We start from the raw sequence: 53,741 nt of genomic DNA on the forward strand, positions 1-53,741 counted from the left end.
GCAGCGCGCCCGCGAGCGGCCGGTCGGCGGCCTCGACGACGGTCACCGCGCAGCCCGCCTCGCGCGCGGCGGTGGCGAACTCCGCGCCGATCCAGCCCGCGCCGACGACCACGATGTCGTGCTGCCGGGCGAGCACCGGGCGCAGCCGCTCGGCGTCGTCCAGGGTGCGCAGCAGATGCACGCCGGGCACGCCGTCGGTGCCGGGCAGCCGGATCGGTTCGGCGCCGGTGGCCAGGACCAGGACGTCGTACGGGACCGGGCCGGCCTCGGTGTCGAGTTCCCGGTCGGCGGGGCGGACGCCCAGCACCTCGCGGCCCAGGCGCAGTTCGATGCCGAGCGCCTCGAAGTCGACGTCGAAGGCGGAGCCCTCGGCCTTGCCCAGCAGGACGGCCTTGGACAGCGGTGGCCGGTCGTAGGGCTGATGGGGTTCGGCGCCGAGGAGGGTGACATCGCCGGTGAAGCCCTGTTCCCTGAGGGCGACCGCGGTCTGCACCCCGGCCATGCCCGCGCCGACGACGACCACGCGCCGCTTCGGTGCCGTGTTCTCGTCCCGCGTCTGCTCGCTCACCTGATCACCATAGACACCTGACAAATCGTCAGTCAGTGGTCGTGTTCAGTGACCTGCTCCACAACGCTCGTCCCGGTGCCGGCCGCCGACTCCCATTCCCAGGTCTCCTCAAGGCGCACGCGCCCGTCCGGCAGCTCCACGACGGTCGACACGCAGTGCCCCGAGGCCGTCGTCCCGTCGGTCCTCAACTGCACATACCGGAAGTCCAGCCGGTCACCTGCCCGAGTGCCCACGAGGTGTCCGCGCGCGACGTCGCCGCCCGCGTACTCGGCCCAGATCTCGCCGTCCTTCTCGTGGTAGGCGAACCGGGTGCGGGTACCCACCTGACCTGCGGCCTGGTCGGCGACGGGGGCGAGGACGAGGCCGTCCAGCGAGCGGGCCATGGCGGAAGGCTCCCTTACAGAGGCGCGGAATCAAGGGCTAGGCTGGCCAACGTACAAGCACTCGCGGGAGCCCGGACGCACCGGGCTGAGAGGGAGGCTGGCGGCCTCCGACCGTACGAACCTGATCCGGGTCATGCCGGCGAAGGGAGGGGCTGGACGCCCATGTCGTCACGTACGTCAGACGTCCTCGTCATCGGGGGCGGAATCATCGGCCTGGTCACGGCGTGGCGGGCCGCGCAGCGCGGCTTCGCGACGGCCGTCGTGGATCCCGAACCGGGCGGCGGGGCCGCCCAGGTGGCCGCCGGCATGCTGGCCGCCGTCACGGAGCTGCACTACGGCGAGCAGACCCTGCTCGGCCTGAACCTCGCCTCGGCGCGCCGCTACCCCGACTTCGCCGCCGAGCTGACCGACCTCACCGGCCAGGACCTCGGCTACCGCCGCTGTGGCACGCTCGCCGTCGCGCTGGACGCCGACGACCGCGCCCACCTGCGCGAACTGCACGCACTGCAACGGCAGTCGGGCCTGGAGTCGGAGTGGCTGTCCGGGCGGGACTGCCGGCGCCTGGAGCCGATGCTCGCGCCGGGCGTGCGCGGCGGTCTCCGCGTCGACGGCGACCACCAGATCGACCCGCGCCGCCTGGCACGCGCGCTGGTGACTGCCTGCGAGCGGGCCGGGGTGACCTTCCACCGCACCTGGACCGAGCGCCTCCGGGTCGTCCGGGACCGGGCCGCCGGGGTCACCACCGCGGACGGCACCGAACTGGACGCGGACCAGGTCGTGCTGGCCGCCGGCAGCCTCAGCGGGCGGCTCGCGGGGGTGCCGGACGAGGTGCTGCCGCCGGTGCGGCCGGTGAAGGGCCAGGTGCTGCGGCTCACCGTGCCGCAGCGCTACGCGCCCTTCCTGAGCCGTACCGTCCGCGCGATGGTCCGCGGCAGCCAGGTCTACCTGGTGCCGCGCGAGAACGGCGAGCTGGTCGTCGGCGCCACCAGCGAGGAGCTGGGCTGGGACACCACGGTCACCGCGGGCGGGGTGTACGAGCTGCTGCGGGACGCGCACGAGCTGGTCCCCGGCATCACCGAGCTGCCGCTGACGGAGACCCGCGCGGGGCTGCGCCCCGGCTCCCCCGACAACGCCCCGCTGCTCGGCCCGACCGCCCTTGCCGGGCTGCTGCTGGCCACCGGGCACTACCGCAACGGCGTGCTGCTGACCCCGGTCACCGGCGACGCCCTGGCGCACGCCCTCGCCACCGGTGAACTCCCGGACGAGGCCCGCCCCTTCACCCCGAAGCGTTTCGCGCTCCTGGAGCAGCCCGTATGAACATCTCCGTCAACGGGGAGCCCCGGGAGTTCGCTCCCGGCACGGCTCTCGACACCGTCGTACGCGCCCTCACCCCGGCCCCTTCGGGAGTGGCCGCCGCCCTGAACGAAACCGTCGTCCCGCGCGGGCAGTGGTCCTCGACGTCCCTCGCCGAGGGGGACCGCGTCGAGGTCCTCACCGCCGTCCAAGGAGGCTGACCCATGGCCGACGACCCCTTCGTCATCGGCGGTACGTCCTTCACGTCCCGCCTGATCATGGGCACCGGTGGCGCCCCGAGCCTGGACGTCCTGGAGCGGTCGCTGGTGGCGTCCGGGACGGAGCTGACGACGGTCGCGATGCGCCGTGTGGACCCCTCGGTGCACGGTTCGGTGCTGTCCGTCCTGGACCGGCTCGGCATCCGGGTGCTGCCCAACACGGCCGGCTGCTTCACCGCCGGCGAGGCCGTCCTCACCGCCCGCCTCGCGCGCGAGGCGCTCGGCACCGACCTGGTCAAACTCGAGGTCATCGCCGACGAGCGCACTCTGCTGCCCGACCCGATCGAGCTGCTCGACGCGGCCGAGACCCTGGTCGACGACGGCTTCACGGTGCTGCCCTACACGAACGACGACCCGGTGCTCGCCCGCAAGCTGGAGGACGTCGGCTGCGCGGCGGTCATGCCGCTCGGCTCGCCCATCGGCTCCGGGCTCGGCATCCGCAACCCGCACAACTTTCAGCTGATCGTCGAGCACGCGCGCGTGCCGGTGATCCTGGACGCGGGCGCCGGCACCGCCTCGGATGCGGCGCTCGCGATGGAGCTGGGGTGCGCGGGTGTGATGCTCGCCTCGGCGGTGACGCGGGCGCAGGAGCCGCAGCTGATGGCCGAGGCGATGCGGCACGCGGTGGAGGCGGGGCGGCTGGCCCGGCTCGCGGGGCGCATTCCCCGGCGGCATTTCGCGGACGCCTCGTCCCCCACGGAGGGGCTTGCGCGGCTGGATCCGGAGCGGCCCGCGTTCTGAACGCACGTTCGACCATGGCCGGAATTCGGTGCGCCGTCCGTCACAGCTCGGCTGCAGTCACGCCCCGAAATCGCCCGAACCGAGAGGCCTGTCGGTCCCGGCTCGTACACTCACCTGCGTGGATACGACCCTTCAGGACCCTCTGGTCGGGCAGGTGCTCGACGGGCGCTACCGCGTGGACGCGCGGATCGCGGTCGGCGGGATGGCCACGGTCTACCGGGCCGTGGACACCCGCCTCGACCGCGTGCTCGCGCTGAAGGTGATGCACCCCGCGCTCGCCGCCGACGTCTCCTTCGTCGACCGGTTCATCCGGGAGGCCAAGTCGGTCGCCCGGCTGGCCCACCCGAACGTGGTGCAGGTCTTCGACCAGGGCGCCGACGGGTCGTACGTCTATCTCGCCATGGAGTACGTCGCCGGCTGCACCCTGCGCGACGTGCTGCGCGAGCGCGGGGCGCTGCAGCCGCGCGCCGCCCTGGACATCCTGGAGCCGGTCCTGGCCGCGCTCGGCGCCGCGCACCGCGCGGGGTTCGTGCACCGCGACATGAAGCCGGAGAACGTGCTCATAGGGGACGACGGCCGGGTCAAGGTCGCCGACTTCGGGCTCGTCCGTTCCGTGGACACGGTCACCAGCACCACCGGCGCCGTCCTCGGCACCGTCTCCTACCTCGCGCCGGAACAGATCGAGCGCGGTACCGCCGACCCCCGGGTCGACGTGTACGCGTGCGGTGTCGTCCTGTACGAGATGCTGACCGGCGAGCGCCCGCACTACGGCGACTCCCCCGCCACCGTCCTCTACAAGCACATCCACGAGGACGTCCCGCCGCCCTCGGCCGTCGTGCCGGGTCTGGCGTACGAGCTGGACGAGCTGGTCGCCTCGGCCACCGCCCGCACCCCCGAACTGCGCCCCTACGACGCGGTGGCGCTGCTCGCGCACGCCCGCGAGACGCGCGCCGCGCTCCGCGAGGACCAGCTCGACGCGATCCCGCCGCAGGCGCTCGCGGCGGACCGGGGCATCGCCGAGGACCGTACGAGCGTCATCCCGCGCTCGCTGACCGTGCCGCGCCTGCTGCCGGTCAACGAGGACGAGGATCAGCGGGACGTGCACCGCACCAGCGTGCTGGCCTCTCCCCCGCCGCTGCCGCCCCGGCGGCGCACGGGCGGCGGAGTCCGGCGCGGGCCGCTCGCGCTCGTCGTCGCGGTCCTGCTGGTGCTCGGCGTCGGCGCGGGCGTCTGGTACATCAACTCCGGCCAGTTCACCAAGGTCCCGGCGGTGCTGGCGAAGACGCAGGCCCAGGCGAGCAAGCAGCTGGACGACGCCGGCCTGGACCTCGGGTCGGTCAAGCACGCCTACAGCGACACGGTGAAGCGCGGCAGGGTCATCAGCACGGACCCCGTGCCCGGCACCCGGATCCGCGACAACGCCTCGGTGTCCCTGACCGTCTCCGACGGCCCGGAGATCGTGCCGGTGCCCGCGCTGAAGGGCTTCGTCCTCGCCAAGGCGAAGGCCCTGCTGAAGACGGACGGCCTCGAACCGGGCATGGTCACCCGGGAGTTCGACGACGACGTCCCCAAGGGCTTCGTGATCTCCACGGACCCGGCGGAGGGCACCGAGCGGCACGCCGGCTCGGCGATCGCGCTGACCGTCAGCAAGGGCAGCGCGGTGGACGTCCCGGACGTCACCGGCGAGGACCTGGAGGACGCGAAGGCCGACCTGGAGGACGCGGGCCTGAAGGTGAAGGTCGCCGCCGAGCAGGTCAACTCCGAGTACGACAAGGGCCAGGTCGCCGCGCAGACGCCGGAGGCCGACAGCCAGGCCGGCGAGGGCGACACGGTGACGCTGACGATCTCCAAGGGCCCGGAGCAGGTCGAGGTCCCGGACGTCACCGGTGACAGCGTCGACGACGCGAAGCAGGCTCTGGAGGACGCCGGGTTCCAGGTCGACGAGGACCGCGGACTGCTCGGCCTGTTCGGCGACACCGTCAAGAGCCAGTCCGTGGAGGGCGGGGAGACGGCGCCCAAGGGGTCGACGATCACCATCGAGATCCGCTGACCGTCGCGGGCGGCCCGGCGCCGGACAAGGGCCGCCCGCCCCAGGACGCGGTGCCGGAACGGGTCGTACCGCATGACACCCTGGACCGGTGAAGAGCCCGTTCCCCTCCCGCAACCCCGTCGGCGGTCATGTGCCCGTGGCCGGCGGTCTGAACTCCGTGGGGCTGTCCTACGCCCGTGAGTTGCAGGCCGAGACCGTGCAGGTCTTCGTCGCCAACCCGCGCGGCTGGGCCACTCCGGCCGGCAGCCCGCGCCAGGACGAGGAGTTCCGCGCGGCCTGCGAGGCCGAGTCGATCCCGGCGTACGTCCATGCCCCGTATCTGATCAACTTCGGCTCGCACACCGAGGCCACCGTCGAGAAGTCGGTGGAGTCGCTGCGGCACTCGCTGCGGCGCGGGCGGGAGATCGGGGCGCTCGGCGTGGTCGTGCACACGGGCAGCGCGACCGGCGGCCGGGAGCGGTCCGTGGCCCTGCGGCAGGTGCGCGAGCACATGCTGCCGCTGCTCGACGAACTCACCCACGACGACGACCCGTTCCTGCTGCTGGAGTCGACGGCCGGGCAGGGTTTCTCGCTGTGCTCGCGGACCTGGGACTTCGGGCCGTACTTCGAGGCGCTGGACGCCCATCCGAAGCTGGGCGTCTGCCTGGACACGTGCCACATCTTCGCGGCCGGGCACGACCTGACGGGGCCGAGCGGTATGCACCAGACCCTCGATCTGCTGGTGGACTCCGTCGGTGAGGGCCGGCTCAAGCTCATCCACGCCAACGACTCCAAGGACGTCGTGGGCGCGCACAAGGACCGGCACGAGAACATCGGCTCCGGCCACATCGGCGAGGACCCGTTCCGGGCACTGATGACCCACCCCGCGACCGAGGGTGTCCCGCTGGTCATCGAGACGCCCGGCGGCAAGGAGGGGCACGCGGCGGACGTGGAGCGGCTGAAGAAACTCCGGGACGCGTAATCGGCGCAGCCTGTTGGGGAATACCCCCTGGGGGTATACGGTTCCTGCGTGAGGCAGGAACCGCTACCTGGCATTGGGGGCACCCATGGATCACGAGGCGCACGCACACCACGACCAGCACCACGACGAGCACCACGGCCACGACCAGCACGAACACGGGCATCAGCACCAGCAGACCGGCGCCGCCAGTTGGCAGACCGCCGTCCAGGCCACCCTCCACTGCCTCACCGGCTGCGCCATCGGCGAGGTGCTCGGCATGGTCATCGGCACGGCGTTCGGCTGGGGCAACCTGCCGACCACCGTCCTCGCGATCGTCCTGGCGTTCTTCTTCGGCTACTCGCTCACCCTGCGCGGAGTGCTGAAGGCGGGCCTCGGCCTCCGTGCCGCGTTCCGGGTGGCACTGGCCGCCGACACCCTGTCCATCGCCGTCATGGAGCTGATCGACAACGGCGTGATCGTGCTGTGGCCGGACGCGATGGACGCGGAGCTGGCCGACGCGCTGTTCTGGGTCTCGCTGGCACTGTCCCTGGTGATCGCCTTCGTGGTCACCGTGCCGGTCAACAAGTGGATGATCGGCCGGGGCAAGGGCCACGCGGTGGTGCACCAGTACCACCACTGACCACGTCGAGGACGCCGGGCGTCAGACCTCCGGGCCGTCCTCCGGCTCCTCCTGGTAGGAGTACCGCTGCTCCCGCCACGGGTCGCCGATGTTGTGGTAGCCGCGTTCCTCCCAGAAGCCCCGGCGGTCGGCGGTCATGTACTCCACGCCGCGGACCCATTTGGGCCCCTTCCATGCGTACAGATGGGGGACGACCAGCCGCAGCGGGAAGCCGTGCTCCGCGGTCAGCAGCTCGCCGTCCTTGTGGGTGGCGAAGATCGTGCTCTCGGCGGCGAAGTCCGCGAGGCGGAGGTTGGAGCTGAAGCCGTACTCCGCCCAGACCATCACATGGGTGACCGTCGGCGCGGGCGGGGCGATCTCCAGGATCGCCCGGGCGGGAATGCCGCCCCACTCGGCGCCGAGCATGCTGAACTTCGTGACGCAGTGCAGGTCGCCCACGACGGTGTCGTACGGCAGCGCGGAGAACTCCTCGTGGTTCCAGCAGCGCTTCTCGCCGTCCGCGGTGGCGCCGAAGACCCGGAACTCCCAGCGCTCGGGCCGGAACTTGGGGACCGGGCCGTAATGGGTGACCGGCCAGCCGCGTTGCAGTCGCTGACCCGGTGGGAGCTCGGAGTAGGCCGCTTCGCCACTTCCCCGCTGCACCGACTGACCCATGCCCTCCATCCTGACAGACCGGAGACGGTGCATCGGACCAGCATCCGCTCAATCCGCCCGAAATCGGACTAAGCATGCCCTTACTTACTAAGTGAAGACTTACTGGACGATCTTCCGTGCGCGGTGCAAGGATGCGGCGCAACCCGCCACTTCCCCTTGTTTTGGAAGGAGCCTCTGCGATGCAGGGCGACCCCGAGGTCCTCGAGTTCCTGAACGAGCAGCTCACCGGTGAGCTGACCGCGATCAACCAGTACTGGCTGCACTACCGCATCCAGGACAACAACGGCTGGACCAAGCTCGCCAAGTACACGCGTGAAGAGTCCATCGACGAGATGAAGCACGCGGACAAGATCACCGAGCGCATCCTGATGCTCGACGGTCTGCCGAACTACCAGCGGCTGTTCCACGTCCGGGTCGGTCAGACGGTCACCGAGATGTTCCAGGCGGACCGGCAGGTGGAGGTCGAGGCGATCGACCGCCTCAAGCGCGGGATCGAGGTGATGCGCACGAAGGGCGACATCACGTCCGCGAACATCTTCGAGGACATCCTCGAGGACGAGGAGCACCACATCGACTACCTCGACACCCAGCTCCAGCTGATCGAGCAGCTCGGTGAGGCGCTCTACATCGCGCAGCAGATCGAGCAGCCCAGCTGAGACCCGCCCGGACCCGGGCCGCGCCCTGCGGACCTAGGCCGCGTCCTCCAGCTCGGCCCGCGCGGCCAACGCCGTCGCGGCCAGTCCGGTGAGCATCGGCTCGCCCTGGTCGGCCGGCTCGCGGCGCGGACAGGCGCCCCGACCCAGCAGTGCCTGGATGCGGCGTACGCACGACCCGCAGTCGGTGCCCGCCTTGCAGGCCGACGCTATCTGCCGGGGGGTGCAGGCACCGCCCTCCGCGTGCTTCGCGACCTGCGCCTCGGTCACACCGAAGCAGTTGCAGACGTACACGCGGGTCACCTCCCGGGCGGGGATCGAAGGAGTCGTGCCATCCCGACAATCGGTGAGGCTAACCTAACCTTACCCGCCGCGCGAGTGCCGCAAAAGTGCCGTGGGGCGGGGATCGTATGTGATCCCCGCCCCACGGCACACTGCTGTAACAGGCGAAACGGCTACTGGTCCCTGTACATCTCGGCGACGAGGAAGGCCAGGTCAAGCGACTGGCTGCGGTTGAGCCGGGGGTCGCAGGCCGTCTCGTAGCGCTGGTGGAGGTCGTCGACGAAGATCTCGTCGCCGCCGCCCACGCACTCGGTGACGTCGTCACCGGTGAGCTCGACGTGGATGCCGCCCGGGTGGGTGCCGAGGCCCTTGTGGACCTCGAAGAAGCCCTTCACCTCGTCGAGCACGTCGTCGAAGCGGCGGGTCTTGTGACCGGAGGCCGCCTCGTACGTGTTGCCGTGCATCGGGTCGGTGATCCAGGCGACGGTCGCGCCGGACGCGGTGACCTTCTCGACCAGCTCGGGCAGCTTGTCGCGGACCTTGTCCGCGCCCATCCTCACGATGAAGGTGAGCCGGCCGGGCTCCCGGTCCGGGTCGAGGCGCTCGATGTACTGCAGCGCGTCCTCGGCCGTCGTCGTCGGGCCCAGCTTGATGCCGATCGGGTTGCGGATCCGCGAGGCGAACTCGATGTGCGCGCCGTCCAGCTGACGGGTGCGCTCACCGACCCACACCATGTGGCCGGAGACGTCGTACAGCTGCCCGGTGCGGGAGTCGACCCTGGTCAGGGCGGACTCGTAGTCGAGCAGCAGCGCCTCGTGCGAGGAGTAGAACTCGACGGTCTTGAACTCCTCCGGGTCCGTGCCGCAGGCCCGCATGAAGTTCAGCGCGCTGTCGATCTCGCGCGCGAGCTGCTCGTAGCGCTGCCCGGACGGAGAGGACTTCACGAAGTCCTGGTTCCAGGCGTGCACCTGGCGCAGGTCCGCGTAGCCGCCGGTGGTGAACGCGCGGACCAGGTTGAGCGTCGAGGCGGAGGCGTTGTACATCCGCTTCAGGCGCTCGGGGTCCGGGATGCGGGACTTCTCGTCGAAGGCGAAGCCGTTGACCGAGTCACCGCGGTACGTGGGCAGCGTCACGCCGTTACGGGTCTCGGTGCCCTTGGAGCGCGGCTTGGAGTACTGGCCGGCGATGCGCCCGACCTTGACCACCGGCACCGAGGCGGCGTACGTCAGCACGGCGCCCATCTGGAGCAGGGTCTTGAGTTTGTTGCGGATGTGGTCGGCGGACACCGCGTCGAAGGCCTCGGCGCAGTCGCCGCCCTGGAGGAGGAACGCCTCTCCCTTGGCGACGGCAGCCAACCGGGCGCGCAGCTGATCGCACTCGCCCGCGAAGACGAGCGGCGGATACGACTCGAGGTCCGCGATCACTGCGCGCAGAGCCTCGGTGTCGGGGTACTCGGGCTGCTGCGCCGCGGGCAGATCTCGCCAGGTGTTGCCAGCGCTCGCGCTGGTCTTAGCGTTCACGGTCACGTCGTAAACATTACGCGGTCGTGTCGGGCGCCCCTTCCCCTGCTCATCAATTGAGACATGTTCCGCTCGTCCGTCACCTCGCTTCTTCCCTCGCTTCTTCCCTCGCTTCTTCCCTCACTTCGCGGATCACTCCTCGAAGCGCACCCGGAGCCTGGGACGCCCCTGTTCGTCCGTGTACGGCTCCACTCCGGTGGCCGCCCGCTCGCCGCTCTCCATGGCGGTGGCGATGTCGCCGGCGAAGGTCATGGCGACCGTCGCCGGGAGCACCGAGATGTTCTCCACGTCCTCCTCGCCGCCGAGGGCGACGGAGGGGACGTAGACCCAGTGGCTGCCCGGCGCGATCGGGCCGAGATGGTCGACCGCCTCGACGACGAGGTCGTCGTAGGGCTCCTTGGCGTTGCGCAGCAGTTCGTCGGCGAGGAACGCCTCGAAGCTCGGGGCGATGATCTCGGGGCGCAGCAGGACGCCCTCCAGGAAGTGGACCTCGGGGGCCAGGCCGCCGCCGGGGAGACGGCGGTAGGCGTAGGAGTCGCCGAAGGCGGTCTCCCCGAAGATCACGAACGGGTCGAGCCGGTCGTCCCAGGCGAACCGCCAGGTCTCGGGCGCGTTCCATACCGCGAGGTCGAGCGCGGGCTCCTCGCGGCCGATGCCGAGGAGGCGGAAGGCGCCGTGGTGCACGGTGAACCCGTTGAGCCGGAGCAGGAGTTCACGGTGGGCGGCGGGGAAGTGCTCGGCGGGCGTGCCCGTCGCCGCCGACCGGTCGGGCCGGGGCCCGACGTGGTCGGCGAGCGACGGGAGTTCCTCGGCGTGCGGCATCACAGTGGCGGTCCTCCGTTGACCGTGAATCCTCGGAGCAGTACTCCGACCCGGGGGCCCAGTACACCACCCGCGATGCTGTTGGACTTGCCCGGCATGTCGAGCCAGCCGGCGGGCGGTTGGCCGGTGCCGGAGACCGCCGAGTCGGGCACGTGTCCGGCCTGGCCGGTGTACGGGCTGCCGGCGCGGGCGGCGCGCAGGCGCTCGGCGCGGGCGGCCGCTCTGGAGGAGGCCCCGAGCGGGGTGCCCTTGGTCGGCTGGATGACCTTGGGACCGTTCTTGGCCAGCCATTCGTTGGTGCGCTTGGCGTACTCGTGGATGGCGTCGATCTCGGCCTGGGTGGTCGCCTTGGTGAGCGGGATGTCGACGACATTGCCCTTGGGCGCGCCGCGTCCGGCCAGCGACTTGATCCCGTCGGCCGCCGCCTTGCCCAGCTCGGCGACCCTGCTGCCGGCCCGGGAGTTGGCGATGGCCCGTCCGGCGGTGGCGGCCTTGCCGGTGATGGCGGAGGCGGCCTTGGAGCTGCCGGACGCGACGGCCTTGCCGACGGCCGTCTTGGCGATGGCGCCCACGACCTTCGGCGCGACGGCCGCGACGCCCTTGCCGATGGCCCCGCCCAGGACACCCGCGGCGGCACCGACACCGACCCGGGTGGCGAACCCGCCGAGCGAGAAGTCGGTCTTGCCCTCGGCGACGTCGACCCCGTATCCGGCGGCGGCGCCCGCGGCCCCGGCCACGGCTCCGGCGACCAGCAGACAGCCCACGCCGGTCGAGCAGAGCGCGCCGACCGCGATGCCGACGCCGATGCCGACGGCGACGTCCGCGATCAGGCCCTTGTTCTCCTTGGCCCAGTCCCAGGCCGCGGAGGCACCTTCCTTGACGGAGTTCCAGACGCCGGACAGGGACCACAGGCCGGTCGGGTCGATATAGACGATCGGGTTGTTGCTGCCGTAGGCGTAGGGGTTGAGGGACTGGGTGGAGGAGCTGTCCACGGCCGGGTCGGTGGAGATGAAGCGGCCGAGGTCGGCGTCGTAGTAGCGGGCGCCCAGGGCGTTGAGGCCGGTCGTGGGGTCCTTGACCTTGCCGAGGAAGCCGTGGTCGGACGGTGGTGGCGCGGAGCCGGCGCGGATCTCGCCGTACGGGTTGTAGTACGTCCTGGTCGCGAGCGAGGTGCCCGCGAGGACCGAGACCTGGGCCGAGCCCTGGATGTCGTTGAGCTGCCAGGTCAGCAGTCCGGTCGGCTGGCGGACGGCGACGGTGATGCCGTCCTCCGTGTAGAGGCGGGTGCCCTTGCCGATGCCGAGGACGACGGTGATCTCCTGGCCCTCGATGTAGAGGGTGGCGACACCGCCGGGTGCGATCCGTGCCATGCGGGTGCCGTCGGGGGCGTAGACGAAGTCGGTCTTCTCCAGGAGGGCCTTGGTGACCTGGGTGAGTTCCTGGTTCGCGTTCCACTCGTACGACGTCGGGACCAGGCCCTCGGTCTTCTTCTTGAGGGCGCCGTTCTCGTCGTACGCGTAGTGGCTCGCGCCCTGGCTGGTCACCGCGTGCGGGTGGTCGGGGTCGTCGTACTCGTAGGTGTCGGTGTCCAGGAGGCTGCGCTGCGAGGCGATGTTGCCGTCGGCGGTGTAGGTCCAGGACTGGTTGAAGCCGGCCGGGCCGTCGTGGGTGAGCTTGGAGTCGGCGTCCGAGCAGTCGGTCTCGTACGTCGTCCAGGCGTGCCCGAGGCGGGCCAGGTCGTCGTAGCCGTAGCAGGTGGCGACGTCCTTGTGGCCGGTGGTGTCGGTGACCGAGGTGAGGTTGCCGGCCTGGTCCCAGGCGTAGGTGTCGTCCTGCCGCGCCTCCTGGTCGCCGGTGAGTCCGGTGGTCAGGGTCTGGACGCGGGACAGGCGCTGGGTGTCGCTCTCGTAGGCGTACGCGCGCCGCAGGTCGTGGTGCGGGTTGGCGTAGTCGCGGGAGGCCAGCTTGCCGTCGGCGGCGAAGCCGGTGCCCGAGACGTACGGGACGGTGACGTCCTTGCCGGTCAGCGGGTCGGTCTGGACGCCGGTGAGGGTGTCCGGGTTGCCGAGGGCGTCGTAGCCGGTGGTGATCTTCTCCTTCGGGGCGCCGATGACCGCGTTCTCGTACTCGACGCTGACGGTGTGGTCGGCGTCGTCGTAGCCGTAGTCGACGCTGTACGACGACTTGTGCAGGGCGCCGCCGAGGCCGGCCGGGAAGGTCCAGGTGCGGCCGGTGGCGCGGCCCCGCTCGTCGTAGCCGTCGACGGCGATCGTGTAGTCCTCGCCGTCGCGGTGGGTGGTCATCGAGGCGGGCTGGCCGACGCCGTTGGCGATGCCGGTGGAGTCGTAGCTCCAGGTGGCGGTCTTCTCGCCGGAGCCGGAGGCACCGTCCCAGCGGGCGACCGGGCGGTCGAGGGCGTCGTAGTCGGTGGACAGGGTCGGGGTGGCGCCGCCGGCGGCGAGCGCCTCGGCGTCCCAGACCGCGGTGGCGTTGCCGTTGGCGTCGTACGCGGTACGGGACTTGCCCGCGTCGGCGTCGTCGCCGGAGACCCGGCGGCCGAGCAGGTCGTAGGTGCTGGACGAGGTGTGTCCCGCGGGGTCGGTGACCGTGGCGACCTGGTCGGCCGGGGTGTAGGTGTAGGTGGTCGTCTGCTTGGGGTCGGCGCCCTCCTGCTGGCGGATCTGCCGGCTGCGGGCGTCGGTCCACACGGTGGTGACGGTGCCGCCGGCGGGCGGGGTGGAGCGGACGTGGTCGCCGTAGTAGACGACGCTGGTCGCCCACAGCTCCCGCCCGTCGCCGTAGCGCGCGGAGCGGATGACCCGGCTCATCGAGTCGTACGTGCGCCGGGTCTCGTCGACCTGGTCGGCGGGGACGGTGAGCAGCGCGTCGCCCGGCGCGCCCGCGGCGACCACCGGGAGCGACTCGGCCGCGATGTCGCCGATGTCGTCGTACCGGGTGTCGATGACGACGGTCTTCCTGTCGTCGTCGGTGGAGGCGGGCGAGACCTCCTGGCTCTGCCGGTCGCGGCCGAGCGAGTCCAGGTACTTCCAGTTGGTCAAGTAGGTGTTCCCGGACTGGAGTTGACGGGTCGTCACCAGCGGTGGCCGTCGGTGTTCCTGGTCCAGGGCGTACGCGAAGGTCTGCGCGGGCGGGTCGTCGGCGGCCTGGTCGGCCTCGTGCACGGAGACGAGCCGGCCGAGCTGGTCGTAGGCGTTGGTCTGGGTGTTGCCGTTGGAGTCCTTGACGGCGACCGGGAGTTGGCGGTCGGCGTCGAGGGTGGTCGTCTCGGCCTGGCCGAGCGCGTTGGTCTCGGTGACCGTGGCCGGGCGGCCGGTGGCCGGGGCGTAGACGGTGCGGTCGGTGTTCCCGCGCCCGTCGGTCTCGGTGAGCGTGCGCCCGTAGGCGTCGAAGGTCGCCGAGGTGGCGGACGTGTCGCCGACCGCGTCGGGCCCGCTCGCGGTGACCGCGGCGACCGACCGGGTCAGGTCGCCCTCGGTGACCGCCCCGCCGAGTTCGCCGGAGCCGTCGTAGTACTGGTCCTTGCCGTTGATCAGCGCCTTCGGCTCCGCGCAGGTGCCCGAGTAGGCGCGGACGCGGTAGGGGAAGGCGAGCATCCAGCCGTCGAGGGTGGCGGCCGAGCGGTCGTACGACGTCTTCGTGCACCGCACGTCGTCCCCGGCCGTGTCGACCACCTCGGTGGCCTGGCCGTAGGTGTCGTACGTGGTCCTCAGACTCGTCGTACGGGTGGAGCGCTGGCCCGCGTCGGCGGTGACCGTCTCGCGGGTCACCGCGTCGTTCTCCACGACGAAGTGGGCGTCCTTCTCAGGGTCGGTCTCGCCCTCCTTGGCCGGGGTGGTGTGCGCGGAGGTGTAGCCGTGCAGGGTGCCGCCGAGCTCGTAGGCGATGGCGCCGGAGCCGTCCACCTGGAACTGCCGGCTCTCGCGCTCCTTGCCCCGTAGATACGGCAGGTCCTTCAGCACGGTGCCCTGCGAGTCGGTGACCTCGACGGACTTGGTCGAGCCGTCGGCCTTGGAGTCGCCGTCCATCCCCCGGAAGTGCAGGGTGCGGGTGATCTGGGCGGCGCGGCTGGAGCTCTCGCCCCGGTAGCCGGGGTCGGTCATCTTGGCGACGTCGACGCTGCCGTAGCCGCGCCAGTCGCTCCAGGAGCGGCGCTCGGCCTTGGTGACCGGGTCGTCGTCGTGGTGCCAGGCGGGGGTGCCCCGGTAGCGGTACTCGGTGGTCTGCGGGGGTGAACCGCCGCCGTTGTCACGGACGGTGACCTTGGTGGTGAGGTACTTGTGCCAGACGCCGAAGCCGGAGGACTCGCCGTTGGCGCGCCAACCCGGGAAGCAGTCCTGGGTGTTGGAGTCGTAGCGGCCCTCGGGCAGGTCGTCGACCGGGCACGGGTCGGGCTGTCCGTAGGTGACGTCGACCTGCCGGCCCAGTTCGTCGACGAACTGCGTGATGCGCAGCTTGCGCATCACGGGGGCGCCCGCCGCCGGGTCGGCGTCGGCGCGGTTGGCGTACTCCTTGCCGGTGAACTCCACGGCGGGCAGCTTGAGTTCGCCGTCCCCGGCGAGACCGGTCTGCTGAACCTTGGCCAGCCACAGCATGGCGCTGGTGCCGTCGGAGGGCTCGGGATAGTCGTAGGTGAAGTCGAGCCGGTCCACGTCCGTCCAGCCGCCGTCGGCGTTCGACCGCTGGGCGGTGACGCCGCGCAGCAGGCTGTCGGTGAAGAACGTCGGCGACTTCTGCTCCTCGCCCGTGCAATCACCGCTCGCGCACAGGGAGTCGAGGGGAGCGTCGGGATACGAGCTCGCGTGGTCGGCGTCGAAGGCAGGGCAGTCGCCGCTGCCGTCGGCGGCCTCGACACAGCGCAGGCCGGTGGTGAAGTGCAGCCGGGCGGGGGCCTGTTGGTCCTCGGCGCCGGAGCGCTGCGAGTAGACGATGTCCTTGAGGTGACCGCCGCGGACGTACGAAGTCGACTTGTCCGGGTCGCCGTTGCGGGCGTACCGGTTGGACTCCTGTGTGTAGAAGTACGTGTTGGAGTTGCCGTGCGCGTCCACGACACCGTCGAGGTTCCAGCGCCAGGCCTGTGTGCAGTACGAGTCCTCGACATCACCCTTGTGGCAGGGCTCGCCCTCGTCGTCGCCGAAGACCGGGACGGTGTAGACGGAGTCGGTGGCGGTGCCGGTGGTGGCCTGCTTGCCTCGGCCGAAGGTGTACCGGGTGCCCTGCGGGGTGGTCACCACCCAGTACTCGCCGTCGTTGTCGCCGTTCTCGGCACCGGTCCTGTGCTGGATCCGCCAGCCCGGGTCCTCCTGCGCGCGCCAGCTGTCGCCGCCCGCGGCCGTGTCCTTGACCAGCGAGGACGAGGTGCCCTGGAGGGAGATGCGGTACTCGTCGCCCGCCCAGCACAGGTCGCCGGTGTCACCGCCGTCGTCGGCGCAGCCGTTGTAGCGGCGCTCGATGTAGGGCAGGGCGAGGTCCCAGCCCTGGCCCACCCAGGAGGGCTGGTTGTTCTCGGCGGCGACCATGCCGTCGACGGCCTGCGAGGAGTAGCCGAGGTTGATGTCGGGTGCGTCGCCCGCGATCGCGGGGACCTGCGGCAGCGGCAACGACCAGGAGAAGTCACCGGAGTTGAGGCCGACCTGCCACTTGCTGGACGAGGAGAGGGTGGTCGCGGTGGCCGAACCCGTCTCGCCGTTCGGGGCGGCGGCGACCACGAAGACCGTGTCCGGGTCGGCGGCCACCTCGGCGGAGAGGGTGTGGGTGGTCAGGTCGATCCGGCTCTTGACCGGCGCGCTCCGCTCGCACCCTGCGGCCCGGGGCGTGGTCAGCGCGCACGCGGGCTTGGCGACCAGTCGCAGCCGGGTCTCGAAGTCGGCGCCGAAGGCCTGACGGAAGCCGGTGGTGTCGACGCGGACGCCGACCCGGTCGGTCGGCTCGGCCGCCTTGAGGGTGAACGCCGTTGCGTGGCCGCCGAGTTGGCGGGCCTTGGTGTTGTCGTACGCCCGGACGTCGACCGTGTCGGGGGCGGCGGAGCGGGTGCGGGGCGCGGTGACCGAGACGGCGGTGTCGGCGGCGCGGACCGGCTCGGTCCTCACCGGGACGGTCTCCGCGCCGGGCTCGGGCCAGACGACACGCGCGGGCTCGGCGGCGGCGAGGGGTCTGCCCTGGGCGTCGACCGGTCTGGTGTCGAGCGGGGCGCCGGCCCGCTGTTCGGTGCGGTCGATGCTGGTCACGGACTTCTCGGCGTCGGCGACCGAGACGGCTTTCACGGGCGTGGACGCGGCCTGGGCGAGGGCCGGTTGGATGCCTGATAACCCCATGGCCATGACGACCGCAGTGACGCATGACATGCGGAAGCGATTCATGTGTCCCCCTTCACACGGTGAGCCTCCAGCGTCACCGCAGATCATGAGCACGTCAATGAACGGGCTGAGTGGCTCCTGTGAAGGTGGTGGGGTGGTGTAGGGTTCCGCGCATGCTCGCGCACTCGATCCAGAACTGGTGGTGGACCGCTCATCCGGCGGCCCACTGACTGCGCGTACGCAAGACTTCGCGAAGGCCGCCCGAGGGCGGCCTTCGGCGTTTCCGGGGTCGTTCCTCACCGACAGATGGCAGAGGAACCATGGACCTGACCCGACTGCTGCACGACGACCGCCCGTTCGCCCTGCTGCGCCGCCGCACACCGGGCCACGACGAGAACACCGTGGAGGTGTTCCTCGGCCCGGTCGCCACGTACGAACGCCTCGCCGACCTCCCCGACGAGGGCCTCGCCCTGATCCCGTTCCGCCAGATCCGGGAACGCGGCTTCGACGTCCGCGACGACGGCACACCCCTGGCGGTCCTGACCCCCGAGGAGTCGTACGGGATCCCGCTCGCCGACGCCCTGACCCGGCTCCCGGCGCACGACGTCCGCGTCGAGGACGGCGGCTTCGACGTGGCCGACGAGGAGTACGCCGGGATCGTCGGGCGTGTGCTGCACGAGGAGATCGGCAGCGGCGAGGGCGCGAACTTCGTGATCCGGCGGACGTACGAGGGCGTGATCCCGGGGTTCGGCCGGGCCGACGCGCTCGCGCTGTTCCGGCGGCTCCTCGAGGGCGAGCGGGGCGCGTACTGGACGTTCGTCGTGCACACCGGGGACCGCACGCTGGTCGGCGCGAGCCCCGAGGTGCATGTGCGGATGTCCGGCGGCACGGTCGTGATGAACCCGATCAGCGGCACCTACCGCTATCCCGCCGAAGGACCCACCCCCGAGCACCTGCTCGGCTTCCTCGCCGACGGCAAGGAGATCGAGGAGCTGTCGATGGTCGTCGACGAGGAGCTCAAGATGATGTGCACCGTCGGCGACATGGGCGGGGTCGTGATCGGACCGCGGCTGAAGGAGATGGCCCATCTCGCGCACACGGAGTACGAGTTGCGCGGCAAGTCGTCCCTGGACGCGCGGGAGGTGCTGAAGGAGACCATGTTCGCGGCGACCGTCACCGGGTCGCCGGTGCAGAACGCCTGCCGGGTCATCGAACGGCACGAGGTCGGGGGGCGCGGCTACTACGCCGGCGCGCTGGCCCTGCTCGGCCGGGACTCCGGCGGGGCCCAGACCCTCGACTCGCCCATCCTCATCCGCACGGCCGACATCTCCGCCGACGGACGCCTGCGCGTCCCGGTCGGCGCGACCCTCGTGCGCGGTTCGGACCCGGCGAGCGAGGTCGCGGAGACCCACGCGAAGGCGGCGGGGGTGCTGGCGGCCCTGGGCGTACGTCCGGCACGGCCGCGCGAGGAGCACGCGCGCGTGAGTCTCGCCGAGGATCCACGCGTGCGTGCCGCGCTCGACGGGCGCCGGGCCTCCCTCGCGCCGTTCTGGCTGCGGATGCAGGAGCGGACGGACGCCCTGGCGGGACACGCCCTGGTCGTCGACGGCGAGGACACCTTCACGGCGATGCTCGCGCACGTGCTGCGCTCCGGCGGCCTCGACGTCACCGTCCGGCGGTACGACGAGCCGGGACTGCGGGAGGCGGTGCTCGCGCACGAGGGTCCGGTCGTCCTCGGCCCCGGTCCCGGCGACCCCTCCGACACGGCCGACCCCAAGATGCGGTTCCTGCGCGAGCTGACCGCCCGGGTCCTGCGGGACCACCGGCACGGCGTGCTCGGCGTCTGCCTCGGGCACGAGCTGATCGCGGCCGAGCTGGGCCTGGAGATCGTACGGAAGGAAGTCCCGTACCAGGGCGCGCAGACAGCGATCGACCTGTTCGGACGGAGCGAGACCGTCGGCTTCTACAACAGCTTCGTGGCGCGCTGCGACGACGAGGAGCTGACCGAGCTCGCCGCGCACGGGATCGAGGTGAGCCGGGCCGCCAACGGTGAGGTGCACGCGCTGCGGGCCCCTGGTTTCGCAGGTGTGCAGTTCCATCCTGAGTCGGTGCTGACGCTCAACGGGGCTGCGGTGGTGCGGGAGTTGATCGGTCAGCTGCGCGGCACGAGGACGTTCTCGGAGCGGCGGCCGGCCGTGTAGTCGAGGACGTTGCGGACGGTGGCCTCGATGATCTGACCGACGGCGTCCTCGGTGTAGTACGCCTGGTGGGAGGTGACCAGGACGTTCGGGAAGGTGACCAGGCGGACCAGGGTGTCGTCGTCGACGGCCTCCAGGGACCGGTCGAGGAAGAACAGGCCCGCCTCCGCCTCGTAGACGTCGAGTCCTACGCCCGTGAAGCGGCCCTCGCGCAGTTCGGCGACGAGGGCCGCGGTGTCGATCAGGCCGCCGCGGCTGGAGTTGATGAGGATCGCGTCGTCCTTCATCGCCTTCAGGGCGTCGGCGTCGATGAGCCGCTGGGTCTCCGGCAGGAGCGGGACGTGCAGGGTGATCAGGTCGGACTCGGCGAGCAGTCGCTCCTTGGGGACGTACTTCATGCCGAGCCGAACGCACTCCGGGTTCTCGGCGACGTCCCAGCCGAGCAGGTCCATGCCGAAGCCGTGGGCGATCCGGGCGAACGCCTCGCCGATCTTGCCGGTGCCGAGGACGCCGGCGGTCCGGCCGTGCATGTCCCGGCCCATCAGCCCGTCCAGCCGGAAGTCGAAGTCACGCGTGCGCGTGGCGGCCCGGACGATCCGGCGGTTGACGGCCATGGCGAGGGCCCAGGCGAACTCGGCGACGGAGTACGGCGAGTAGTACGAGACGCGGGCGACCGTGATGCCGAGGCGTTCGGCGACGTCCAGGTCGATGTTGTTGAAGCCGGTGGAGCGCTGGGCGATCATCCGGGTACCGCCGGCCGCGAGGGTTTCCAGGACACGGGGGTTCAGGTCGGCGTTGACGCTGGTGGAGATGATCTCGTGGCCCGTGGCGATCGGGGCGGTGTCCTCGTCGAGGAAGACGCTCAGACAGCGGACCTCCTGGTGACCGGCGAACGCGCTCTCGATCAGCGGCCGCTCGTCGGCCTGGACACCGAAGGCAAGGACCTCCACGACCGCTCCCGTTCCGGTGGGTTATGGGCACGACATTCCGAATATTTCGAATATATGGCCCATAACCCACCCGTGCCGGTCAGCGGGAGCCGGTCGGAAGCCCACAGGGAGCCCGCCGGAGGAAGAGGTCAGCCGAAGAAGACCCCCACCTCCTCGTACAGCGCCGGATCCACCGTCTTCAGCTTGGCCGTGGCCTCCGCGATCGGGACGCGGACGATGTCCGTGCCGCGCAGGGCGACCATCTTGCCGAAGTCGCCGTCGTGGACGGCGTCGATGGCGTGCAGGCCGAAGCGGGTGGCGAGCCAGCGGTCGAAGGCGCTGGGCGTGCCGCCGCGCTGGATGTGCCCGAGGACGGTGGTGCGGGCCTCGTGGCCGGTGCGCTTCTCGATCTCCTTGGCCAGCCACTCGCCGACCCCGGAGAGCCGGACGTGCCCGAAGGAGTCCAGCGTCCCGTCCTTGAGCACCATGTCGCCGTCCTTGGGCATCGCGCCCTCGGCGACGACCACGATCGGGGCGTACGTGGCCTGGAAGCGGGAGGTGATCCAGGCGCACACCTGGTCGACGTCGAAGCGCTGTTCCGGGATGAGGATGACGTTGGCACCGCCGGCCAGGCCGGAGTGGATCGCTATCCAGCCCGCGTGGCGGCCCATCACCTCGCAGACCAAAACGCGCATATGGGACTCGGCGGTGGTGTGCAGGCGGTCGATGGCCTCGGTGGCGATGCCGACCGCGGTGTCGAAGCCGAAGGTGTAGTCGGTGGCGGAGAGGTCGTTGTCGATGGTCTTGGGTACGCCCACACAGGGCACGCCGTGGTCGTCGGACAGTTTCGCGGCGACGCCGAGGGTGTCCTCGCCGCCGATCACGATGAGCGCCTCGACCTCCTGCTCGGCCAGGTTCTCCTGGACCCGGCGGATGCCGTCCTCCTGCTTCAGCGGGTTGGTGCGGGAGGAGCCGAGGATGGTGCCGCCGCGGGGCAGGATGCCGCGCACGGCGGGGATGTCGAGACGCACGCTGTCGTTCTCCAGTGGACCGCGCCAGCCGTCCCGGAAGCCGACGAAGTCATAGCCGTACTCCTGCACGCCCTTGCGGACGATGCCCCGGATGACGGCGTTGAGCCCGGGGCAGTCGCCGCCTCCGGTCAGTACTCCGACGCGCATGGAAGATTCCCTTCGCCGCAGTTTCCTGTGACAGCCACGCTAATGGTGATCCAGGTCACAGCGGGATGGGTGGGAAGGTCAATTCCACTGAAGCGTCGGTCTGTTCGACCGCTCGACGACGGCCGCGGGTGCCGCTACTCGTCGTCCAGACCGCGCTCGATGGCGTACCGGACCAGCTCGACCCGGTTGTGCAGCTGGAGCTTGCCGAGGGTGTTCTGTACGTGGTTCTGGACCGTGCGGTGGGAGATGACCAGGCGTTCCGCGATCTGCTTGTAGCTCAGGCCCTTGGCGACCAGGCGCAGCACCTCGGTCTCGCGGTCGGTGAGCTGCGGGGCCTTGGGCTGGTCGCTGCCCGCGGCGGGCGCCGGGTCGGAGGCGAGGCGGCGGTACTCGCCGAGGACCAGTCCGGCGAGCCCGGGGGTGAACACCGGGTCGCCGACCGCCGTGCGACGCACGGCGTCCAACAGCTCCTCCGTGGACGCGGACTTGAGGAGGTAGCCGGTCGCGCCGGACTTCACGGCCTCCAGGACGTCGGCGTGCTCGCCGCTCGCGGACAGGACGAGGACGCGCAGGGCGGGGTTGTGGCCGACGAGTTCCTTGCAGACCTGGACGCCGGGCTTGAGCGGCAGGTTGAGGTCGAGGACGAGGACGTCGGGGCCGACGGCCTTGGCACGGCGTACGGCCTGGTCGCCGTCGCCCGCGGTGGCGACCACTTCGAAGCCGGACGCGGCCAGGTCGCGGGCGACGGCGTCGCGCCACATCGGGTGGTCGTCGACCACCATGACCCTGATCGGGCCCTGCTCACTCATCGCCGCTCCGCCTTCCCGTCGTTCGCACGGTCGTTCTTCCGCTCCTTCGGCACCTTCAGCTCGACCTCCGTGCCCTGGCCGGGCACCGAGATCAGTTCGGCGCTGCCGCCGAGTTCGCGCAGCCGGCCGCGGATCGAGAGGGCGACTCCCAGCCGGCCCTCCCCCTCGGCCTGGGCGAGCCGGCCCTCGGGGATGCCGGGTCCGTCGTCCCGTACGGTCACCACGACCTCGGCGGGTTCGTCCTCGACCAGGATCCACGCGCGCGCGTCCTCGCCGGCGTGCCGGTGGACGTTGTCCAGGGCGGCCCCGACGGCCGCGGCCAGCTCCCTGGCGGCCGGCGCGGGCAGCAGCACGGGCGCGCCGGGCTCGGCGAAGCCGACCTTCGCGGCGGCGTAGGGGGCGAGCAGGGTACGCAGGTCGACGGGCCCGTCGTCCTCCTCCTCGGGCGCCTCGACGGCTCGCACGACCGCTCCCTGGGCCGCGTCCTCCGAAGCATGCGATACGGGTACGAGGCCGCCGGAGACCAGCATGCGCAGCGCGACCTCCTGCTCGCCGGCCATCCGGCCCAGCTCGGCCGCCTCGCCGCCCAGGCTCAGACTGCGCCGCTGCACCATGGCCAGCACCTGGAGCACGCCGTCGTGGATGTCCCGGGCGAGCCGCTCGCGCTCGCGGGTGGCGGCCTCGATCTCCAGGGCGCGGGCGAGGGTGCGCTCGGAGGCGCGAGCGACCTCGACGACGTAGCCGATGGCGATGGAGGCGACCCAGACGAGGATCACGTTGTGGACGGTGTCGCGGGCCGGGGAGCCGCGCTCGATCAGGTTGGCGGCGGCGACGGGCGTGGAGGCGAAGGCGGCCCAGCGCCAGCCGCCTTTGATGGCGAACGCGAGCACCGAGCCGGCGGTCCATATCGACGGCAGGGTGGGGCCACCGCTGCTGACGTGGTGGTCGTCGGCGACGAGCGGGGTGAGCAGGATGCCGATGAGCGCGATGGAGAGGTCGACGGCGAGGAAGCGCTTGGTACAGGCGACCGCGTTCTGGACCCGGGGCAGCGTGGCGAGAGTCCAGACGAACAGGACGACGAAGTACGCGATGGCGATCCCGGGCCGGTCGTACTCGTCATAGGCGGTGGCGAACAGGCCGACCGCGTACAGCATCGTGAGCACCCGGTAGGCGGTCAGCGCACGCCACAGCGGCTGCTCGACCGACATCCTCATCACTTGCTCACGCCTGGCCATGCCCCGTCCCCCTCCACGCACTCCCACACGCCCTTGCGCAACCGCCCACACGCCCCCAGCCTGCCGTGTCCGAGCCCTCAGGACCCGGACTTCCGCCGATCGGCCACCGCGGGTTTGTCTGCCGACGGTTTGGGGGGCAGGGGTGCGCCTGCCTCCGGCTTGGGGTCTGCGGGCGCGTCTGCCGACGGCTCGGAGGGTACGGGTGCGTCCGCCGACGGCTCGGGGGCTGCGGGCGCGTCTGCCGACGGCTCGGGGGCTGCGGGCGTGTCCGTTGACGACTTGGAGGCTGCCGGTGTGTCCGTCGACGGCTCGCTCGGTGCGGGCGCGTCCGTCGACAGCTCACGCGCGGCCGCCGGTGCCGCTGTGTCCGCTGCCGACTGGTCCACTGCGGCCGTGCCAGCGTGCGCCGTGCCGGCTGCCGCGTCATCAGCCGAGAGCTCGCCTGCTTGCGCGGTGCCCGCGCCGGACTGACCAGCCTGGGCCTTGCCCGCTGCCGCGGTGTCGGCTCGCGCCGAACCCTCTGCCGACCTGTCCGCTGCCGCCGTGCCCGCTGCGGACTTACCCGCCTCGGCCTCGTCCGCTGCCTCGGCGTCGGCTCGCGCCGAACCCTCTGCCAGCCCGCCCACCGTTGCCGTGCCCACCTGGGCGGTACCCGCTGGAGACTCGCCCGCCTGCGCCGTGGCTTCTGCGGGCTTACTCGCCTCGGTCTCGTCCGCTGCCGCAGCGTCGGCCTGTGCCGAAGCCTCTGCCGCTGCTGCCGACCCGTCCGCGTGCGTTGCGGGCTTGCCCGCCTGGGCCTCGCCCGCTGCCGCCGTGCCCGCTTGGGCCGTACCTGCTGCCGGCTTGCCCACCGCCGTCGTATCAGCTCGCGCCGAATCCTCCGCCGCTGCGCCGGTATCGGCTGCGAACGCGTCCGCCCCGGTCTCGGCTGCTGCCGGCTCGCCCGCTGCCGCACTCGCGACGGAGTTGTCCGAGTCGGCCTCGTCCGGTGCCACAGTGTCGGCTCGCGTCACAGCCGCTGCCGCCGTACTCGCCGCCGCCGTCGCGTCCGATTCCGCCTTGGTCGCTGCCGCCTTCTGTTTCTCGGCCTGGGCCAGGGCCGCCTTTGCGGCCTTCTCCGCTTCCTTGCCGGCCTTCGTCGCCTCCGCGAGGCGGCGCTTCGCGGCCGTCGCGTAGATGTCGACGTACTCCTGACCGGAGAGCTTCATGATCTCGTACATGACCTCGTCGGTCACGGCGCGCAGGACGAAGCGGTCGTGCTCCATGCCCTGGTAGCGGCTGAAGTCGAGGGGCTTGCCGATGCGGATGCCCGGGCGCATCAGCTTGGGCATGACCTTGCCCGGCGGCTGGATCTTCTCGGTGTCGATCATCGCGACCGGGATCACCGGCGCGCCGGAGGCGAGCGCCACGCGCGCGAGGCCACCGGGCTTGCCGCGGTAGAGGCGGCCGTCGGGCGAGCGCGTGCCCTCCGGATAGATCCCGAACAGCTCACCGCGCGCCAGCACGTCCAGACCGCTCTGGATCGCCGCCTCACCCGCGCCGCGCGCGCCCGAACGGTCCACCGGGAGCTGGCCGACCCCCTTGAAGAACGCGGCCGTCAGCCGGCCCTTGACGCCAGGGGTGGTGAAGTACTCGGCCTTCGCGATGAAGGTCACCTTGCGGTCCAGGACCGCGGGCAGGAAGAACGAGTCGGAGAAGGACAGGTGGTTGCTCGCCAGGATCGCGGGGCCCTCGGCCGGAATGTTCTCCATGCCTTCCACCCAGGGTCTGAAGGCGACCTTCAGCGGCCCCCCGATGGCGACCTTCATCGTGCCGTACAACAACCGACTGCCTCCTGTGTCTGTAGATCAGACCTTAACGCGGCCTGCCGCCAAAGGAGCCGACGACCCTGGTCGGTGTCAGTGCGGTCGCGTACGGTGAATCACCTGGACTTCACGTCCCTTCGACGAACCGCCACTTGCATGAACCGCCACTCTCATGAACAGGAGACCGAAGGTGCCGGTCCTTCCTGGAGCCGAGCCGTACCGCCACGAGGGCGGAGAGGCAGGGGTCCTGCTCTGCCACGGCTTCACCGGTTCCCCCCAGTCGCTGCGCCCCTGGGCACAGCACCTCGCCGCGCACGGCCTCACGGTCTCGCTGCCGCTGCTGCCCGGCCACGGCACCCGCTGGGAGGACATGCAGCTCACCGGCTGGCAGGACTGGTACGCGGAGGTGGACCGCGAGCTGCGGGCCCTGCGCGAGCGCTGCGCCGAGGTGTTCGTGGCCGGCCTGTCCATGGGCGGCACCCTCGCGCTGCGCCTCGCGGCCAAGCACGGTGACGCGATCAGCGGCGTGATCGTCGTCAACCCGGCGAACAAGATGCACGGCGCCGCGGCCCACGCCCTTCCGGTGGTCCGCCATCTCGTGCCGTCGACGAAGGGCATCGCCAGCGACATCGCGAAGGAGGGCGGCGAGGAGCTGGGCTACGACCGGGTGCCGCTGCACGCCGCGTACGCCCTGCGGAACCTCTTCCGGCAGGTCGACCGCGAGCTGCCGCAGGTCACCCAGCCGCTGTTGCTGCTGCGCAGCCCGCAGGACCATGTGGTGCCGCCGGCCGACTCGGCCCGGATCCTCGGCCGCGTCTCCTCACAGGACGTGACGGAGATCCTGCTGGAACAGAGCTACCACGTCGCGACGTTGGACCACGACGCGGACCGGATCTTCGAGGAGAGCCTCGCGTTCATCGGCCGGCTCGCACCCAGTGTCGGCAAGGAAGGGACGGCCGCAGGTGGCTGAGCACGACTCGGATCGCGAGGACCGCGAACCCGAAGAGCAGGGCGTCCCGTTCGACGAGGCGGCCGCGTGGGCGGCGATCGTCGAGGGGTACGGCGAAGAGCCCAAGGACCCACCGGGCGCCAAACCCTTCAAGTCCATCGAGGATCTGGCCCTGTTGGAGCCGGAGACCAATGACGCCCCGTCGGCCGAGCCCAGTTCGAAGCAGTCGAAGGAGAAGCAGGAGGAGGAGAAGAAGCCGGCCGAGCCCCTCGGCGGCTCCGTCTCCTTCGCCCCCGGCGTCGGCCCGCGCGACTACCCGGCGCCCGAGCCGGCCGAGTCGGACTTCGACGAGGACGACGAGGGCCACTTCGTCCCGCCGGAGCCGCCGCCCCTGCCCGCCGCCGACGTGACCGCCAAGTTCGCCTGGCTCGGGGTGATCGGCGGCCCGCTGCTCCTCCTGCTCGCGGTCCTGCTCGGCTGGGAGATGACCTGGTGGCTGACCACGGTCGGCATCGGCGGCTTCCTCGGCGGGTTCGCCACGCTGGTGATGCGGATGAAGACGGACGACGAGGACGAGGGGGACCCGGGGCGCGGCGCGGTCGTCTAGCTCGCGGGGACCCACCGGGATTCCCCTGACGACCACGTCGAGGGAATTCTTCGGAACAACTAGCTCGCGGGGATCCGGAGGGCGGCCAGGACCGGCAGATGGTCCGTGGCCGCCCTCAGGTCTGTCTCGGTCACCCCCGGCTGGCCGAGCGGAACCCCACAACCCAGCACCTCCACACCCTTCGTGGCGAAGATCGCGTCGATCCGCTGGAAGGGGGTGACGGGGTTGAACGTGTACTCGCCGCCCCAGGGGACGGTGGTCCGGCAGTCCTGGAGCCCCTCGGCCAACCGCTGGAAGGCGGGACCGCCCGGGCGTTCGTTCAGGTCGCCGCCCGCGATCGCGTGGTCCGTGCCGAGCCCGGCGAGCCGGTCCAGGAGCAGGCCGCTCTGCTCGCGCCGCTCCTCCTTCTGCAGGGAGAGGTGACAGCTCAGTACGCCCAGCCGCGCGCCGCCGAAGCGGACGACGGCGGTGGCGAACCCGCGCCGGTGCTGGCCGGGGGTGAGCGGCAGCAGGACGTCCTCGGTGCGCTCGACGGTGGCACGGAGGTTGCACAGGATCGCCGGTCCCGCGGCGGTGCCCCCGCCGGTGAGGACCACCTGCCCGGAGGCGGCCGCGAGCCGGGCCAGCTTCTTGCGCCAGCGGAAGAAGCGGGGGGCCTCCTGGACCAGCACCAGGTCCGGGGCGCAGGCGCCGATCACCCGGGCCAGGGCCGCGGTGTCGTCGCGCATCGAGCGGATGTTGTAGCTGAGGACCCGGATGACGGCGGAACCGTCCGATTCGGTCCGGGAGTTGGGCAGCAGCGGGGTCGAAATCGCCATGGTCGCCAACATACGACGAAGCCCGCCGTCCCGGGGTACGGGCTCGGCGGGCGCGGCCGTGCGGACAGCGATGTCACCGGACCGGCGTCACATGATCGGGTCGGGCTCCCGGGCGAGGTCCGCGGCACCGACGAGGCCCGCCTTGTTGCCGAGCTGGGCCGCGATCACGTCGGCGACCGGGCGCCAGTTGCCGCCCACCAGCCAGCGCTTGTACGACTTGCGGATCGGGTCGAGGACGAGTTCGCCCTCGTCGGAGAGGCCGCCGCCGACGATGAAGGCGGAGGGGTCGAAGAGCGAGGCGAGGTCGGCGAGACCGGCGCCGGCCCAGCGGGCGAGCTCACGGTAGGAGTCGACGGCGACCGGGTCGCCCTGCCGGGCGGCCATCGAGATGTGCTTGCCCTCGATGCTGTCGGGGTTGCCGTCACCGAGGCCGAGCAGGATCTCGGCGTTCTCGGGGGTGGCGTTGGCGCGCTGCTTGGCGTATCTGACGAGGGCGCGGCCGGAGGCGTACTGCTCCCAGCAGCCCTGCGAGCCGCAGCCGCACAGCAGTCCGTCCGGCACCATCCGGATGTGGCCGAACTCGGCGGCCACACCGAAGTGTCCGCGGCGCAGCTTGTTGCCGATGATGATGCCGCCGCCGAGGCCGGTGCCCAGCGTGATGCAGATGACGTTGCGGTGGCCCTTGCCAGCACCGAACTTGTACTCGCCCCACGCGGCCGCGTTGGCGTCGTTCTCGACCACGACGGGAAGGCCGACGCGGCCCTCGACCTTCTCCTTCAGCGGCTCCTGGCGCCAGTCGATGTTCGGCGCGAAGTAGACGGTGGAGCGCTGCCTGTTCACGTAACCGGCCGCACCGATACCCACGCCGACGATCTCGTGCCCGGCCCGAGCGCCCTCCACCGCGGAGGCGATGGCGTCCACGATGCCCTCGGGCGTACTCGGGGTCGGCACCTTGTGCGTCGAGAGGATGTTGCCTTCCTCATCGACCACGCCGGCCGCGATCTTCGTGCCGCCGATATCGACGCCGATGGTGAGTCCCATGAATCCCTCAGTTTCGGTCGAGCCCCGCTATGGGCCACCGTACCTGAGGGGGCAATCAGTCTAGGTCGATGCGCTGGCCGGGGCCGGTACCGTCCCCGTCTTCGCCCCGTTCCTCGTCACGTTCGTCGCGCTGCTCGTCGAGGTCCTTGTGGAGGTCGGTCGTGCGGGCGGTCCAGCGCTGTTCCTGGGCCTGGACCGCGGAGCGGTAGGCGGCGAGGAGTTCGTTGCCCGCGGCGGCGAGGTGGCCGAAGACGTCCGGGTTGCGTTCGATGACCGGCTCGACCGCGGCCTTCGCCTGCTGGACGACCTGCTTCACCACCTGCTGGGCGGCCGGTCCGGCGACCGCGCCGAGCAACGGTGAGTTGAGCGACGACAGCTTGTCGCCGACGGCGTCGACGAGCTTGCGCAGTTCCTCGGCGGCCGAGACCGGCGGCTGGCCGTACTGGACGCGGCGGCGGGCCTTCTCCGCGGCGAGATCCTCGGCGCAGGCGGTCGCCCACGCGTCGGCGTCGGTGGCCCTCACCTCGTCCACGGCGTCCTCCGTACCGGCCTGGGACGGAGGGAGCTCTTCGCTCATGACGGACTCCTGACTACGGTTCGTCTCTACGACGTTACCCGAACGGGCGTAAGTCGTTCACGGCCTCTCGGGCCACAGATTGCGGTCCGGCGCGAACCGGATCCGCAGTTCCCCCTCGCGCAGCGACGCCCCGTCGACGGTGCACCGGCGCAGGGCCGAGGGCAGCGGCACGATCCGGCGGAAGCTGCCCGCGGCGACGACGAGTTCGTCACCGCGCCGGATGAGGTCGAGTTCATCGCGTATCGCGCCGGGCAGCGGCAGATGCCAGACGAGGACACCGTCGTCGGCGAGCCGGTCCTCGACGGGCCACTCGACGGCGGAGACGCTGTCGCCGACGCCGGGAACGGCGAGCGCGACGAGATCGTCCGCACCCCGCGGGTCGTGCCCCAACTGCCGGACGGCCCGCACCTCGTACGACTCCTGCCACTCCTCCAGCACCTTGCGCTGCTGGACGACCAGACCCGGCAACGCGTCCGCGACCGCCTCGGGCAGCACCCGGTTGGCGACCAGCACATCGGGCCGCAGCCCGCGCAGCGCAAGGGCGAGAACGGTGTCACGCACGGCATCCGCGCCGGCGGGCCCGGGTTCCGCGACCACCCGTACGACGGTGTCCCGGTCGGCGAGCACCGCCTCGACGGCACCGAGCTCCAGATCCCAGCGCCCGGCGGTCTCGTACAGCCACTCCGAGGGCATCGGCACCCCGGCCAGCCGCCCCAGCACGGGCCGCAGCGCACGGGCCGCCTGTCGCTCGGCCGGCAGCAGGCGCCGCAGATAACGCCGCAGTTCCTCCGGCAGGGCGAGCAGCGCGAGGGCCTGTGGGGCGGCCGGAAGGTCGACGACCAGCAGGTCGTGCGTCTCGGCGAGCGCGGCATCGCGCAGCGCGCGCAGCAGGGTGAGTTCCTCGGCCCCGGGAAGCGGCGTGACCTCCTCCGCCTCCAGCCGCGAGGCCCCGAGCAGATCGAGAACGTTCGCGGCACGTTCCTGGAAGGCCCCGAGGTCGTCCCGGAAACGGGCGGTGGCGTCGGGCCGCCAGGCGGTGAGGTCCGGGGCGACGGTGGTCGGAACCGGTCCCGTCGCCGTGCCGAGGACAGCACCGAGGGTGTCGGTCCGGTCGGCGCTGAGGACAAGGGTGCGAACGCCCTCACGGGAGGCGCGGAGCGCGGTGGCAGCGGCGACAGTCGTACGTCCGCTGCCGCCAGGGCCGGTGATCAGGAGGGTACGCATGATGGTGAACGGTAACGGAGACCGGCCGGGGGGCCCTGCGGCGAGACCCTCCGCCTCTCCCTACTTCTCCCCTGACTCGACCCGCTTCTTGAGTCCGGCCAGCGCCCGGTCGATGATGACCTTCTCGGCCTTGCGCTTGATCATCCCCAGCATCGGAATCTTGACGTCGACCGTCAGCAGATACGTGACCTGCGTCGAACCGTCACCCGCCGCCTTCAAGATGTACGACCCGTCGAGCGACCGCAGCATCTGGGACTTGACCAGCGTCCAGGAGACCTCGTTCGCCCCGGTCCACGTGTACGCCAGCGTCTGGTCGTCCTTGATGGCCCCCGCGTCCATGACGAGCCGTACCTGCTCGGCCCGCCCCTGACCGTCCGTCGCGAGGACCTCCGCCTCCTTCACCTCGCCGGTCCAGTCGGGATAGCGGGCGAAGTCGGAGATCACCTCCATGACATCGGCCGGTGCCGCCTCGATCGTGATGCTCGAACTGGTGTGTTCCGCCATCGCTGTGGCTCCTCCAGATGCGGACCGGCAGGGCGTCGTCATGCGGCTGTGCGTGCAGCGTGAAGGCTACCGTGCGGTCGGCCGCCCCACTTCACCCCCTACCTGCGGTCTCTCACCACTCCAGTACCCAGGGCTTCCCGCTCCCGGCGAAGTGCCCGACGTTCACGCACTCGGTCGCCCCCACCCGCATCCGCCGCACCAACGGCTGGTGGACATGGCCGAACAGCGAATACCGGGGCCGGGTACGGCGGATCGCGTCCAGCAGCGCCCGGCTGCCGCGTTCGAAACGGCGCGCGACGGTGTCGTAGACCAGCTCCGGGACCTCCGGCGGGATGTGCGTGCACAGCACGTCGACCTCGCCCACGGCCTCGATCTTCGCCGCGTACTCCTCGTCGCTGATCTCGTAGGGGGTGCTCATGGGCGTGCGCAGGCCGCCGCCGACGAAGCCGAAGGTCCGTCCGCCGATCTCGACCCGCTCGCCGTCGAGCACGGTGGTGCCGGGCCCGGCGTACTCCGCCCACAGCGGCGGCATGTCGACATTGCCGTAGGTGGCGTACGTCGGTGTGGGGAACGCGGCGAACATCTCGGCGTACTGCTTGCGCACCGCTTTCTCGATCGCCGTCCGCCGGTCGGTGCCGATGCCGCTCCACAGTTGGGCGCCGAGCGCGCGGGCCTCCTCGAAGCGGCGGGCGGTGCGCAGCTCGACGAGGCGGTCGGCGTTCTCCTCGCCGAACAGGTCGGGGAAGATGCCGCGCGAGTGGTCGGCGTAGTCGAGGAAGAGGACGAGGTCGCCCAGACAGATCAGCGCGTCGGCACCCTCGCCGGCTCTGGCCAGGTCACGGGCGTTGCCGTGCACGTCACTGACCACATGAACGCGTGTCCTGCTGTTACCGGCTGGTGTGGGTGCCATGACGATCAAGGGTAAGCGTGTGCGGTGAACGTGAACAGTGGCGACGGGCCTTGCGGTTACTGGCCAGTCAGTTTGCGGGTGGACTACCGTACGGACTGGAACACCAATCTGTGTGACACGGCGAACATCTCCCCCCGACCCCCTGTCGCAGCAGCCATACCGGCGGGTAACGTCCGGGCAGTCCAGTCTTGGACCGCACCGTCGCATCGCACAACGTCGTGGCGCCGGCGCCCTATGAGGAGCAGCAGTCTTGCGCGAGTTCAGCCTTCCGGCTTTGTACGAGGTCCCTGCGGACGGCAATCTCACCGACATCGTCCGGAGAAACGCCGCGCAGCATCCCGATGTCGCGGTGATCGCCCGCAAGGTCGGCGGCGTCTGGCAGGACGTGTCGGCGACGGCCTTCGCGGCCGAGGTACACGCGGCCGCCAAGGGGCTCATCGCCTCGGGCGTGCAGCCGGGCGACCGGGTCGGCCTGATGTCCCGCACCCGCTACGAGTGGACGCTGTTGGACTTCGCGATCTGGAGCGCGGGCGCGGTCACCGTGCCGGTGTACGAGACCAGTTCGCCGGAACAGGTGGAGTGGATCCTGTCCGACTCGGGCGCGACCGCCTGTGTCGTGGAGCTGGACGGCCACGCGGCCGCCGTGGAGTCGGTCCGTGACCGGCTGCCCGCGCTCAAGCAGGTCTGGCAGATCGAGGCCGGCGCGATCGAGGAGCTGGGCCGGCTCGGCAAGGACGTCAGCGACGCGACGGTCGAGGAGCGCGGCTCGCTGGCGAAGGCCGACGACCCGGCGACCATCGTCTACACCTCGGGCACCACGGGCCGCCCCAAGGGCTGTGTGCTGACCCACCGCAGCTTCTTCGCCGAGTGCGGGAACATCGTGGAGCGGCTGCGTCCGCTGTTCCGCACGGGCGAGTGTTCCGTCCTGCTCTTCCTGCCGCTGGCGCACGTCTTCGGCCGGCTGGTGCAGATCGCGCCGATGATGGCGCCGATCAAGCTGGGCAACGTCCCGGACATCAAGAACCTCACCGACGAGCTCGCCTCGTTCCGCCCGACGCTGATCCTGGGCGTCCCGCGCGTCTTCGAGAAGGTCTACAACTCGGCCCGCGCCAAGGCGCAGGCGGACGGCAAGGGCAAGATCTTCGACAAGGCGGCGGACACCGCGATCGCGTACAGCAAGGCGCTGGACACGCCGTCGGGCCCGTCGCTCGGTCTGAAGATCAAGCACAAGACCTTCGACAAGCTCGTCTACAGCAAGCTGCGCGCGGTCCTCGGCGGCCGGGGCGAGTACGCCATCTCCGGCGGCGCCCCGCTGGGCGAGCGGCTCGGGCACTTCTTCCGCGGCATCGGCTTCACGGTCCTGGAGGGCTACGGCCTGACCGAGTCCTGCGCGGCCACCGCCTTCAACCCCTGGGACCGTACGAAGATCGGCACGGTCGGCCAGCCGCTGCCCGGCTCGGTGATCAGGATCGCGGACGACGGCGAGGTGCTGCTGCACGGCGAGCACCTGTTCTCGGGCTACTGGAACAACCCGGGCGCGACCGCGGAGGCGCTGACCGACGGCTGGTTCCACACGGGCGACATCGGCACGCTCGACGAGGACGGCTACCTCAGGATCACCGGCCGCAAGAAGGAGATCATCGTCACCGCGGGCGGCAAGAACGTCGCCCCGGCCGTGATCGAGGACCGGATCCGCGCGCACGCGCTGGTCGCGGAGTGCATGGTGGTCGGCGACGGGCGGCCCTTCGTGGGCGCGCTGATCACGATCGACGACGAGTTCCTGGACCGCTGGGCGGCCGAGCACGGCAAGCCGGCGGGTTCCACCGCGGCGTCGCTGCACGACGACCCCGATCTGGTCGCGGCGATCCAGGACGCGGTCGACGACGGGAACGCCGCGGTGTCCAAGGCGGAATCAGTGCGCAAGTTCCGCATTCTCTCCTCCCAGTTCTCGGAGGAGTCGGGCCATCTGACGCCGTCCCTGAAGCTCAAGCGCAATGTGGTCGCGAAGGACTACGCGGACCAGATCGAGGCCATCTACCAGAAGTAGCGTGGGGCTCCGCCGGTTTGGGGGGGGCGCCATCCGGGGTGCCGGGCGCGTGGTCGGGCGGCTGCGGGTCGTTTGTGGCTTGTCGCGCAGTTCCTCGCGCCCCTAAAGAAGCGTCTTCAGCTTCTCGGCGAGGAGATCCCAGCGCCACTTCTCCTCGACCCACCGGCGCCCCCGCTCCCCCATCCTGCGGCGCAACTCCGCGTCGCCCAGCAGCGCGACGATCCGTTCCGCCGCCTCCTCGACGGAGTCGCCCCGCACCACCCAGCCGGTCTCCCCGTCGAGCACCGCGTCCGGGGCGCCGCCCGAGTCGCCGGCCACGACCGGCAGTCCCGTCGCCGAGGCCTCCAGGTAGACGATGCCGAGCCCCTCGACGTCGAGGCCGCCGCGCCGGGTCCGGCAGGGCATGGCGAAGACGTCGCCGGCGCCGTAGTGGGCGGGCAGTTCGGACCAGGGGACCGCGCCCGTGAAGCGCACCGAGTCGGCGACGCCGGTCTCACGGGCCAGCGTGCGCAGGTCCTTCTCGTACGGGCCGCCGCCGACGATCAGCAGGACGGTGTCCGGCTCGGCGGCCAGGATCCTCGGCAGGGCGCGGATCAGCGTGTCCTGCCCCTTGCGCGGCACAAGGCGCGAGACGCACACGACCACCGGCCGCTCGGTCAGCCCGAGCCGGGCCCGCACCTCGGCGCCGCCCGAGCCGGGGTGGAAGGTCTTCTCGTCGACGCCCGGCGGGAGTTGGACCATCCGCGCGGCGGCCTCGGGGGTCAGCGCGGTCGCGATGCGCGAGCGCGTGTACTCGCCGAGGAAGGTGATCGTGTCCGTCGACTCCCCGATCCGGCGCAGCAGTTGACGCGCCGCCGGCAGTTGCGCCCACCCGGCCTCGTGCCCGTGCGTGGTGGCCACCAGCCGCTCGGCGCCCGCCCTGCGCAGCGCCGGCGCCATCAGCCCGAGCGGCGCCGCCGCCCCGAACCACACCGACGTGCACCCGTGTTCCCGCAGCAGCCCGACCGCCCGCCGGGTCGCCCCCGGCGTCGGCAGCAGCATCGTCGTACGGTCCCGCACGACGGTGAAGGGCTGCTCGGCGTCGAAGGCGGCGGTCGCCTCCACGCCCTCCCGGCCGCGCTTCCAGGTCGAGGCGTAGACGATCACGCGCTCCGGGTCCAGTCGTAGCGCCATGTTGTGCAGGAACGCCTGGATGCCGCCGGGCCGGGGCGGGAAGTCGTTGGTCACGATCAAGGTCTTGTGCATCGCCGCAGACCCTACCGAACCGCCCGCCCCCGGCCGGGCGCGGCCGTGCTTGTGGCACGCTCACAGAAGAGCGGGCCATCATGTTCCCCTCAATGCGGGCAGCGGACGGCAGGGGATCACGTGAAGACGACGGGCGCGAGGCGGTCCCTGGTGGGGCTGCTGGGGATCTGGGCCCTGACCAGGCTGCTGCTGCTCCTCTTCGTGTTCAAGGTCTACGTCTTCCCCGGCCCGGACGTCACCAGCGACGTGTCCGTCATCTACCAGGGCTGGTACGACGTGCTGCGCACGGGCACCTTCCCGCTGGACGACGTGACCTGGCAGTACCCGCCCGCCGCCGCGCTCCCGATCCTCTCGCCCGTGCTGCTGCCCTTCCTCGGCTACGCGCACGCGTTCTTCGTGCTCGCCTTCGTCGCCGACCTGGCCGCCTTCGCCCTGCTGCTGTACGCGGGCCTGCGCCCCGGCAAGTCGCTGCGCGGTGCCTGGGTGTGGGTGGTGGGCGTACCGCTGCTCGGCCCGACCGTCTACTCCCGCTACGACGTGATGGTCACCGCCGTCGCGGTCGCCGCGGTGCTGGCGGGCACCCGGCGCCCGCGCGTGATGGGCGCGTTGGTGGGCTTCGGGGCGATGCTGAAGGTGTGGCCGCTGCTGCTCCTGGTCGCCGTCCGCAGGCGCGGGGTGTGGGCCTGGGCCGTGGGCACGATCGCGGCGATCGCGGCGCTGTTCGCGGTGGCGATGCCCGGCCCGTTCGCCTTCCTCACTTTCCAGCGCGACCGCGGCACCGAGGTGGAGTCGCTGGGCTCGCTGGTCTTCCACGTCGCCCGCCACCACGGCTGGAGCGGCCAGGTGCTGCTCAACTACGGCTCGGTGGAGTTCGTCGGCCCGTATGTGCAGGCGGTCAGCACGACCGCCCTCCTGCTCACCGGCATGATCTTCGGCTGGCTGCTGCTGTGGCGCCTGACGGCCACCCGCTTCGAGGCGGCCACGGTGGCGGACGCGGCCTTCGTCGCCGTGCTGATGTTCACCGTCACGAGCCGGGTGATCAGCCCCCAGTACATGGTCTGGCTGATCGGCCTCGCTGCGGTCAGCGTCTGCTTCCGCGGCAGCCGGATGGGGACGCCCGCGGTCCTGGTCCTGCTGGCGAGCTTCGTGACGGTCCTGGAGTTCCCGATCTGGTTCTCCGACGTGGTCCAGAGCACCCCCACGGGCATCACCCTCCTCGCGGCCCGCAACGGCCTCCTGGTCCTGGCCACGATCCTCGCGGCCCGCGCCCTGTGGCGGGCCACGGTCCCCCGCGAGGAGCCGGCCCCACTGCCCGGTCCCGTCAGCCGAGTTGATCCCGAAGGTACGCCCGCCACGCGTCCGTGAACTCCTCCAGCGTGGTCCCCAGCACCTTCTTCAGCGCCCCCTCGACCGACCCCGCCCGCGCCTTGTGGTCGCCCACGGCCCGGTAGAACTCCCCCAGCTTCGGCTCGCCCCACTCCCCGGCGATCATCCGGCAGGCCAGCCAGCCGCCCTCGTAGGCCTGCGCGAGCTTGGTCGCGTCGCCGCTGAAGCCGAAGTCCCGGTCGGTCGGCAGCGCCTCGGGCACCGCCTCGTCGGCCACCGCGCGCGCCAGCTCCGGCGCGGCCTGCTCCGGGGTGCGGCCGGTGCCCCGGTAGCCGACCCAGTCCGCGTACCCCTCGGACAGCCATAGCGGGGTGGCCGCACCCGTGTGGGCGCGGGTGGCCACATGGGTGGTCTCGTGGGTGAGCACGACCTGCTTGCCGAGGGCGCCGAGGACGGCGTACGCGTCCGGGTTGACGATGACCCGGTCCGCGGGCGCGTTCGGCGCGCCGCCCACCTCGCCGGTGGTGACCGCCGCGATCCCCCGGTAGGAGGAGGCGGGCGAGCCCAGCAGCCCCGCCATGCCGTCCAGCGACTTCGGTACGAGCACGACGACGTGTCCGGCCCAGTCCGGGCCCCACGCCCCCGTCACGGCCGGTACGGCGCGATCGGCGAGGTCCGCGTACCGGTGCAGCGCCTCGCTGGTCTGTCCGACCCCCAGGACGAGGCTGTGCGCCCCGCGCACGACCGCCACCTCGCCCTGGTCCCACAGCTGCTGCGCGGACTTCTCGGCGGGCGCCTCGGCGTCCACGTACCACTGCCCGTCCTGCTCCCGGCTGAGGGTCAGGGTGCGGCCGGCGGTGACGGGGGCCTTGTCGTAGCCCTGGACCTGGTAGCGCAGATCGACGTCGGCGGTGGCGGTGTCGCCCGAGCGGTGCAGGGCGGTGACGCGGTAGGACCAGCTCGCCAGCGGCACCCCGCGCAGGTTCTCGAACCAGCTGAGCGCGCCCGTCTTCAGGAAGGCCGTGCGGTCGCGCTCCATGACGGCACTCGCGCGCCGGTCCAGGACCCGCTGGAGGTCCTTGCGGTCGGTGGTGGCGGCGGGCTTGCCACCGCAGCCCACCAGGCAGACGAGCAGCAGAACGAGCGCCACCGCTCCGGATCCCGACGCCCGCCCTCGACCAGCCACTTTACGATCGTACGGCCGCGGCGCCGGGTGTGGTCAGACCCTCGTGACCGACGAGACGGGCATCATGCCGACCGGGTCGTAGCGCACCGGCGCGCCGGGGTAGGGCGCGTGGATCACCTGGCCGTTGCCCATGTACATCGCGACATGGCTGGCGTCGGACCGGTAGGTGACCAGGTCGCCGGGCTGCGCCTGGGAGAGCGGGACCTGGCGGCCGGCGTAGCGCTGGGCCTGCGAGGTGCGTGGGAGATGGACGCCGGCCTGCGCGTACGACCACTGCATCAGGCCCGAGCAGTCGAAGCCGGAGGGGCCGCTGGAGCCCCATACGTAGGGCTTGCCCAGCGCGGTGCGGGCGGCGGCCACGGCGGCTGCCGCGCGTGCCGAGGAGGGGGCCGCGTCGCCGAGGTCGGGGATCTCCACGCGGCCGGAGCGGGAGGCGCGGTCGTAGGCGGCGCGTTCCGTGGACGGCAGGGAGTTGAGCAGCTGCCGGGCCTTGGCGAGCTTCTTCTCGACCGTCTTCTTGTGGGTGGCGACGGCCTTGCGGCTCTTCTCCAGCTCGGCGAGCTTCTGGGTCGCCTCCGAGCGCTCCTGGGCGAGTTCGCGCATGGCGGACTCGAGTTCCCTGAGTTCGCCGGTCTGGTGGACGGTGATCCGGTCCAGGACGGAGGCCTTGTCGAGGTAGTCGTCCGGGTCGTCGGAGAAGAGCAGCGCGAGGGACGGGTCGACGCCGCCGGACCGGTACTGGGCGCCGGCCAGCGAACCGAGCGTCTCCCGCATGGAGTTGATGCGCTGCTGCTGGCGGGCGATGCGGTCCTGGGAGTCGGCCACCTCGCGGCGCAGCGTGTCGGAGGTCTCGTCGGCCTTGTTGAAGGCCTCGGTGGCTTCCTCCGCCTGCTCGTAGAGGCGGTCCACCTCGGCCTTGGTGTCGGTGTGCGGAGCGGCGCTCGCCGGTACGGCGCCGAGGGCGGCGGCCGCGGCGGACAACGCGCACAGGGCGGTGCCGGCGCCCCGGTTGAACCCGGACGGCGATGCAAGTCGGCGATGGGACCCCACGGGAAGCCGCACTCCTTCCGCTTACGGACGAGGAAACGCGGCAGACAGTAGCCCCGCTACCGGGGGCCCACCAAAGACCTCCGCGGCCACACAACGTGACGCCCCGCCCAAGACGCAGGTCATGGGCGGGGCGCGGGGTCAGCTGGAGTTGTCGTAATTCGCCCGTTCGGGCGGTGCGGCGTCGCGGCCTTACGGTCGATCGCTTCCGGTCACGACCGGACGCCGAACCGGATCAGATCCGGACGCCGAACTGGAACGGCATGTTGCCGATCGACTCGTATCGGACCACGGTGCCGGTGCGCGGGGCGTGGATCACCTGGCCGTTGCCGGCGTAGAGGCCGACGTGGTGCTGGTCGCCGTAGAAGATGACCAGGTCGCCGACGCGCAGGTCGCTCTGGTTGTAGATCCGGGTACCGGCGTTGGCCTGGGCCTGCGAGGTGCGCGGGATGCCGACGCCGGCCTGGGCGTAGGCCCAGGAGGTCAGGCCCGAGCAGTCGAAGGACGAGGGGCCGGAGGCGCCGTAGACGTACGGGGTGCCGAGCTTGGACTGGGCGGCGGCGAAGGCCGCGGCGGCCCGGCTGTTGGCGGAGGTGCTGTTGCCGAGGTCCACCCGCTCGCTGGAGCTGCGGCTGGCCCGCGCGTCGGCGTCGGCGAGCGCCGAACGCTCCGCGGCCGTCAGGGTGTTGAGCAGCTTCTGTGCCTCGGCGAGCTTGCTCTGGACTTCCTGCTTCTTCTTGCCCAGTTCGGTGCGGGTGGAGGCGAGGTCCTTGAGCTTGTCGGAGGCCTCGGCGCGCTCCTGGGCGAGTTCGCGCTGCTTCTCCTGGATCTTCTTCAGCGCCTCGACCTGCTGGGCGCTCAACTGGTCGGCGGTGGACGCCTTGTCCAGGTAGTCGTCCGGGTTCGACGAGAGGAAGAGCTGGAGGGAGGAGTCGATGGAGCCGGTGCGGTACTGCGCGGCGGCCGCCAGGCCTATGGACGAGCGGAGCTCGTTGAGCTCCTCCTGGCCGCGGGCGACGTTGTCCTGGATGGTGGAGATCTCCTTCTGGAGCTTCTCCTGCTTCTCCTTGGCGCCCGTGTACTTCTCGGTGGCCTGCTCGGCCTGCTCGTAGAGCTTGTCGACCTTTTCCTTGACCTCGTTCTTCGTGGGCTTCTCACTCGGCGCGGCGTTCGCGGCCTGGGCGCTGATGGCAACGGCGGCAGCAGCTGCGGTGGTGAGCACGGTCACACGTGCCCGACTCGGCTGCTTGGGTCGACGATGGGACGCCACGGACGCGGGCTCCTTCTTCAGAGTGATCACCCGTTCGGAGGTTCGAGCCCAGACCCTAGTGACCTTCTTGTGATCAGTTCAAATCCTCACGTGAAAAATGTTTGTCACAGAGTGCATTCTTTGCACTCAACTCACATGCAGTCATGGTCGATTGACGCTACGTTGCGTGATGATTACGCCAATTCGGGCGTTAAACCTGCAAGCTTGACCTTCGGGACAGGCGCCGGACAGGCGCTCAGATCAGCCGCTTCAGGAGCATCGCCGAAGCGATCGGCCGGGCCCCCGCCTTGGCGACCCCGTCGGCCACCTCACGGTCGGTGGAGGCGACGATGACGGGCCGGCCCGGCGGCTCGGCGCGCACCAGCTGGCGGATCAACTCGTCGGCCGTGACACCTGGCTTGGAGAACAGCACGCGGACCCCGCGCGGCGGCGCGAGCAGCACCGGCGCGGCCAGCTCGGCCCCGTCGAAGACACACGTCACCTCGGCGCCGGTCTGCGCGGCGAGCTGCGAGAGCTGACCGAGCAGCCGCAGGCGCTGCTTCTCCAGCGGCATCTGCGGATAGCCGGTCTTGGTGACGTTGTAGCCGTCGACGACCAAGTGCGCCTGGGGCAGGGCGAGCAGCTGGTCGAGAATCGCGGGGTCGTGCTCGGACAGCGCCCGCGCGGCGATGTCCTTCGGGGTCATTCGTCCCGGTTCGACCGCGTCCACGGTCTCCGCGGGCCGCACGGACACCGGCGGCAACGCCAGCTCCCTGCGCAGCCCTTGGGCCGCTTCCAGTACGGTGTCCAACAGCAGGCGCACGCGCATGTCCTCGACACTGCGCCCCTCGCGCGCCGCCCTGCGCGTGGCCTCCAGGGAGGCCTCCGCCTCGGTGAGCCGCGCCTTCAGCCGCCGCGCCTCGCTCTCCGCGGCGGACAGCTGCGTCTGCCCCTCGGCGCGCAGGATCTCCGTCTCGGCGTGCACCTTGCGCAGGGCCGCCTCGCCGCGCCGGACGTCACTGACGGCCGCGCGCAGCTTGCGATGAAGCGATTCCGCTTCTTTCCTGGCGGCCTCCAGATCGGCGCGCAGCCGCTCGGTCTCGGTCCGGGTCGCGTCCCGCGCCTGCGCCAGTTCCGCCCGCAGCCGCTCCAGCTCCGCCCGGCTCTCCTCGTCGGCCCGCTCGGCATCGGCCCGCTGGGCCTCCTCGCCGGCCGCCGTCACGAGCTTCACCCAGCCCGTGGGGCGCAGCACATAGGCCGCGGCCGCCACATCGAGCGGGTCCGCGGCCGGGGGCGGCGAGCCGGAGTCGAGGGCGCCCGCGAGCTCCGCCTGGGCCTCTCTCAGCTTCTCCCCGATCCGCTGCCGGAACAGCGGGTCGGTCTCCAGCGCGGCCGCCATCGCGTTCCCGGCGAACTTGGCCCGCCGGTTGGGGGCGAACCGCGCGTACTGCCGCAGCTGCGCGGGCAGTTCGGCGACGGTCAGGCCGCCGAACCCGTCCGAGACGATCTGTACGACCCGGCGGCGCACACCGTCGGGCAGCGGACGGTCGAGCACCTCAGCGGTGCCGTCGCCCGGCCCCCCGCCTGCGCTCTCCACCATCCGTCACACCCCATCACCTGTGCGGGGCCGGCCCTGTCAGGAACCGGCGCCGGGCCTGTCCACGAGTTCCACCTGATCCACGGCATTGCACCAGCGGCAGCGCACCGACTCGATGGTCTCACTGACCACCTCGCGCTCCTCGACCCTCGGCTCGCCGGCGAGGTCGAGGTGGACGTACTCGACGACCTTCGACGAGCGCGTCACGTCGAAACGCGTGAGGTTGCCGCACAGAGTGCAGCGCCACCGCGTGGCTGCGGTGGGCAGGGGAACCGTCATCGTGACTGTCCGCTTTCCTTCTAGTGTCCGTGACGCCCGGCTTCCCCGGTGCGTGTGGCTCGTAACCCTACGGCCTGGCGCGTACTCGCCGCCCGTCCGTCCGCGGCGGCGAGGCGGTCTGTGCGTGTGCGTCCCGTTACGCCATGCTCTGTGTCCATGATCAGCAACTGGAGCGCGACGGTCGGCAGGACGTTCAGAACCGGCCGGATGCCGTCGGCACCGGTCACGTACGGGCTGATCGCGGTCTGTTGTCTGGTCTTCGCGGTCGGCCCGGCCTCGGGGCTGAATCCGGCCTACGGTTCCGGGGACGCGCTGCTCGCCGCGCAGCGCGCCTATTTCCACCGCTGGGGCGTGGTCCCGGCGGACCTCTTCGCGGACCCCGCGGGATCCGTCCTCACCCCCGCCACGGCCCTCTTCATCCACGGCGGCTGGGTCCACCTGCTCGGCAACATGCTCTTCCTCTACGTCTTCGGCGTGATGACCGAGGAGCGGATGGGCCGCGTGCGGTTCACGCTCTTCTACCTCGTCTGCGGCTACCTCGCCCTGCTGGGGTACGCGGCCGCCAACTCCTCCTCCGAGCAGTCCCTGGTGGGAGCGTCGGGGGCGATCTCGGCGATCCTCGGTGCGTTTCTGTACCTGTTCCCCGGGGCGCGGGTGACCAGCCTGCTGCCGTTCCTGTTCTTTCTGCCGATGCGGTTTCCCGCGTGGGTGGTGCTGCCGTTCTGGGCGGCGCTTCAGTGGGTGGCGGCGGGGCGGGCGGAGCAGGGGCCCGGGGTGGCGTATCTGGCGCACCTGGTGGGGTTCTCGCTGGGCTTCGGTTACGCGTGGGCCCGATTCCGCCGTACGACTAGAGTGAAGGCCGCCCCAGCTCCGGCCCCCGAGGGAGAGAACCAGCCGTGATCACCGCGATCGTCCTCATCAAGACCAGCGTGGACCGGATCCCCGAGATCGCGGAGTCGATTGCCTCGCTGGAATCTGTGAGCGAGGTGTTCTCCGTGACGGGTACGTATGACTTGATCGCGATGGTTCGGGTCAAGGAGCACGAGGACCTCGCCGAGGTCATTCCTGGGCGGATCAGCAAGATCCCCGGGGTTGAGGGCACGGACACGCATGTGGCGTTTCGGACGTACTCCCAGCATGACCTTGAGGCCGCGTTCGCTATTGGGCTGGACTCCTGAGTTGAGCGCCTAGTGGGGTGGGGGGCGCGGACCGTTTGCGGCTGACCGTTCGATGTGGCTGGTCGCGCAGTTCCCCGCGCCCCTTCGGGGCGATCAGCCCACCGCAGGTACGCAGCGGCCGTTCTCCGTGTGGTAGGTCCACTTGGCGCCTGCCGTCACCAGTTCCTTCACCGCGTTGATGAAGCGCTCCACGTGCTCGTCGGGGGTGCCGGCTCCGAAGCTCACTCGGATCGCGTTGAGGGACTTCTCGCCCGGGGCCGCCTCGGGGGCGCCGCATTCGCCCTGGGTCTGAGGGTCGGTGCCCAGGAGGGTGCGCAGCAGCGGGTGGGCGCAGAAGAGGCCGTCGCGGACGCCGATGCCGTACTCGGCGGAGAGGGCGGCGGCGAAGTGGGAGCTGTTCCAGCCGTCGACCACGAAGGAGATGACGCCCACGCGCGGGGCGTCGTCGCCGAAGAGGGACAGGACGCGCACCTCCGGGACCTCCGCCAGGCCCGCCCGCACTGTCTCGATCAGGTGCTGCTCGCGTGCGACCAGCGTGTCGAAGCCCGCCTCGGTCAGCGCCTTGCAGGCCGACGCGATGGAGTAGGCACCGATGACGTTCGGGGAGCCGGCCTCGTGGCGGGCGGCGCTGTCGTGCCACTCCACGTCCACTCCCCCGTCCTCGCGCCGGCTGACCTTGCGGCTGGCGCCGCCGCCCGCGAGGTAGGGGTCGGCCGCCCGGAGCCAGTCGGCGCGGCCGGCCAGGACGCCGGAGCCGAAGGGGGCGTACAGCTTGTGGCCGGAGAAGGCGATCCAGTCGACGTCGAGGTCCTGGACGGACACCGGGTGGTGCGGGGCGAGTTGGGCGGCGTCCAGGACGATCCGGGCGCCGTGCGCGTGCGCGGCGGCGGCCAGTTCGCGGACCGGCCACAGCTCGCCGGTGACGTTCGAGGCGCCGGTCACGCAGACCAGGGCCGGGCCGTAGGGGTCACGGGCGGCGAGGGCCCGCTCCAGGGTCTCGACGGCCTGGGCCGGGGTGCGCGGGGCGTTGAGGTAGGTGACGCGGGCGTCCTGCCAGGGCAGCAGCGAGGCGTGGTGCTCGGTCTCGAAGACGAAGACCTGGCAGTCGGCGGGCAGGACCGCGGCGAGGAGGTTGAGGGAGTCCGTGGTGGAGCGGGTGAAGATCAGCTGGTCGTCGGGGCGGCAGTCCAGGAACTCCTCGACCGTCCGGCGGGCGTTCTCGAAGAGGTCGGTGGAGAGCTGCGAGAGGTAGCCGGCGCCGCGGTGGACGCTGCCGTAGTACGGGGCGTAGGCCGCCACGTCGTCCCAGACGCGCTGGAGGGCCGGGGCGCTGGCCGCGTAGTCGAGCGCCGCGTAGGTGACTTCGCCGCCCGTGACGAGCGGGACGGTGACGTCCCGGCCCAGGACGGGCAGCGGGGCACAGACGGAGGTGGCGGCAGCGGTGGCGACAGACATGGCGAACTCCCGTGAGAGGCAGGCGAATTCACTGCGCGGGCGGACATGGCTCCGGCGCAGGAGAAAGGTGAAGGGGGTATGCGGAGGCGGGGCTCGGCGCCCTATCGCATTCGCTTGCTCACGGAGAACTCCCTCGAGACCAGGACCCCTGGTGTCTTTCGAGGGGCCCGCGCTTGCCGCAGACCTCGCTGCCTACGGCCTGGTCTTCACCCGGGGCACCCCGCCACGGACGGAGGGTTGCCGGACAGTCGGCCGGGGCCTCATGACTGTCACTCATGACCTGGTCCAAAAACCTACGTGACGTGATCGTCGTCCCGCAACCCGTGTCCGGATCGCGGGACGACGACCGCCGTACGGCTAGGGGCTGTCGCTTGGATCAGGCCGGCCGTGAGGCGCGGTGCCTCTTGGCCGACCCGAGCCCCGCGACGCCGGGCTGATCCAAGCGACAGCCCCTACGCGTTGCTGGCCGCCGCCCAGCGCTCCAGGGTCCGCTTGGCGGCGCCCGAGTCGATCGACTCCGCCGCCTTCTCCATCCCGGCCCTGAGCTGGTCCGCCAGCGGCTCGTCACCGGGCTCCAGGGCCACCAGGGCGGCCGCCGAGTTCAGGAGTACGGCGTCCCGCACCGGGCCCGTCTCGCCGTCCAGGAGCCGGCGGGCGACGCCCGCGTTGAACTCGGGGTCGGCGCCGCGCAGCGCCTCCACCGGGACCAGCGGGAGGCCCACGTCACGGGGGTCGAAGGACTCCTCGGTGACCTTGCCGTCGCGGACGATCCAGACCCGGGAGGTGGCCGTGGTCGTCAGCTCGTCGAGGCCGTCGTCGCCGCGGAACACCAGGGAGGAGTTGCCCCGCTCGGCGAAGACGCCCGCGATGATGGGCGCCATCCGCGGGTCCGCGACCCCGACCGCCTGGGCCCGCACCCTGGCGGGGTTGGTCAGCGGGCCCAGCGCGTTGAACACCGTGCGGATGCCCAACTGGCCGCGCGCGGCGCCCGCGTGACGCAGGGCCGGATGGAACTTGATCGCGAAGCAGAAGGTGATCCCCGCCTCTTCGGCGACCTCGGCCACCCGCTTCGGGGTCAGTTCCAGGTTGACGCCGAGCCGCTCCAGGACGTCGGAGGCGCCGGACGCGGAGGACGCGGCCCGGTTACCGTGCTTGACGACCTTCGCGCCCGTGCCGGCGATCACGATCGAGGACATCGTGGAGATGTTCACCGTCTTCGCGCCGTCGCCGCCGGTGCCGACGATGTCCACGGTCTTCCCGGACACCTCGATCACGTTGGCGTGCGCGTACATCGCGCGCACCAGACCGGTGATCTCCTCGACCGTCTCGCCCTTGGCCCGCAGCGCCACCACGAACCCGGCGATCTGCGCGTCCGTCGCCTCGCCGCGCATGATCTGGTCCATCGCCCAGAAGGTGGCGTCGGCGTCCTGGTCCTTGCCGTACAGCAGGGAGTTCAGTACCTCGGGCCAGGAACGGCCCGCCGCGATGTCGCCTCCAGCGGGGGTCACAGCGCTCATACGGCCGCTCCTGGGTGTCGTAGAAGGTGCGTCACAAGACGTGCCCCACCCTATCCAGCGCGCGGCACGGCGAAGGGCCCCGTCCGGTGTTCGGACGGGGCCCTTCGACTGTGGCGTGGCGACGCCTCAGCGATCAGTGGTGGCCGTGGCCGCTCGTGATCTCCTTGTACTCCTCGACGGTCGGCTTGGGGATCTGGGACTCCTCGCCGTAGTACGCCTCGCTCAGCTTGGCGCGCAGCTTCTCGGAGCCCTTGACCTTGCGCTCGACGCCATTCTCGTCGACCGTCGCGCCGATCGCGGCCGGCACGTACTGCTCGTGCGCGGTGAGCGTGTGCAGCGCGTCCTGGCTGAGCGGCTCGTGCACCTCGATGAACTCACCGTGCGGCAGGCGCTTGATGATGCCCGACTCGCGGCCGTGCAGCACCTTGTCGCGGTCCCGGCGCTGCAGGCCCAGGCAGATCCGCTTGGTGGCGATGAACACGAGGACCGGTACGACGAAGAAGCCGACGCGGACGAACCAGGTGATCGCGTTGATCGACAGGTGGAAGTGCGTGGCCCAGAGGTCGTTGCCGCCACCGACGAGCAGGACGAAGTACCAGGAGATCCACGCGGCGCCGAACGCGGTACGCGTCGGGACGTTGCGCGGACGGTCCAGGATGTGGTGCTCGCGCTTGTCGCCGGTGACCCAGGACTCGATGAACGGGTAGACCGCGATCGAGACCAGGACCAGCGGGAAGATCACCAGCGGGATGAACACGCCCAGGACGAGCGTGTGGCCCCAGGCGTTGATCTCCCAGCCCGGCATGACACGGATCAGGCCCTCGGAGAAGCCCATGTACCAGTCGGGCTGGGCGCCCGTGGAGACCATGTCCGGCCGGTAGGGGCCCATGGCCCAGATCGGGTTGATCGAGGCGATCGCCGCGACGGCCGCGATGACACCGAAGACCAGGAAGAAGAAGCCTCCGGCCTTGGCCATGTAGACCGGCAGGAGCGGCATGCCGACGACGTTGTTGTTCGTCTTTCCGGGGCCCGCGAACTGCGTGTGCTTGTGGTAGAAGACCAGGATCAGGTGGCCGACCACGAGCCCGAGCATGATGCCCGGCAGCAGCAGGATGTGGATCGAGTAGAACCGTGCGACGAAGTCGCCGCCGGGGAACTCGCCGCCGAAGAGGAAGAACGACAGGTACGTGCCGACGATCGGCACGGACAGGACCGCGCCCTCCATGAAGCGGACACCGGTGCCGGAGAGCAGGTCGTCCGGGAGCGAGTAACCGGTGAAGCCGGTGAACATGCCCAGGACGAACAGCAGGAAGCCGAACAGCCAGTTGACCTCACGCGGCTTGCGGAACGCGCCCGTGAAGAACACGCGCATCATGTGCACGAACATGGCGGCGAGGAAGATCAGCGCGGCCCAGTGGTGGATCTGCCGGATCAGCAGACCACCGCGCACATCGAAGGAGATGTGCATGGTCGAGTTGAAGGCCTCGGACATCATCTGGCCCTGCAGCGGGATGTAGCTGCCGTGGTACTCCACCTCGTTCATCGACGGGTGGAAGAACAGCGTCAGGTACACACCCGTGAGGATGATGATGATGAAGCTGTAGAGGCAGACCTCGCCCAGCATGAACGACCAGTGGTCGGGGAAGATCTTGCGCATGTTGGCCTTGGCCAACCCGTAGATCCCCAGCCGGCCGTCCGCCCAGTCGGCGACGCGCTCGCCCGCCGGGGCTTTGCCGCGCCGGGGCTCGTTGCTTGCGGTGCTCTCGTTGGTGCTCATCCGCGCTCCCAGAATGCAGGACCGACGGGCTCTTCGAAGTCGCCGAGCGCCTCGAGGTAGCCCTCGTCGTTCACGCCGATGCGCAGCTGCGGCAGGGCGTGCCCGGCGGGGCCGAAGATCACTCGGGCACCGTCGGAGAGGTCGAAGGTGGACTGGTGGCAGGGGCACAGCACGTGGTGCGTCTGCTGCTCGTACAGGGAGATCGGGCAGCCGACGTGGGTGCAGATCTTCGAGTACGCCACGATGCCCTCGTGCGACCACTCGAGCTCGCGCTTGTCCTTGATGTTGTCCGGCTGGAGCCGGACGATCATCAGGGCCGCCTTGGCGATCTCGGTCTGGAACTCCTCGTCGTGCTCCTCCAGGCCCTCGGGCTTGGCGAAGGTCAGCGAGCCGACCGCGACGTCGGAGGGGCGCAGCGGCTCGTTGGTGTTCATGTTGACGAGCAGCTTGCCCTTGGACCAGATGGTGTGGCGGAGCTTGGTCCCGGGCAGCGGGCCGAGGTCGCGCAGCAGCATGACGCCGGAGAGCGGGAACAGGGCCAGCGCGCCGAACATCGTGTTGCGGATCAGCTTGCGCCGGCCGAGCGCGGACTCCTTGGCGCCCTGCTTGAAGTCGGCCAGCACCTTGGCCTTGACCTCGGGCGTGGCCTCGATCGCGTGCCGCTCGTCGGCGATCTCCACGTCGGACATCAGGGTGCGGGCCCAGTGGACCGCGCCCGCGCCGATCGAGAACAGCGCGAGGCCCAGGGTCAGGCCGAGCGCGAAGTTCAGCGCGTTGATGTGACCGATCGGGAAGACGAAGATCGCCTTGTCGTGCGGGATCGCCACGTAGGAGGCGATGAAGCCGACGGTGGCCAGCATGGACACCGTGAACAGGAAGGCGACGACGCGCTCGGACCGCCTGGCGGCCTGCTCGTCGATGTCCTGCACCCGGTGCTCGTGGGGCGGCAGTCCGGGGTCGGCGAACGGGTCCTGCTCGTTCGCGACGCCTACCGCGCCGTGCGCGTCCTGCTCAGCGGGCAGGTTCTCTTCTGGAATGTCTTGGCTACTCATGACTTCTTGGCCTTTGCGGTCCGAGCGGCGACCCAGACGGCGACCGCGATCAGCGCGCCGAGTCCGAAGACCCAGGCGAAGAGGCCCTCACTGACCGGCCCGAGGCCACCCAGTTCGAGGCCACCAGGGCTCTCGGTGTCGTCGCCGTTGACCGCGTTCAGGTACGCGATGATGTCCTTCTTGTTCTTCTCCGACAGCGTGGTGTCGGGGAAGGACGGCATGTTCTGCGGGCCCGTCTGCATGGCCTCGTAGATGTGCTTGGGGGCGACACCTTCGAGGTCCGGCGCGAACTTGCCGTGCGTCAGCGCACCGCCCTTGCCGGTGAAGTTGTGGCACTGGGCGCAGTTGGTGCGGAAGAGCTCACCACCCTTGGCGATGTCGGCGCCGTCGGGGCCGTACTCGGCCTTCGTGGGAACGGACGGGCCGGCGCCGAGGGAGGAGATGTACGCGGCGAGCTGGTCGATCTCGGCCTGCGTGTAGATGACCTTCTTCTTCGGGATCTGCGCGCCCGGCTGCTGGGCCGGCATACGGCCGGTGCCGACCTGGAAGTCGACCGCGGCGGCGCCCACGCCCACCAGGCTCGGACCGTCGGAGGTGCCCTGACCGCCGGTGCCGTGGCAGCTTGCGCAGCCTACGGAGTAGAGCTTCTTGCCCTCGTCGATGGCAAGGGACTGGGCGGTCTCATCGGCCTGCGCCTTGCTCGCGGGAGCGAACGCGGCGTACAGCCCCCCAGTGGCCGCCAGCGCGAGGAGTAGGACGACGACAGCCGCCAGCGGATGGCGTCGTCGTGCGGAGAGCTTTTTCACGGATTACCCCGGTGTCAGGATCTTCTGCGTCGATGCTTCTGGAAAGTGCGTCCACGGGACGCACGCGGGAGCGGGCCCGCCTACTTGATCAGGTAGATCGTGGCGAAGAGGCCGATCCAGACGACATCGACGAAGTGCCAGTAGTAGGACACGACAATGGCCGCGGTCGCCTGCTCGTGCGTGAACCTCTTGGCCGCGTAGGTGCGGCCGAGGACGAACAGGAAGGCGATCAGGCCGCCCGTCACGTGCATGCCGTGGAAGCCGGTGGTCAGGTAGAACACCGAGCCGTACGGGTCCGAGGAGAGCGAGAGGCCGTCCTCCTTCACCAGCTCCGTGTACTCGAAGATCTGACCGCCGATGAAGATCGCACCCATCACGAACGTGACGATGAACCAGCCCCGGAGCTTCTTCACGTCCCCGCGCTCGGCGGCGAAGACACCGAGCTGGCAGGTGAGGGAGGAGAGCACCAGGATCGTGGTGTTGGTCGCGGAGAACGGAAGGTTGAGATGGCTCGCCATCTCCTTCCAGTGATCCGGACCGGTCACCGATCGCAGGGTGAAGTACATCGCGAAGAGGGCCGCGAAGAACATCAGCTCGGAACTCAGCCAGATGATGGTTCCGACGCTGGTGAGGTTCGGCCGGTTGACCGACGGGTGCGCGTGCCCGGTTTCTACTGTCGTTGCTGTCGCCACGACCGACATTATGTCGGTCGCTTATCCCGCCCTCACTCCGGGGGGTGCCGTTCGGAGTGTCCGCACCGTGTGTACTGCCCGTATGGCCCATCGAAGCGGTGTTCCAACAGGTGTTGACGGCGTGTTCAAGGGAGTAGCATCCGCCGCAGCGGCCCCCCGGGTTCCCGATCGAAGACGCGGAGGAACAATGCAGTCGACTGCCACGGTGCTGGTCTACAGCGACGACTCCAACACGCGCGAGCAGGTGAGGCTCGCGGTGGGCCGGCGGCCGGCTCCGGATGCGCCGTTGGTCTCGTTCCTGGAGTGTGCGACCCCGGCGGCGGTCCTCTCGGAGTTGGACAAGGGCGGGATCGACGTCTGTGTCTTCGACGGTGAGTCCGCGCCGATGGGGGGCATGGGGCTGTGCCGGCAGATCAAGGACGAGGTGTTCAACTGCCCGCCGGTGCTTCTGCTGATCGGGCGGCCTCAGGACGCGTGGCTGGCCACGTGGAGTCGGGCTGAGGCGGCTGTGACGTTGCCTGTGGATCCGGTGGAGTTCGCGGCGGCGCTCGCTGCGTTGTTGCGGGACAAGAAGGCTCTGAGCGCCTAGTAGCTCGGTTCGGCCCGTAGTTCGGCGGCTGCGGGCCGTTGGGGTTGATCGCGCAGTTCCCCGCGCCCCTTCCGGGGCGCTCACACCGCTGTAGGCCTGAGACGGGCCGTGTCTTCGGGGCTCGGCGCGTCCGGGGTGTTGGCGATGAGGGCGCTGCCGCCCCGCCACTTCTTCCAGTTGACGTTCCAGTCGCCGAAGCCGTTGCCGAAGGGCTCCATTTCGTTGCCGTCGGAGTTGACGACCTTGACGACGTCGCCCTGGCGGATGTTGTCGAAGAACCACTCGGCGTTGCTGGTGCTCATGCCGGTGCAGCCGTGGCTGACGTTCTCGTAGCCCTGGGAGCCGACGGACCAGGGGGCCGCGTGGACGTACTCGCCGCTCCAGGTGACGCGGGTGGCGTAGTAGACGGGCAGGTCGTAGTTGTCCGAGGAGCCCTCGGCGATACCGACGGTGGTACCGCGCATACGTACGAAGTACTCCTTGCCCAGTACGACCTTGACGCCGTTGCGGGTCTCGAAGCCGGGCTTGCCCGTGGTGACCGGGAGTTCGTTGATCTCCTTGCCGTTCTTCCAGACGGTCATGGAGTGTGACGAGGCGTCCGTGACGGCGATGACGCGGTCGCCGATGCTGAGCTTCAGGGGCTTGGAGGCGCCGCCCCAGAGGCGGTCGCTGATCTTCACGCCGTCCAGCTCGCTGCGGACCTTCACGGTGGCGTGGGTGGGCCAGTAGTCCTTGGGCCGGTAGTGGAGTTCCTTGTCGTCCACCCAGTACCAGGCGCCCTGCACGGCGGGTACGGAGTCGACCCTGAGGGCGCGTTCCACGATCGCCCGCTGCGCCTTGTCCTTGACCGGCTTGTTCAGCTCGGCCGTGACGGGCTGTCCGACGCCGTACTTGCCGCCCTCCGGCCCGAACTTCACCGTCAGGGGCTTCTTGGCGGTGGGCTTGCTGGTGTCGAAGGCGAGCACCTTGCGGCCGGGCGCGCCGTCGTCGTCCTCGGTGCTCACCCGGACCGTGTAGTGGGCGCTGGCGGCCAGCGGGGAGGTGCTGTGCCAGCGAGTGCCGTCGGCGCTGAGTTCGCCCGTCACATAGCGGCCCTGGGCGTCCATGGCGGTGACGTCCGTGATGCGGCCGTCGTCGTCCGAGGCGGTCACTTCCAGGGGCCTGTCCGGGTCGACCTTCTTGCCGTCGTCGGCGGGGCCGTTGAAGGAGATCTGGTCCGTCGCGTCGTACGGCTTCGCGGAGAGCGGGTTGCCGCCGCTGCCGCAAGCGGTACCGCCCGCGCCGAGGGCGATCACCAGCAGCGTGCAGCTGACGACGGTGCGGGTGCGCGGAGAGTGGTTCATACCGTCACGTTATGGACGTATGTCAGCGGCGGCGCGGCGAGTAACTCTTACGGGGGACCGGAAGTGCGGCAAAAGCAGGAGCCCGGACCCTCCTGACGGAGTGTCCGGGCTCCAGAACGTGCCGGGCGTGCTACTGGGTGCGGTTCTCACCGCGGTAGTACTCGAAGACCCAGCCGTACAGGCCGACCATGAGGATCGGGGCCGAGAAGTACAGCAACCACCAGCCGATCGCGATCGACAGGAAGGCGAGCGCGCCACCGATGCCGAGGGCGAGCGGCTGCCAGCTGTGCGGGCTGAAGAACCCGACCTCGCCGGCGTCGTCAGCGACGTCGGCTTCCTTGTTGTCCTGGGCGCCGACGTCGACCCGCCTGGCCGTGAAGCCGAGGTAGAAGCCGATCATGATGCACAGGCCGAAGGCCAGGAAGAGCGCCGTGGTACCGGCCGGCTCCTTCGACCACACGCCATAGACGACCGCCATGGCGAGGACGAAGACGCTCAGCCACATGAACATCCAGCCTTGGACCTTCACTTGCCAGCCTCCTTGCCACCGGCCAGAGCCTTCTCACCGTGAGGCGCGTTCTCGAGCTGGTCGAGAGCGGCGATCTCCGGGTGGTGCAGGTCGAACGCCGGGGATTCACTGCGGATCCGCGGAAGGGTGAGGAAGTTGTGCCGCGGCGGCGGGCAGGACGTGGCCCACTCCAGCGAGCGTCCGTAGCCCCACGGGTCGTCGACGCCGACCGGCTTGCCGTACTTGGCCGTCTTCCACACGTTGTAGAGGAACGGCAGGATCGACATGCCGAGCAGGAACGAGCTGATCGTCGAGATCGTGTTCAGGGCGGTGAAGCCGTCGGCCGCCAGGTAGTCGGCGTAACGACGCGGCATGCCCTCGGCGCCCAGCCAGTGCTGGACCAGGAACGTGCCGTGGAAGCCGATGAACAGCGTCCAGAACGTGATCTTGCCGAGCCGCTCGTCGAGCATCTTGCCGGTCATCTTCGGCCACCAGAAGTGGAAGCCGGCGAACATCGCGAAGACGACCGTGCCGAACACCACGTAGTGGAAGTGCGCCACCACGAAGTACGAGTCCGACACGTGGAAGTCCATCGGCGGCGAGGCCAGGATGACACCGGTCAGACCACCGAAGGTGAAGGTGATCAGGAAGCCGGTCGCCCAGAGCATCGGGGTCTCGAAACTCAAGGACCCCTTCCACATCGTTCCGATCCAGTTGAAGAACTTCACGCCCGTCGGCACGGCGATGAGGAACGTCATGAAGGAGAAGAACGGCAGCAGCACACCACCGGTGACGTACATGTGGTGCGCCCACACCGTCACCGAGAGACCGGCGATGGCGATGGTGGCGCCGATCAGGCCCATGTAGCCGAACATCGGCTTGCGGGAGAAGACCGGGATGACCTCGGAGATGATGCCGAAGAACGG

Annotated in this window: 48 protein-coding genes, 1 pseudogene and 2 riboswitches (1 of these 51 only partly in view); of the genes and pseudogenes, 16 read left to right on the forward strand and 33 right to left on the reverse strand. The window is 70.6% G+C overall.

The annotated features are described in order from the left end of the window. Positions 1 to 568, reverse strand: the 5' portion of a protein-coding gene (locus ACIP6U_RS38655) for an NAD(P)/FAD-dependent oxidoreductase (protein ID WP_401727391.1). The gene continues 662 nt to the left of window position 1, outside the view; only the first 568 of its 1,230 coding nucleotides appear in the window; it begins with the start codon at positions 566 to 568; the stop codon falls past the left edge of the window. 32 nt (positions 569 to 600) lie between these two features. After that, on the reverse strand, positions 601 to 951 hold the full coding sequence (locus ACIP6U_RS38660) for a hypothetical protein (protein WP_401727392.1): 351 nt from the start codon (positions 949 to 951) through the stop codon (positions 601 to 603). Between the two features lie 53 nt (positions 952 to 1,004). Next, positions 1,005 to 1,116, forward strand: a riboswitch (TPP riboswitch). Here ACIP6U_RS38660 and thiO point away from each other — a divergent pair. The 6 genes from thiO (at position 1,114) to ACIP6U_RS38690 (ending at position 6,893) form a co-directional block, all read left to right on the forward strand. Further along, positions 1,114 to 2,268 (forward strand): glycine oxidase ThiO, encoded by a 1,155-nt coding sequence (thiO, locus tag ACIP6U_RS38665; protein ID WP_401727393.1) that lies wholly within the window; start codon positions 1,114 to 1,116, stop codon positions 2,266 to 2,268. Its footprint overlaps the riboswitch before it by 3 nt. Then, the gene (gene thiS, locus ACIP6U_RS38670) at positions 2,265 to 2,465 is read left to right on the forward strand and encodes a sulfur carrier protein ThiS (RefSeq protein WP_401727394.1); all 201 of its coding nucleotides are present in this window, start codon (positions 2,265 to 2,267) and stop codon (positions 2,463 to 2,465) included. Before thiO ends, thiS begins: the two co-directional genes overlap by 4 nt. A gap of 3 nt (positions 2,466 to 2,468) precedes the next feature. Further along, positions 2,469 to 3,263: a thiazole synthase gene (locus ACIP6U_RS38675; RefSeq protein ID WP_124004243.1), complete on the forward strand. Its 795-nt coding sequence runs from the start codon at positions 2,469 to 2,471 to the stop codon at positions 3,261 to 3,263. A gap of 118 nt (positions 3,264 to 3,381) precedes the next feature. After that, positions 3,382 to 5,313, forward strand: a complete 1,932-nt coding sequence (gene pknB, locus ACIP6U_RS38680) for a Stk1 family PASTA domain-containing Ser/Thr kinase (protein ID WP_401727395.1) — start codon at positions 3,382 to 3,384, stop codon at positions 5,311 to 5,313. Between the two features lie 88 nt (positions 5,314 to 5,401). Next, positions 5,402 to 6,274: a deoxyribonuclease IV gene (locus ACIP6U_RS38685; protein ID WP_401727396.1), complete on the forward strand. Its 873-nt coding sequence runs from the start codon at positions 5,402 to 5,404 to the stop codon at positions 6,272 to 6,274. Positions 6,275 to 6,359: 85 nt separating this feature from the next. Then, on the forward strand, positions 6,360 to 6,893 hold the full coding sequence (locus tag ACIP6U_RS38690; RefSeq protein WP_401727397.1) for a DUF4396 domain-containing protein: 534 nt from the start codon (positions 6,360 to 6,362) through the stop codon (positions 6,891 to 6,893). Between the two features lie 21 nt (positions 6,894 to 6,914). Here ACIP6U_RS38690 and ACIP6U_RS38695 read toward each other — a convergent pair whose 3' ends face one another. Then, on the reverse strand, positions 6,915 to 7,547 hold the full coding sequence (locus tag ACIP6U_RS38695; protein ID WP_401727398.1) for a sulfite oxidase-like oxidoreductase: 633 nt from the start codon (positions 7,545 to 7,547) through the stop codon (positions 6,915 to 6,917). A 179-nt stretch (positions 7,548 to 7,726) separates the two neighbouring features. Here ACIP6U_RS38695 and bfr point away from each other — a divergent pair, with 179 nt between their 5' ends. Further along, entirely contained in the window at positions 7,727 to 8,203 is a 477-nt protein-coding gene (gene bfr / locus ACIP6U_RS38700) for a bacterioferritin (protein ID WP_019062355.1), read from the forward strand. A gap of 33 nt (positions 8,204 to 8,236) precedes the next feature. Here bfr and ACIP6U_RS38705 read toward each other — a convergent pair whose 3' ends face one another. The 4 genes from ACIP6U_RS38705 to ACIP6U_RS38720 all read right to left on the reverse strand — a co-directional run bounded on the left by ACIP6U_RS38705 (position 8,237) and on the right by ACIP6U_RS38720 (position 17,201). Further along, entirely contained in the window at positions 8,237 to 8,503 is a 267-nt protein-coding gene (locus ACIP6U_RS38705) for a bacterioferritin-associated ferredoxin (RefSeq protein WP_401727399.1), read from the reverse strand. A 152-nt stretch (positions 8,504 to 8,655) separates the two neighbouring features. Then, positions 8,656 to 10,008 (reverse strand): class II 3-deoxy-7-phosphoheptulonate synthase, encoded by a 1,353-nt coding sequence (locus ACIP6U_RS38710; RefSeq protein ID WP_401727400.1) that lies wholly within the window; start codon positions 10,006 to 10,008, stop codon positions 8,656 to 8,658. Between the two features lie 126 nt (positions 10,009 to 10,134). Next, complete coding sequence (locus ACIP6U_RS38715; protein ID WP_401727402.1) at positions 10,135 to 10,824, reverse strand: T6SS immunity protein Tdi1 domain-containing protein; 690 nt, start codon at positions 10,822 to 10,824, stop codon at positions 10,135 to 10,137. Next, positions 10,824 to 17,201, reverse strand: a complete 6,378-nt coding sequence (locus ACIP6U_RS38720; RefSeq protein WP_401727403.1) for an RHS repeat-associated core domain-containing protein — start codon at positions 17,199 to 17,201, stop codon at positions 10,824 to 10,826. The genes ACIP6U_RS38715 and ACIP6U_RS38720 overlap by 1 nt, the downstream gene beginning before the upstream one ends. A 110-nt stretch (positions 17,202 to 17,311) precedes the next feature. On the opposite strand from ACIP6U_RS38720, the gene ACIP6U_RS38725 reads away from it, so the two are divergent. Together ACIP6U_RS38725 and ACIP6U_RS38730 are read left to right on the forward strand one after the other, a co-directional pair. After that, positions 17,312 to 17,368 (forward strand): trp operon leader peptide, encoded by a 57-nt coding sequence (locus ACIP6U_RS38725; RefSeq protein ID WP_356123226.1) that lies wholly within the window; start codon positions 17,312 to 17,314, stop codon positions 17,366 to 17,368. Between the two features lie 90 nt (positions 17,369 to 17,458). Next, positions 17,459 to 19,339 carry an anthranilate synthase family protein gene (locus ACIP6U_RS38730; protein ID WP_401727404.1) on the forward strand — a complete coding sequence of 627 codons (1,881 nt, stop codon included), beginning with the start codon at positions 17,459 to 17,461 and terminating at the stop codon, positions 19,337 to 19,339. On the opposite strand, the gene ACIP6U_RS38735 is transcribed toward ACIP6U_RS38730, so the two are convergent. The 5 genes and pseudogenes from ACIP6U_RS38735 to ACIP6U_RS38755 all read right to left on the reverse strand — a co-directional run. Further along, positions 19,291 to 20,286: a 2-hydroxyacid dehydrogenase gene (locus ACIP6U_RS38735; protein WP_401727405.1), complete on the reverse strand. Its 996-nt coding sequence runs from the start codon at positions 20,284 to 20,286 to the stop codon at positions 19,291 to 19,293. The two genes, ACIP6U_RS38730 and ACIP6U_RS38735, sit on opposite strands and share 49 nt — an antisense overlap. Positions 20,287 to 20,414: 128 nt before the next feature. Next, the gene (locus ACIP6U_RS38740; RefSeq protein ID WP_401727406.1) at positions 20,415 to 21,443 is read right to left on the reverse strand and encodes a 6-phosphofructokinase; all 1,029 of its coding nucleotides are present in this window, start codon (positions 21,441 to 21,443) and stop codon (positions 20,415 to 20,417) included. Between the two features lie 134 nt (positions 21,444 to 21,577). Further along, a complete protein-coding gene (locus ACIP6U_RS38745; RefSeq protein ID WP_401727407.1) occupies positions 21,578 to 22,252 on the reverse strand; it encodes a response regulator in 675 nt (224 codons plus the stop codon). After that, positions 22,249 to 23,487, reverse strand: a complete 1,239-nt coding sequence (gene macS, locus ACIP6U_RS38750; protein ID WP_401727408.1) for a MacS family sensor histidine kinase — start codon at positions 23,485 to 23,487, stop codon at positions 22,249 to 22,251. The genes ACIP6U_RS38745 and macS overlap by 4 nt, the downstream gene beginning before the upstream one ends. A gap of 1,046 nt (positions 23,488 to 24,533) precedes the next feature. After that, positions 24,534 to 25,295: pseudogene (locus ACIP6U_RS38755) on the reverse strand (lysophospholipid acyltransferase family protein); the annotation flags it as partial. 187 nt (positions 25,296 to 25,482) lie between these two features. Between ACIP6U_RS38755 and ACIP6U_RS38760 the strand changes: the two are divergent. Further along, entirely contained in the window at positions 25,483 to 26,262 is a 780-nt protein-coding gene (locus ACIP6U_RS38760; RefSeq protein WP_401727409.1) for an alpha/beta hydrolase, read from the forward strand. Further along, positions 26,255 to 26,848 (forward strand): hypothetical protein, encoded by a 594-nt coding sequence (locus ACIP6U_RS38765; protein WP_401727410.1) that lies wholly within the window; start codon positions 26,255 to 26,257, stop codon positions 26,846 to 26,848. Before ACIP6U_RS38760 ends, ACIP6U_RS38765 begins: the two co-directional genes overlap by 8 nt. A gap of 59 nt (positions 26,849 to 26,907) precedes the next feature. Here the strand turns inward: ACIP6U_RS38765 and ACIP6U_RS38770 are convergent, their stop codons facing one another. The 6 genes from ACIP6U_RS38770 to ACIP6U_RS38795 form a co-directional block, all read right to left on the reverse strand. Further along, a complete protein-coding gene (locus tag ACIP6U_RS38770) occupies positions 26,908 to 27,666 on the reverse strand; it encodes an endonuclease/exonuclease/phosphatase family protein (protein WP_401727411.1) in 759 nt (252 codons plus the stop codon). An 87-nt stretch (positions 27,667 to 27,753) separates the two neighbouring features. After that, positions 27,754 to 28,707 (reverse strand): ROK family glucokinase, encoded by a 954-nt coding sequence (locus ACIP6U_RS38775; RefSeq protein ID WP_124004228.1) that lies wholly within the window; start codon positions 28,705 to 28,707, stop codon positions 27,754 to 27,756. Positions 28,708 to 28,762: 55 nt separating this feature from the next. Continuing rightward, a complete protein-coding gene (locus tag ACIP6U_RS38780; protein WP_401727412.1) occupies positions 28,763 to 29,284 on the reverse strand; it encodes a DUF5304 domain-containing protein in 522 nt (173 codons plus the stop codon). A gap of 57 nt (positions 29,285 to 29,341) precedes the next feature. Further along, positions 29,342 to 30,508, reverse strand: coding sequence for an ArsA family ATPase (locus tag ACIP6U_RS38785; RefSeq protein WP_401727413.1), 1,167 nt, complete (start codon positions 30,506 to 30,508; stop codon positions 29,342 to 29,344). 60 nt (positions 30,509 to 30,568) lie between these two features. Then, positions 30,569 to 31,012, reverse strand: coding sequence for an SRPBCC family protein (locus ACIP6U_RS38790; RefSeq protein ID WP_401727414.1), 444 nt, complete (start codon positions 31,010 to 31,012; stop codon positions 30,569 to 30,571). Between the two features lie 112 nt (positions 31,013 to 31,124). Next, positions 31,125 to 31,922, reverse strand: coding sequence for a metallophosphoesterase (locus tag ACIP6U_RS38795; RefSeq protein ID WP_401727415.1), 798 nt, complete (start codon positions 31,920 to 31,922; stop codon positions 31,125 to 31,127). A 250-nt stretch (positions 31,923 to 32,172) separates the two neighbouring features. On the opposite strand from ACIP6U_RS38795, the gene ACIP6U_RS38800 reads away from it, so the two are divergent. Then, positions 32,173 to 33,969 carry an AMP-dependent synthetase/ligase gene (locus ACIP6U_RS38800; protein ID WP_401727416.1) on the forward strand — a complete coding sequence of 599 codons (1,797 nt, stop codon included), beginning with the start codon at positions 32,173 to 32,175 and terminating at the stop codon, positions 33,967 to 33,969. Between the two features lie 102 nt (positions 33,970 to 34,071). On the opposite strand, the gene ACIP6U_RS38805 is transcribed toward ACIP6U_RS38800, so the two are convergent. Further along, positions 34,072 to 35,214: a glycosyltransferase family 4 protein gene (locus ACIP6U_RS38805; RefSeq protein WP_401727417.1), complete on the reverse strand. Its 1,143-nt coding sequence runs from the start codon at positions 35,212 to 35,214 to the stop codon at positions 34,072 to 34,074. Positions 35,215 to 35,334: 120 nt separating this feature from the next. Between ACIP6U_RS38805 and ACIP6U_RS38810 the strand changes: the two genes are divergently transcribed. Beyond that, a complete protein-coding gene (locus tag ACIP6U_RS38810; protein WP_401727418.1) occupies positions 35,335 to 36,579 on the forward strand; it encodes a glycosyltransferase 87 family protein in 1,245 nt (414 codons plus the stop codon). On the opposite strand, the gene ACIP6U_RS38815 is transcribed toward ACIP6U_RS38810, so the two are convergent. From ACIP6U_RS38815 to ACIP6U_RS38835, 5 genes are all read right to left on the reverse strand, one after another. Beyond that, a complete protein-coding gene (locus ACIP6U_RS38815; RefSeq protein WP_401727419.1) occupies positions 36,536 to 37,726 on the reverse strand; it encodes a hypothetical protein in 1,191 nt (396 codons plus the stop codon). The genes ACIP6U_RS38810 and ACIP6U_RS38815 overlap by 44 nt on opposite strands. 33 nt (positions 37,727 to 37,759) lie before the next feature. Beyond that, the gene (locus tag ACIP6U_RS38820; protein ID WP_401727420.1) at positions 37,760 to 38,776 is read right to left on the reverse strand and encodes an NlpC/P60 family protein; all 1,017 of its coding nucleotides are present in this window, start codon (positions 38,774 to 38,776) and stop codon (positions 37,760 to 37,762) included. Between the two features lie 232 nt (positions 38,777 to 39,008). After that, on the reverse strand, positions 39,009 to 40,043 hold the full coding sequence (locus ACIP6U_RS38825) for an NlpC/P60 family protein (protein WP_401727421.1): 1,035 nt from the start codon (positions 40,041 to 40,043) through the stop codon (positions 39,009 to 39,011). A gap of 235 nt (positions 40,044 to 40,278) precedes the next feature. Then, positions 40,279 to 41,622: an NYN domain-containing protein gene (locus ACIP6U_RS38830; protein ID WP_401727422.1), complete on the reverse strand. Its 1,344-nt coding sequence runs from the start codon at positions 41,620 to 41,622 to the stop codon at positions 40,279 to 40,281. Positions 41,623 to 41,658: 36 nt separating this feature from the next. Then, positions 41,659 to 41,898, reverse strand: coding sequence for a hypothetical protein (locus ACIP6U_RS38835; protein WP_401727423.1), 240 nt, complete (start codon positions 41,896 to 41,898; stop codon positions 41,659 to 41,661). Positions 41,899 to 42,054: 156 nt separating this feature from the next. Between ACIP6U_RS38835 and ACIP6U_RS38840 the strand changes: the two genes are divergently transcribed. Together ACIP6U_RS38840 and ACIP6U_RS38845 are read left to right on the forward strand one after the other, a co-directional pair. Continuing rightward, on the forward strand, positions 42,055 to 42,798 hold the full coding sequence (locus ACIP6U_RS38840) for a rhomboid family intramembrane serine protease (protein WP_401727424.1): 744 nt from the start codon (positions 42,055 to 42,057) through the stop codon (positions 42,796 to 42,798). Continuing rightward, positions 42,795 to 43,076 carry an Lrp/AsnC ligand binding domain-containing protein gene (locus ACIP6U_RS38845; RefSeq protein ID WP_124004215.1) on the forward strand — a complete coding sequence of 94 codons (282 nt, stop codon included), beginning with the start codon at positions 42,795 to 42,797 and terminating at the stop codon, positions 43,074 to 43,076. The genes ACIP6U_RS38840 and ACIP6U_RS38845 overlap by 4 nt, the downstream gene beginning before the upstream one ends. Before the next feature lie 93 nt (positions 43,077 to 43,169). Here ACIP6U_RS38845 and ACIP6U_RS38850 read toward each other — a convergent pair whose 3' ends face one another. The 6 genes from ACIP6U_RS38850 to ACIP6U_RS38875 form a co-directional block, all read right to left on the reverse strand. Next, the gene (locus ACIP6U_RS38850) at positions 43,170 to 44,531 is read right to left on the reverse strand and encodes an aminotransferase class V-fold PLP-dependent enzyme (protein WP_401727425.1); all 1,362 of its coding nucleotides are present in this window, start codon (positions 44,529 to 44,531) and stop codon (positions 43,170 to 43,172) included. A gap of 164 nt (positions 44,532 to 44,695) precedes the next feature. After that, positions 44,696 to 44,812, reverse strand: a riboswitch (SAM riboswitch). 171 nt (positions 44,813 to 44,983) lie between these two features. Next, the gene (trpD, locus tag ACIP6U_RS38855; protein ID WP_401727426.1) at positions 44,984 to 46,048 is read right to left on the reverse strand and encodes an anthranilate phosphoribosyltransferase; all 1,065 of its coding nucleotides are present in this window, start codon (positions 46,046 to 46,048) and stop codon (positions 44,984 to 44,986) included. Between the two features lie 133 nt (positions 46,049 to 46,181). Next, on the reverse strand, positions 46,182 to 47,825 hold the full coding sequence (locus tag ACIP6U_RS38860) for a cytochrome bc complex cytochrome b subunit (protein WP_401727427.1): 1,644 nt from the start codon (positions 47,823 to 47,825) through the stop codon (positions 46,182 to 46,184). Then, entirely contained in the window at positions 47,822 to 48,877 is a 1,056-nt protein-coding gene (locus tag ACIP6U_RS38865; protein WP_401727428.1) for a Rieske 2Fe-2S domain-containing protein, read from the reverse strand. Before ACIP6U_RS38865 ends, ACIP6U_RS38860 begins: the two co-directional genes overlap by 4 nt. Then, positions 48,874 to 49,683, reverse strand: a complete 810-nt coding sequence (locus ACIP6U_RS38870) for a c-type cytochrome (RefSeq protein WP_401727429.1) — start codon at positions 49,681 to 49,683, stop codon at positions 48,874 to 48,876. The genes ACIP6U_RS38865 and ACIP6U_RS38870 overlap by 4 nt, the downstream gene beginning before the upstream one ends. Positions 49,684 to 49,763: 80 nt before the next feature. Further along, entirely contained in the window at positions 49,764 to 50,384 is a 621-nt protein-coding gene (locus ACIP6U_RS38875; RefSeq protein WP_401727430.1) for a heme-copper oxidase subunit III, read from the reverse strand. Positions 50,385 to 50,562: 178 nt separating this feature from the next. Between ACIP6U_RS38875 and ACIP6U_RS38880 the strand changes: the two genes are divergently transcribed. Next, positions 50,563 to 50,964 carry a hypothetical protein gene (locus tag ACIP6U_RS38880; protein WP_401727431.1) on the forward strand — a complete coding sequence of 134 codons (402 nt, stop codon included), beginning with the start codon at positions 50,563 to 50,565 and terminating at the stop codon, positions 50,962 to 50,964. Between the two features lie 80 nt (positions 50,965 to 51,044). On the opposite strand, the gene ACIP6U_RS38885 is transcribed toward ACIP6U_RS38880, so the two are convergent. The 3 genes from ACIP6U_RS38885 to ACIP6U_RS38895 form a co-directional block, all read right to left on the reverse strand. Further along, positions 51,045 to 52,307, reverse strand: coding sequence for an Ig-like domain-containing protein (locus tag ACIP6U_RS38885; protein WP_401727432.1), 1,263 nt, complete (start codon positions 52,305 to 52,307; stop codon positions 51,045 to 51,047). A 130-nt stretch (positions 52,308 to 52,437) separates the two neighbouring features. Next, the gene (locus ACIP6U_RS38890; protein WP_401727433.1) at positions 52,438 to 52,836 is read right to left on the reverse strand and encodes a cytochrome c oxidase subunit 4; all 399 of its coding nucleotides are present in this window, start codon (positions 52,834 to 52,836) and stop codon (positions 52,438 to 52,440) included. Beyond that, positions 52,833 to 53,741: cbb3-type cytochrome c oxidase subunit I (locus ACIP6U_RS38895; RefSeq protein ID WP_401727434.1), on the reverse strand; the 909-nt coding region annotated here is incomplete at its 5' end. The genes ACIP6U_RS38895 and ACIP6U_RS38890, both read right to left, overlap by 4 nt.

This window comes from Streptomyces sp. NPDC088794 (genome assembly GCF_044750545.1).
Taxonomy (GTDB): Bacteria; Actinomycetota; Actinomycetes; order Streptomycetales; family Streptomycetaceae; genus Streptomyces.

Excerpts from the sequence above, each read along its gene's own strand:
- ACIP6U_RS38660 (WP_401727392.1), bottom strand. The coding sequence starts at position 951 with ATGGCCCGCTCGCTGGACGGCCTCGTCCTCGCCCCCGTCGCCGACCAG.
- thiO (WP_401727393.1), top strand. The coding sequence starts at position 1,114 with ATGTCGTCACGTACGTCAGACGTCCTCGTCATCGGGGGCGGAATCATC.
- thiS (WP_401727394.1), top strand. The coding sequence starts at position 2,265 with ATGAACATCTCCGTCAACGGGGAGCCCCGGGAGTTCGCTCCCGGCACG.
- ACIP6U_RS38675 (WP_124004243.1), top strand. The coding sequence starts at position 2,469 with ATGGCCGACGACCCCTTCGTCATCGGCGGTACGTCCTTCACGTCCCGC.
- ACIP6U_RS38690 (WP_401727397.1), top strand. The coding sequence starts at position 6,360 with ATGGATCACGAGGCGCACGCACACCACGACCAGCACCACGACGAGCAC.
- ACIP6U_RS38695 (WP_401727398.1), bottom strand. The coding sequence starts at position 7,547 with ATGGGTCAGTCGGTGCAGCGGGGAAGTGGCGAAGCGGCCTACTCCGAG.
- bfr (WP_019062355.1), top strand. The coding sequence starts at position 7,727 with ATGCAGGGCGACCCCGAGGTCCTCGAGTTCCTGAACGAGCAGCTCACC.
- ACIP6U_RS38715 (WP_401727402.1), bottom strand. The coding sequence starts at position 10,824 with ATGCCGCACGCCGAGGAACTCCCGTCGCTCGCCGACCACGTCGGGCCC.
- ACIP6U_RS38720 (WP_401727403.1), bottom strand. The coding sequence starts at position 17,201 with ATGAATCGCTTCCGCATGTCATGCGTCACTGCGGTCGTCATGGCCATG.
- ACIP6U_RS38730 (WP_401727404.1), top strand. The coding sequence starts at position 17,459 with ATGGACCTGACCCGACTGCTGCACGACGACCGCCCGTTCGCCCTGCTG.
- ACIP6U_RS38740 (WP_401727406.1), bottom strand. The coding sequence starts at position 21,443 with ATGCGCGTCGGAGTACTGACCGGAGGCGGCGACTGCCCCGGGCTCAAC.
- ACIP6U_RS38745 (WP_401727407.1), bottom strand. The coding sequence starts at position 22,252 with ATGAGTGAGCAGGGCCCGATCAGGGTCATGGTGGTCGACGACCACCCG.
- macS (WP_401727408.1), bottom strand. The coding sequence starts at position 23,487 with ATGGCCAGGCGTGAGCAAGTGATGAGGATGTCGGTCGAGCAGCCGCTG.
- ACIP6U_RS38770 (WP_401727411.1), bottom strand. The coding sequence starts at position 27,666 with ATGGCGATTTCGACCCCGCTGCTGCCCAACTCCCGGACCGAATCGGAC.
- ACIP6U_RS38775 (WP_124004228.1), bottom strand. The coding sequence starts at position 28,707 with ATGGGACTCACCATCGGCGTCGATATCGGCGGCACGAAGATCGCGGCC.
- ACIP6U_RS38780 (WP_401727412.1), bottom strand. The coding sequence starts at position 29,284 with ATGAGCGAAGAGCTCCCTCCGTCCCAGGCCGGTACGGAGGACGCCGTG.
- ACIP6U_RS38785 (WP_401727413.1), bottom strand. The coding sequence starts at position 30,508 with ATGCGTACCCTCCTGATCACCGGCCCTGGCGGCAGCGGACGTACGACT.
- ACIP6U_RS38790 (WP_401727414.1), bottom strand. The coding sequence starts at position 31,012 with ATGGCGGAACACACCAGTTCGAGCATCACGATCGAGGCGGCACCGGCC.
- ACIP6U_RS38795 (WP_401727415.1), bottom strand. The coding sequence starts at position 31,922 with ATGGCACCCACACCAGCCGGTAACAGCAGGACACGCGTTCATGTGGTC.
- ACIP6U_RS38805 (WP_401727417.1), bottom strand. The coding sequence starts at position 35,214 with ATGCACAAGACCTTGATCGTGACCAACGACTTCCCGCCCCGGCCCGGC.
- ACIP6U_RS38830 (WP_401727422.1), bottom strand. The coding sequence starts at position 41,622 with ATGGTGGAGAGCGCAGGCGGGGGGCCGGGCGACGGCACCGCTGAGGTG.
- ACIP6U_RS38835 (WP_401727423.1), bottom strand. The coding sequence starts at position 41,898 with ATGACGGTTCCCCTGCCCACCGCAGCCACGCGGTGGCGCTGCACTCTG.
- ACIP6U_RS38840 (WP_401727424.1), top strand. The coding sequence starts at position 42,055 with ATGATCAGCAACTGGAGCGCGACGGTCGGCAGGACGTTCAGAACCGGC.
- ACIP6U_RS38850 (WP_401727425.1), bottom strand. The coding sequence starts at position 44,531 with ATGTCTGTCGCCACCGCTGCCGCCACCTCCGTCTGTGCCCCGCTGCCC.
- trpD (WP_401727426.1), bottom strand. The coding sequence starts at position 46,048 with ATGAGCGCTGTGACCCCCGCTGGAGGCGACATCGCGGCGGGCCGTTCC.
- ACIP6U_RS38860 (WP_401727427.1), bottom strand. The coding sequence starts at position 47,825 with ATGAGCACCAACGAGAGCACCGCAAGCAACGAGCCCCGGCGCGGCAAA.
- ACIP6U_RS38865 (WP_401727428.1), bottom strand. The coding sequence starts at position 48,877 with ATGAGTAGCCAAGACATTCCAGAAGAGAACCTGCCCGCTGAGCAGGAC.
- ACIP6U_RS38875 (WP_401727430.1), bottom strand. The coding sequence starts at position 50,384 with ATGTCGGTCGTGGCGACAGCAACGACAGTAGAAACCGGGCACGCGCAC.
- ACIP6U_RS38880 (WP_401727431.1), top strand. The coding sequence starts at position 50,563 with ATGCAGTCGACTGCCACGGTGCTGGTCTACAGCGACGACTCCAACACG.
- ACIP6U_RS38885 (WP_401727432.1), bottom strand. The coding sequence starts at position 52,307 with ATGAACCACTCTCCGCGCACCCGCACCGTCGTCAGCTGCACGCTGCTG.